Below are 57,228 nucleotides of genomic sequence, written 5' to 3'. Positions count from 1 at the left end.
GCTTGCTGGCCTATCGGTATCGGATCCGCGTTCTAATTACCGCGACCGTGGCCGCCGGCGTAATCGGCTTCCTGGTGGTCGGGGTGAGCGGCTTCGGCGCGGTCGCGCTGTGCGCCTATGTCGGTGGGCTGGCCGGAATCGTGAAACGACGCCGGCGCGGCACGCCTACGGTGATCGCGGTGTCCGTCGGAGCCGGTGCTGCCGTCGGTGCCGTGGGGGTCATCGCGTTGACCATTTTGACCCAGCTCCGGCAGCTGGTATTCCACACGATCACCGCGACCGTGGACGGAGTCGCGACGCTCGTGGCGCGGGTGCCCCACTTGCAGACCATCGCGCTGGAGCTCAAGCGGTTCTTCGCCGAAGCAATGAATTGCTGGCAGTGGCTCGTCCTCGGATACGCCGTCGTCGCGATCGTCGGCGCCTCCATGATCGGTTGGTGGGTGTTGTCGCGAGTGCTGGAGCGCCTCCGCGTCGTGCCCGACGTGCACAAGCTGGACGCGCCCGCCGGCGTCGGGCCGATTCAGCCGGTCCCGGTGCGGCTGGACCAGGTGCGCTTCCGCTATCCGCACACCGACCACGACGCGCTGCGGGGGGTCAGCCTGGATCTGCGCGCCGGCGAACACGTCGCGGTGACCGGCGCCAATGGATCGGGAAAGACCACGCTCATGCTGGTCCTCGCCGGCCGCGAACCGACATCGGGCACGGTGGAACGGCTCGGGGCGGTGGGTCTGGGCGAGATCGGCGGCACTGCCGTCGTCATGCAGCACCCGGAAAGCCAGGTACTGGGCACGCGAGTCGCCGACGACGTGGTCTGGGGTCTGCCGCCCGGTAAGACCACTGATGTCGACCGGTTACTGCGCGAGGTCGGGCTGGACGGCCTGGCCGACCGCGACACGGGCGGCCTGTCCGGCGGCGAATTGCAGCGCCTGGCCATGGCCGCGGCGCTGGCGCGCGAGCCGGCGCTGCTCATCGCCGACGAGGTCACCAGCATGGTCGACCAGCAGGGCCGGGACGCTCTGCTCGATGTGCTGTCCAATCTGACCGACCGTCATGAGACCGCGCTGGTCCACATCACCCACTACAACAATGAGGCTGATTACGCCGACCGAACAATCGATCTCAGCGACTCGCTGGACAACACCGCCCTGGTGGAGACCGCGGCCGCACCAGCGCCGACCGTTACGACGGGCCAGAAGCCCCATGCGCCGGTGCTCGAACTGGCCGGCGTGGCACACGAATACGGCACCGGCACCCCCTGGGCGCAGACCGCGCTGCGCGGCATCAGCTTCACCGTCTACGAAGGCGACGGGCTGCTGATCCACGGCGACAACGGCTCCGGTAAGTCGACGCTGGCGTGGATAATGGCCGGGTTGACGATGCCCACGTCCGGCACCTGTCTCCTTGACGGGCGCCTCGCCGCTGAGCAGGTCGGTGCGGTCTCGCTGCAGTTCCAGGCGGCCCGGCTGCAGCTGATGCGCAGCCGTGTCGACCTGGAAGTGGCTTCGGCGGCAGGCTTTTCGCCCGACGATCACGCACGGGTGTCCGCGGCGCTGGCGGCCGTCGGTCTCGATGGCGCGCTGGCGAAGCGGCGCATCGACCAGCTCAGCGGTGGCCAGATGCGCCGCGTGGTCCTGGCCGGGTTGCTGGCGAGGTCGCCACGCGTATTGATTCTCGACGAACCACTGGCCGGGCTGGACGCCGCCAGCCAGCGCGGTCTGGTGCGGCTCCTCGCGGATCGGCGCCGTGCGACCGGTCTGACCGTGGTGGTCATTTCGCATGACTTCGCCGGACTGGAGGAGCTGTGCCCGCGCACCCTTCACCTGCGCGACGGCATGCTGGTGCCGACGCCGGGTCTTGCGCTCGACAAGCCCCGGCGTGCGGCGGCCACGGCTCCGGCCCGCCGCTCTCCACGCCCCGTCGTGTTGCTGCGCCCGGTGCCCGGGCGCTCCCGTGTGCACGAGCTGTGGGCGGGCACTAAACTCCTTGCCGCATTGGGCATCTCGGCGTTCTTGACCGTCAACCCGGGATGGCTGGCGATCGGGCTGATGGCTGCGCTGGTACTGGCCGGCGTGTGGGTCGCGGGGATTCCCCGGGGTGCGTTGCCGTCGGTCCCCCGCTGGTTGTGGATCCTGCTGGCCATCGTCGGTACCACTGCGGCATTGGCCGGCGGGAGTCCGGAGATACACGTGGGCCCGTTCTCGCTCGGACTCGGCGGCCTGCTGGACTTCCTGCGCATCAGCGCGCTGTCGATCGTGTTGCTGGGTCTGGGCGCGCTGGTGTCGTGGACCACCAACGTCGCCGAAATCGCCCCGGCGGTGGCAACTTTGGGTCGCCGTCTGCGGCCGCTGCGTGTCCCGGTGGACGACTGGTCGGTCGCGTTGGCGCTCGCGCTGCGTACCTTTCCAATGCTGATCGACGAATTCCGGGTGCTCTACGCCGCGCGCCGGTTGCGGCCCAAGCAGACACCGGGGAGCCGCAGGGACCGTCTTCGGCAGCTGGTCGCAGACGTGGTCGACCTGGTCGTCGCGGTCATTACCGTGACACTGCGGCGCGCGGACGAGATGGGCGATGCGATCACCGCTCGCGGCGGTGCTGGTCAGCTCTCCGCGGCCCCGTCACGGCCGAAACGTGCTGACTGGGTGGTACTTTCGATCGTTTTCGCAGTGTGCGTCGCCGTCCTGGTCGCACAGCTTGCGCTGGGAATATAGCCGACCCGGCCCGCCGAGCGTGGGCCGTACAGACGCAAACTGAACGAAATGCGTGCATAAGCCCCACGTTCGGCGAGCCGCGTCCCGGCTCAGAACCGCACCAAGGCCGGCACGTCCGCCAGCGCGCAGTCCGGAATTCGCTCGGCCGCCCGCAACAGGAAGTTGAGCTTCTCGATGCGCTCGCCGGAGCGTGGGGCGCCGTTCTTCTGAAACGGTGTCTCCAGCCCCACCGCCAGGTCCATCACGACATCGTCGATGACACCGCCCGAACGGCCCGACGGGATCGCCAGAATACCGTTCTCCGACGCGTATTCGAAGCAATCCAGCGCCTCGGCGATGGTGCCCACCTGGTTGGGCTTCAGGATGAACCCGTCGACGGCGGAAAGCTCCACCGCCCGTTGTAAGCGATTGCGGTTGGTGACGATCAGATCGTCACCGAGAATGATTGCGCGGTCGATGGTTTCGACCGCCTTGGTGAAACCGTCCCAGTCGTCGGCGTCGAGCAGATCCTCGATGAACACCATCGGGAAGTCCTCCGACAATGTCCGCGCGTAGTCGATCAATGCCTCCGCCGTCACCGGCTCACCATTGAGTGGGTAAGTATGTGTGCGCTTGTCGTACACCTGGCTGGCCGCACAATCCAGCGCAAAAGCCATGACGTCGGCACAGCCGGCACGCTCAACAGCCTCGGCAAGCACCTCCATGACCACCCGCGGGTCGCTGGACGGTGCGACATAGCCGTATGACGACGCCAGCTGTGGCGTGCGGCCCAGCCGCTCGGTGAGCACCTCGCCGAGGACACCGAACACGCGCACTCCCAACTCGACCGCCGCCTCGATCGAGCCGGCGCGGTACGGCACGACGAGGAACTCTGAGAAGGCCTGGAAGGTGTCCCCGTAGCGGCCACCGTTGATCATGTTGAAAGTGGGCACCGGCACGGTGGTCGGTGGTCGGAGTCCCAGCAGTGCACCTACATAGGAGTAGGTGGGTATGCCCGCCGTCGCGGACGCCGCTCGCAGCAGCGCTATCGAGGTTGAGTAAATCGCGTTCCCCCCGAGCCGGTGCTTGTCGCGCGTGCCGTCGAGTTCGATCATCACCCGATCCAGAGTTCGCGGATCGTCGAGCTCAGCACCCACGAGAGCGCAAGCGATTTCGTCGCGCACTGCGGAGACGGCGCGGTGCACGCTCAGCCCGTCGTATTCTGTCCGGTCACCGTCGCGCAGCACGAACGCCTCGTGCACCCCGACCGAACTGCCGGTCGGCGATGCGCCACGACCGACATGGCCGGTGTCGGTGGTGATTTCAACCTCTACCAACGGACGCGCCTTGCAGTCCAGCAGCTGACGGGCGACGACAGCTGCGATCCTGGGGCAGGCCTTGCGAAACATGGCAGTGCCAGCGTAGGAGCGGATCGCTGAGACGCCGCTGAGAACGTGGGTTGCGGTGTTCTCTGCCGATCGCAGGCGCTGCACAATCAGATGATGCGTCGTAGCGGGTGCGCGCGGTGAAGGTTCTACTCGTCGAAGACGAGGAGCGGCTGTCGTCGATGGTGGCCAAGGGCTTGCGCGCCGAAGGGTTCGTCGTGCTCACTGTCGCAACTGGCGACGACGGGTTGCACGAAGCCCTGGAGAACGATTTCGACGTCATCGTCCTGGACGTCATGTTGCCCGGCCGAAGCGGCTACGAAGTATTGCGCAGCATGCGCCGCGCCAAGGTGTGGACTCCGGTCATCATGCTGACCGCCAAGGACGGTGAGTACGACCAGACCGACGCATTCGACTTGGGCGCTGACGATTACCTGACCAAGCCCTTCTCGTTCAAGATTTTGGTCGCTCGGCTACGGGCATTGGTGCGGCGCGGTGCACGGGAACGCCCGACGGTTCTCACCGCCGGCACGCTGTCGCTGGATCCGTCCCGGCGCCTGGTCACCCGCGATCACACTGAGATCACTTTGACGGCACGCGAGTTCGGTGTCTTGGAGTATTTGATGCGCAACAAGGACGTGGTGCTCACCAAATCCGACATCCTGGCCAACGTGTGGGACGTGAACTACAGTGGGCCGGCAAACGTTGTGGAAGTGTACGTCGGCTATTTGCGGCGCAAGATCGATATTCCGTTCGGAACCAACAGTATTGAGACCATTCGCGGGGTTGGATACCGGCTATTACCCTGACGGCATCGTAACTGTGATACGAGCGCCTCCACCCACCCGATCGTCGACGGCGATCCTGCCCCGGTGTGCGCGGACGATTTCGGCGACGATGGCCAGCCCGAGGCCGCTACCGCCGCTTTGACGTGATCGGTCGCTGTCGAGGCGAACGAAGCGGTCGAACACACGACCGCGGTCGGCCTCGGGTATGCCCGGTCCGTCATCGGCGATGACGAACACGGTGTGGCCCTGGACGGCGTTGGCGTCATGTACCGACAGCTCGATCCGCGACACCGCGTGGCGGGCGGCGTTGTCCGCGAGATTGCGCACCATGCGTGCCAGCGCGGCCTCGTCACCGATCACCTGGGTGCGCTTGTCGATGTCGGTATCGATCGCCAGCGTGGTTTCGCGGCGTAGCCTTGCGGCCGCAGACTCGACGATATCGGCGAAACTCACACTCTGCGTGGGCTTCTGGGCGGGCGATGCCAAACCTTGCTCGTCGGTGCGAGCCAACAACAGCAAGTCCTCCACCAGGGTCTTCATCCGATGCGCCTCGGGCAGCAAAGTGCTTGTGGCCATGTCGATGTCGAGCAGCTCGGGATGTGATTCGACCAGCTCGAGCGCATAGATGATGGTGGTCAGCGGACTGCGCAACTCATGGGAGGCGTCACCGACGAATTGACGCTGTGCCAGATGACCTGCCTCGACACGCTCGAGCATCGCGTTCATCGTCCCGGCCAGCGCCGCGATCTCGTCGCCACTGTCAGACACCGGAACGCGCTCGGACAGATCCGACACCGAGATTTCGGCCACCCGGCTACGAATCGCATCCACCGAGCGCAGCGAGCGTTTGACGAGCGTATAGCTGACGTAGGCCGCCGCCGCGATCATGAGCGGGGAAACCGCCGCCAGCAGAATCGCCACGGTGCGAACGGTGGCTTCGACCGCTTCGCTGGCGCCGCCCACGATGACGGTGTAGGTGCCGGCAGGGGTGGCAACGGTCTGACCGGCCAGCCGCATGTCATCACCCGGCGAAACATCGTCGGGCAGGCCTGATTTGAGCGTGGGGCCGAATAATCCGGCGGGCACCAACGCCGAGTTCGGCCCGCCCGACGATCTGCGCACCACATGCCCGTCGCCGTTCATCACCTGCACCGCCGCCACTCGTTGGTTCGTGGCCATGAGGCTTTCGTCGAGCTGATCGGGAGTCTTGACCCCAAGTGCGGCGACGATATGGGTGACCCGGGCGCCGGCGGCGTCGTCGACGCCGGACAGCAGTAAGAAGTAAAGCAAAGCAAGCATGCCGGCGGTTGCCAAGGCGAGCGCGGCAAGGACCACCGCTGCGGATACCGCCGCTGCGCGGGTGGCGATGCCCCAGTAGCGCGGCCGTAGACGTATGAACACGTTCACGTGCGACGCCCTCCCCGAGCAGTTCTGCCCTCAGTGTGCCGGTGGGCTGCTGAGAAGACGCTGAAGAGTTGCGGCGAGCGCTGCCGCGCGACTAGCCGGGAATCTGGTACGCGCACCGACCCGGCGAGTGCTCGGTGAGCGGGACGGGCTTGCCGTCCACCGTGATCACGCAGTCGTGGGTGCCGTTGTGGTCGGTCCAGTTCAACGCCAGATATGGGCTTCCGGTCACCTTCACCGTTTGCGACCAGGGCAGCGGCACCCAGGTGTTGGTGTTCGCCGGATACACCGGAGTTCCGGGGTCGGGGATGATCGAGAATGCGTCACCGGCGCCGGTGACCTGATAGGTCACAGTGTGGTGCGAGTCGGCAGCCGCCGTGGGCAAAATACTCTGCGGTGCGGCGGCCGCAGCGAAGGCAGCCGCGGCCAGCAAACCAGCCAAAGTCCTAGGGCGCGGGGCCCGTGACGTTAGTCGGAGTGCGCCTGCCGTGGGTACGACCGAGTTGTGCATTGTTAACTCCTTTGTCCGGCGGCGCGAGCCGCTGACGAGCGGGTATGTTGTCGCTTCGACTGGATCTGACGATACACAGCAAACCAAAACTTTAGGGCGGTTTCGCTGCCGACGAGTGCCGGCGAACGCGGCCGGGCACGCCCGCGCTCGCGTCGGCATTGGCAACCTATCCTCGCTGTATGACTTCTGCCGTCGGACGATCGCCAGTGCGTTTCGATGTCAGCGAAGTGGTCGGGGAGGAAGCATCATTGGCGGCGACCTACTATCCGGCGCGCACTCAAGGTCCTGTCGGCGCCGTATTGGTATGCCTGCCGGGCGGCACCTACAGCCGCGACTACTGGAACCTCAACGTTGCGGGACACCGCGGATACAGCTTCGCCGAATTCGCCACCGAGAACGGCTACGCCGTCCTGACGATCGATCCGCTGGGCACCGGGGAAAGCTCGAAACCGTTGCGCGACTTCGGTTTCGCTGATATCGCTGCGGCGCTCGCGCACGCGGTGTCCGCCCTGCCCGACCTGATCGGCGACCGTTTACCGCTGGTGGCCGTCGCGCATTCCCTGGGCGGATATCTGGCCATCACCCAGCAGGCGCTGTTCTCCAGCTACAGCGCTCTGGCCCTGCTCGGCTGCACCAATCGACATGTCGCGCCGCTGAACCTGGATTCTGCATTCATTGCCCGCGCGTCGACGCCGGACGGCCGCGCCGCGCTTTCCGCCGAGATCCTCTCTGCGCTACCGCAGCCCTATTTCGAGGGTCCCCGCGAGTACCTGCAGAGTTGGTTTCACTTGGCCGACGTCCCGGCCGATCTCGTCGAAGCCGACACGGTCACCGCGAAGTCAGTTGTCCCGCGCGTGTTCGGCACCGCCATGATTCCGGGCATCGTCGCGGAGCACGCCGCACAGGTTGACGTTCCGGTGCTCATCGGCTTTGGCGCCGTTGATGTTTCACCAGATCCACGCGCCGAGGCTGGGCTGTATTCCAGCAGCCCCGACATCACGACGGTAATCCTGGCCGGTAGCGCGCACTGCCACAACATGTCGTCCAGCCGGCAGCAGTTGTGGCGCCGGCTGCTCGTGTGGACGGGAACGGTAGCCGCAGTTAGTCGGTGACTGTCATTTGGTCGCGGCTGCTGGCCCATGATCGGGCGAAGAGGTCGATGGGTATCTGCTCATCGCCGCCAGTGGCGCTGCCACTGTCGTTGAGGTGCACAGTGCCGGCCGCGATGTCGATGCCGGTCACCACCACGGCGTGGTTGGCGTCGGGCGCGCCGCTGGCAGTCTTGGTCTGGACGGGTCTGCCCCAGATGAGTTCGGCGTTGACTGCGACGATCACCTTGCGACCCTTGGCCAGTGCCTGTTCGAGCACATCCATCCCCGTGGGAGCGCCGCCCTTGGGACCGTCATCCATGTAGGAGTTCACGGCGTGGATGCCGTAGTGGGCGAGCAGCGCCGGTTCATCGGCAAAGGAAGTGCCCTGAGCGGGCTGGTTTTTCGCGGGCTTGGTGTACATCGGACCCTTATGCACGGTGCTGGGGGACGAGTGCGCGACGGCGACAATCGCCTCCTCGGTCGGTTGGTCGCCCGTCAGTTGACCCACCACGTCGGCGACCGCCATCGGCACACAGTCGTCGTCGTATTCCTGGTGCCGCCAGAATCGGGCGGCCGCTGCGGGATCGCCGTAAAGCATGCCCCTGGCTTCCGGCGGGCTGGGTGCGTACGGCCCGGCTTGGGCTATGCCCGGCGCCAAACCCAGTCCCAGCGCGGCAGCGACCGCGACGCCCGCGGTCCTGATGCCGGTGCCCCTCATGGTGTCTCCCCATCCAAGCGCGCTGTGGCGGACCGCCTGCCCGGGAGTGGGTTTGCTGCCCGAAAGTTGGCAAGAGTGTACGGAATCCCCGCACCGGATCCCGGTATTTCGCAGCCCTTAAAGTTGTGTTGTGCTGAAAAATCTGAACCCGCGCCTCGCGCGCTACACACCGGCCGTGATAAGCCTGTTCCGATTTGTCTACGGGCTGCTGTTTGCCGGATACGGCTCGAACATCATCTTCGGCTGGCCCGTGCCGCCGCCGAACACCATCGAAGTCGGATCCTGGCCGGGCTGGTATGCAGGGCTGATCGAATTGATCACCGGGCTGCTGATCGCGAGCGGGTTGCTCACCCGGGCGGCCGCGTTCCTTGCCTCGGGGCAAATGGCAGTCGCCTACTTCTGGATTCATCAACCACGGGCACTGTGGCCGATCGGTGATCCACCGGGCGGCAACGGCGGGGCCTTGGCGATCCTCTTCTGCTTCGGTTTCTTTCTGCTGGTTTTCATCGGTCCGGGTGCCTATTCAATCGATACGGCGCGCACCCGGAGAAGGTTGCGCGCCTGACGAAACCCCTTGCCTCACAATGACTGAGGGAACCTTTTTGCCGACAAGGAGACCGGACGATGAGCAACGATCGGTGTGACGGGAAGGTGGCACTGGTCACCGGATGCAGTCGGGGCCTGGGCAAGGCGATCGCGGCACGGCTTGCGGCAGAGGGCGCCACGGTGGCGCTGACCGCCCGCACGCTGGACCCCGATCCCAAATATCAAGGCTCCCTGCAGCAGACCGTCGACGAGATCACCGCCGCGGGCGGGCGGGCCGTCGCCATCCAGGCGGATCTGTCCAAGTCCGAAGAGCGCGAAAGGCTTTTCGCCGAAGTGGTCAACGCCGTCGGCGCTCCCGACATTCTGGTCAACAACGCCGCGGTGACATTCCTGCGTCATCTCGACGGGTTCCCGGACCGGCGGGTCCGGCTGATGATGGAGATGCATCTCTTCGCGCCGTTGCACTTGATCCAGCTGGCGATTCCGGCGATGCGCGAGCGCGGCGGGGGCTGGATTCTGAACGTGACTTCCGTGGGCGGCGCTCTGCCGCCCGGGCCGCCATTCTCCGATTTCGACCGCACCGCGGGGTTCGGCATTTACGGAACGGCCAAAGCCGCACTCAACCGCTTGACGAAAAGCCTTGCCGCCGAACTCTACGAAGACGGGATCGCTGTCAACGCCGCCGCCCCGTCAAACCCGGTGGCCACACCCGGGGCGGGCACCCTCGATCTGGCCAAGACCGACACCGAGGACATCGAACTGATCACCGAGACCGCCCTGCGGCTGTGTACGGGTGATCCGAACGCGATGACCGGACGTATCGCGCACACCCAGTCATTCCTCGCCGAAGTGGGCTGGTTGAAACCAAATGGTTGAGATCAGCGTGGCCGTTTAGCTGCAGTGAGCGAAGAGGTTTTCGCAATACATTCCGGTCCCACCCCACTCGGCGGCGGGGCCGCCTTCATCCATCGGATTCACGAACGTGGTGGGAAACTGGACCAGCCATTCATCGATGTCCGGTTGCACCGGCGGCATACCGGGGTCCGGCGACGCTTGCGCTATCCCGGTGCCGCTCACCAGAGCTACCAGCATCACCGCGCCGATCAGCAACTTACGAGCGCACCTGCGAAGCGCCATCGTTGGCTCCTCTGTTGTCTGTCCGGATTAGTGGCTATCCCAGAGGTTAGTCGCCAAAACCAATTCTACGTCGCATAATCATCACGAACACACAACAACTTTGCTCAGCCGGCCAGCAAACTTCGCGACTCGTCTCGGCCGCTGCGTAGCGTGTCGCCCGTGAGGCCGCTAGCCGTCGTCATTCGTCGCGCGATGGCTGTCGCCATTTGCGCGGTCATGTCGGTGGCCGCGGCGCCCTCGACGGCTGCAGATCCTCCTGACGCGGCGCCACCGGCCGCGGGATCGGTGCCGTCGAGCCCGCCATCGTCTGTCAAGACGCCCGACGGCTGGACGCTGGCCCTTGGCGCCAAGGACGAGATGCAAGTTCCGGTGGAGGCAATGAACGCCGCCATGTCGTCGCGCGAATACCTGTCCAGCGGCATATTCGTCGGCTCTGTGAACGGCCCGGAAGAGCCCCGGGGAAACCTTGAGGTGGGCTACCAAATCGGTTGCGGAATTGATATGAGCACGTCCAACGGCGTCATCATGGAGGGTGGTGCCGGCTTAACCCCGGGCGTAAGCCCGACGTTCGATGCGACCGGTACGTTGCCGCCCTTGCTGCCGTTCATTTCCGCGCCGGTCAACGGCGTGATGAGTGTGGGACTCAAACCGGGTCTGGTGATCGTGGTGCCGGTGGTTAAGAAACAGTTCAAAGGTCCGAACCCGTGGGTCATGATCTCGGGCTTCCACGTCAAGATCGACGGATGTGTGGGCCAGTCGTTCATTCGCTCCTACGCGACGCTGACTCGAGTGACCGACCAATCCGACGTGGTGCTGGCCTATGTCGGCGTCACCAAGGCGGTCTGAGTTCACCCGGGGGGGATGCCGGCCAGCTGGTGGGCAAACTTCGCTTCGGCGGCCTCACGCAAGCGCAACAGGTGCTCGGAGGGAAACAGATCCGGCGCAGCGGGACGGTCTTTGAGCAGCAGCCGCGCCAGCGTCACCTTGTGCACTTCTGTTGGGCCGTCGGCCAGGCCGAGCACGAACGACTCCACCAGATATTGCACGAACGGCATCTCGTGCGTGGTACCCAATGATCCGTGTAGTTGCAGCGCACGCGACGACACGTCGTGCAGCACCTTCTGCATCATCGCCTTCACCGCCGAGATGTCAGCCCGCACCGCCTTGTAGTCGTTGAATTGGTCTATCTTCCAGGCTGTTTGAAGGGTCAACAGGCGAAAGGCCTCGATCTCCATCCAGGAGTCGGCGACCATCTCCTGCACCAGTTGCTTGTTGGCCAGCACCTCGCCCTGGGTGTAACGCGACACCGCGCGCTCACAGATCATGTCGAAGATGCGGCGCACCAGCCCGACCGTGCGCATGGCGTGATGAATGCGCCCGCCGCCGAGGCGGGTTTGCGCGACGACGAACGCACCACCGCGCGGACCGAGCATGTGATCGGCGGGCACCCGGACGTTCTCGTAGCGGACGTAACCCTCGCGGCCGCCACCGCCGAGCGGCTGATACCCGAGTCCGACGTTGCGCAACACGTTGATGCCCGGGGTGTCACCGGGTACGACGAACATCGAGTAGCGCTGATACGGCGGGGCCTCGGGGTCGGTCATGGCCATCACGATGATGAACGAGGCCATCGAGGCGAACGACGAGAACCACTTCTCGCCGTTGATGATCCAGTGGTCGCCGTCTTGAACGGCGGTGGTGCGGAACACTTTCGGGTCCGCGCCGCCCTGCGGCTCGGTCATCGAAAAGCAGGACACGATGCGGTTGTCCAGCAGCGGCTCGAGGTAGCGCTCCTTGAGCTCGGGTGTGCCGTAGTGGGCAAGGATCTCGCTGTTGCCGGAATCCGGTGCCTGCGAGCCGAAGACGATGGGCGCGCACTCCGAGCGGCCCAGAATCTCGTTCAGCAGCGCCAGCTTCACCTGTCCGTAGCCGGGACCACCCAGATGCGGCCCGAGGTGGGTGGCCCAGAGGCCGCGCTCCTTGACGATCTCCTGTAGCGGCGGGATCAGCGCTTGGCGTACCGGGTCGTCGAGGTCGTGAGATTCCCTGACGACCAGGTCGATCGGCTCGCATTCGGTGCGCACGAAGTCTTCGACCCACTCGAGCTGCTGCGCCCATTGCGGGTCGGTGGAAAAATCCCACGACATCTGTCGTCCTCTCTGGTCATGAAGACCACTTCTTGCGGCGTTCGGTCGCGTCGTCGGTGGCGTGTGAGATCACCTGGTTGCGGTTCTCCAGTTCCAGCGCCGACGACAGGCTGGCCGCGTCGGTGTTGACTTGCAGGGCACGCTTGGTCAGCTGCACACCCAGCGGAGCGAGACCCGCGACCAGCGTTGCCAACTCCAAAGCACGGTCGGCCAACCGATCGGGCTCGACTATTTCGCTGACCAGGCCGCGGCGATCGGCTTCTGGCGCCGATACCGTCCGTCCGGTCAGCATCCAGTCGGCGGCCACGCTGGTGCCGACGATGCGGGGCAGGTGATAGCTCATGCCCATCTCGGCGCCCGAGAGACCGAGCAGGATGGCCGCATTGCCGAAAGACGCTGTCGTCGAACAGATCCGGATATCCGAGGCCAGGCACAGCGCGAATCCCGCTCCGACGCACGGACCGTTGACCGCGGCGATGACGGGCTGCGGGAGCTGACGGATGGCCTCGGGGAGGGCCGCCATGCTCTCCTGGAAACGCATCCGCTCCAGTGCGGGTGCGCTGGCTTCCGGCGCGCCGGGTCCGAAGTCACGCAGATCGATGCCGGCACAGAAGCCCCGGCCGGCACCGGTGAGGACGACGGCCCGCACCGACCGATCGGCGGCCAAAACGCTTAAGGCTGACTGTAATTCGCCCTGCATCGCCTCATTGATGGCGTTGAGCCGCTCGGGCCGATTGAGCTGCAGTACGGCGACGCCGTCGCGCGATCGGTCGAGACCGACTGTGTCCCACACGACCGATCTCCTTGCATCGCCGTCGATGGATCAGAAGCGATCGTAATATGTTTCTCGCTTGAGGAGAATAACCTTCTCCTATTGGCGAAGTGATTCTCCCGTTCGGTGGGTTCGTCCCTGCCGAGGCCAGGCTATTTGGGCCCGTGGCCGGCCCGCGCCGCAGCACGGCGCGCGGACTCGGTGTGTTCGGCGGCGGTCACGACGACCGCGTCAGAGCCGGGATACACCGTCGCCTCGTGCCCGGTCACCAGCCACCGCACGACGTACGGCGGCGAACCGTCTTCCGAACGCACCTCGATGATCTCCGCATGTTGATCGTGTCGTTCCGTGGTCGTGCCTTTGACCACCAAAAAATCGCCGACTTGGGCTTTCATCGCCCGCTCCCTTCTCGATCCCGTGAGATCGCGGACCTCTCCATGGTGCGCGCGTTGGTCGCGCAACGGAAGCGTGTGCCCGGTGTCAGTCGAAGTCGGTGGCGGTGGTGACGGCCTCCCATGTGGCGACCTCTTTCGCACGGCGCTCGGCGATGTAGCGGTAGGCAATCAGCGCGTCGGGTCCCAGCAGCAGGAACGACGGCGGATCGGTTGCCTCGACCGCGCCGATGATCGCGGCGGCGGCCTTGGCGGGGTCCCCCGCCTGAGTTCCGTGCATGATGTCGCTCTCTTTGCGACGCTTCCCGGCGGTACTGTCGTAGTCGTCGATCCTCGTCGGCGACTCGATGAGGGAGCGTCCGGCGAAGTCGGTCCGGAATGCGCCTGGCTCAACGACTGTCACCGAGATTCCGAGCGGCGCCAGCTCGCCGCAGAGGGCTCCGCTGAGGCTTTCGAGGGCGGCCTTGGCGGCCGAATAGTAGCCGGATCCCACCGGCATCAGCTGCACGCCGATCGACGAGATGTTGATAATGGCGCCGCTGCGACGGCCCCGCATGCCGGGCAGGACCGCCTTGATCATCGCGACGGTGCCGAAGAAGTGCGTCTCGAACAACTCGCGGACCTGTGCGTCGTCGCCCTCTTCCACCGCGGCGCGGTACCCGTATCCGGCGTTGTTGACCAGAACGTCGACACCACCGAACCGGTCTTCGGCCTGCTGCACCGCGGTGGTGATCTGGTCGGGCTTGGTGACGTCCAGTGCGACGGCGAGCACCCGCTCGGATGCGCTGTCGGCCAGGTCCGCCACCTTGGTGACGTCGCGTGCGGTGACGACGGTGTGGTGGCCGGCGTCGATCACCGCCTCGGCCAGCGCACGTCCGAGTCCCGTCGAGCAGCCGGTGATGAGCCAGGTGGACATAGGCGTAAGTCCTTTCCAGTCGGCGGCGCGTGCAATTGTTGTGCCGGCAACACAACCAGATTAGATTTTGCCGACATGGAGCCGCGGTGGCCACCCCTGCAGCAGCCGATCGCCGCGATGCATGGAACGAGGTGCTGAAGCCGGTAGCTGCTGAGTTACAAACGTGTGCAACGCAATTGGCTGCCCACATAGCCTTTCACGCCACTCAGTGACCGATTCTTCTTGAAATACTGGAAGATTGACCCGGTACGCGCAGAGATCATCGTCTCGATGAAGATACCCGCCGGCGTGGAACTCGGGACGCATTACCACACCGGCATCGTGGTGGCGCACACGATCAGCGGAGCCTGGCGCTACAAGGAAAGCAGTTGGATCTCGCGCGCCGGTGACACCCTCTACCAAGTTGCCGGATCCTCACACACTCCCGAAAGCTTCGAGGACACCGAGGTTTCTTCTATATGGTCGGTGAATTGCTCTTCCTCGACCAGGACAACAAGATCCTCTGGCAGGAAATCGCAAGACGTCCATCAATCGCTACACCCGGTACTGCGCAAACAACGGCATCGCGGCCCGCGACCTCACTAGTTGGGACACCTGAACCTCAGTCGGCCAGGGCCCGGCCCACTATCTGCGGATCCGGCTCGCCGACGACCTCGTCGTCCTTGTCGGCGTACTCGGATTTGGCGAGAACGTAGCGCATGGCATTGATCCGGGCTCGCTTCTTGTCGTTGCTTTTGACCACAATCCACGGTGCGACGTCGGTGTCGGTCGCTTCGAACATGGCTTCCTTCGCCGCGGTGTAGTCGTCCCACCTGTTCACCGACTCGATATCCATTTCCGAGAACTTCCATTGCCGAACCGGGTCGACCAGTCGGACGGCGAACCGAGTGCGTTGTTCGGAGGGGGAAATCGAGAACCAGAACTTGGTGAGGTTGATGCCGTTGTCGACCAGCATCCGTTCGAATTGCGGAGCCTGCTCCATGAATTCACGGTATTGATCGTCGGTGCAGAATCCCATCACCTTCTCGACGCCCGCGCGGTTGTACCAAGACCGGTCGAACAGCACGATCTCACCGCCGGCGGGCAGGTGGGTGATGTAGCGCTGGAAATACCACTGCGTCTGTTCGCGCTCGCTGGGTTTCTCCAACGCCACCACCCGGGCGTGGCGTGGGTTGAGATGTTCCATGAACCGCTGGATGGTGCCGCCCTTGCCCGCCGCGTCACGACCCTCGAACACGATCACATGCCGCGTGCCGGTGGCCTGGCTGTGCTTCTGCAGCTTGAGCAACTCGATTTGCAGCCGCCGCTTCACATGTTCGTATTCCTCGCGCGGCATTCTGTGGTCGTAGGGATATCCCTCTCGCCACGTGTCGATATTGTTGCCATCCTGGTCGCATAAGACCGGGTCGTCTTCGTCCTCGTCGATGACGGTGTAGCCGTGTTCCGGCGTCGAAAGGGCTTCCAGATCTATCTCTTTCATGCCCTGAAGCTATCAAGCATCGGGGACGGCATCACCCGTCGAATGCGGCGCCGTCGAACCGATCCCGGGTGACGAACTGGCCGACCGGTTGGCGGCGCAACTTGGTCAGCTGCCGGGCGGGCTTGCCAAGCGGCAGCAGGGCGGCGACCGCATGCGTGTCGGGGATTCCCAGTAGTTGGCGGACATGCGCCTCCTCGGCGATGGCCATCGTCGTGATGGTGCCGCCGTAGCCTTCGTTCCGCGCGGCCAGCAAGATGTTCCATACCAGGGGGTATACCGAGGCGCCGGCGGCCAGTCCGACCCGGTCCAGTTCTTGATCGGTAGCCGCCACGACGCCGAGGTCCACCGAGACGACGAGCACTACCGGAGCCTGCAAGAACGGTGCGACGAACGCTTCCGGAATCTCCGTCGTATCGATGACGTCTTGCGAGACCGAACTGGGATGTATTGAGTTCCAAGGTTTTTCACCGGCATTCAGCTGGGCGAAGTAGCGACGGGCGGCGCCGGTGCCCAACTCGGCCAATTGGCGACGGGCATCCGCGTCACGCACCACGGTGATGTGGGCGCCTTGCCGGTTGCCGCCGCTCGGGGCGAAGCGGGCGTTGTCGAAGATGCGCCGCAACACGTCGTCGGGCAGGTCGTCGCCGGTGAACTCACGCGCCGCAAACGTCGTTCGCATGACGTCGTAGAGCTCCATCGTCGATGTCTCACCGCCCGCTCGAGGCACGCCGCTCCAGCCGGAAGGTGCGCTCGAATCCGGCCGGCTGGGTCGTGAGGGTCACCTCGACGGCGCCGCTGGGGGCGACGACGTAGCGCTCTTCGACGTCGGGGCCGTCGTTCCACCGGCCGATGGGCTGGCGTCCGAGATCCTCCCGCTCGTGCAGCTCCGGGTCGAAGGGGAAGAGGACAGGATCGTAGGGCGTCACGTCGCCGTCGGGGCGGCCGTTGACCAGCCTGCTGCACTCCACGAACCGGAAATGTCCGATGTTGTGCGCCGCCCGGTACCGCCGTTTGACGACCAGGGGACTGCATCCGTCCGCGGGCAGCGAGGCATCCTTCGGAACGATCGGGTCGAAGACGACGTCGGCACCGGCCCGCGCCTCGCGAAACACTCCGAGGTGGCGCGAAAAGCGTTCGGACAACTCGAAACCGGCTTCGTGGTCGAGGAACACCGCCAGACCGATGGCCGTCGCGGCGAACGGATACGGCGAGCGCTTCACGCGCTTGTCGCCGAAGGCTGCGCGCAGCATCCGGGAAACAAGTGGGAACCCGCCGGCCCCGCCCACCACGTAGATGCCGGCGACTTCCGACCACTCCACTGACCCGGCCGCGTCGCGTCCGTCTCGGGCCGGGTCGCGCAGGACGCGGCCGAGAAGTGCGATCGTCTGATCGACGAGCGGCGCGCACACCGAGTACACGTCGTCGATGCCGCAGGAGAACGGCGGGCGGTCTACTGCACTCAGGTCGACGAGGAAACGACGGGTCTGCGGCCCGACGGCCTCCTTGCGGACCGCGCATTCCTCTTTGAGGAGGTCTGGTGTGTGCGTGTCGGCGCTGAGCTTCGACCGGCCGAGGACGAGGCGCACGATCGCGTCGTCGAAGTCATCACCGCCGAGGCGCTGGATGCCTTCGCTGATGACGACTTCGTTCAGCGGCCCGGTCATCCTCAGCAGGGAGGCGTCGAAAGTACCTCCGCCCAGGTCATAGATGAGGACGTACTCGCGTTTTGCGGTGATGGTCGAGCGATACCGGTGGGCGTATTCCAGGCCCGCGGCGGAGGGCTCGTTGAGCATCGCGGCGACGTGAAATCCCGCCGCCAGGAAGGCATCCAGGGTCAAAAGGCGTTGGGCGCTAGAGGCATTGGCCGGCACGCCGACGGCGGCCTCGATGGTTTCATTAGGCTCCATGCCGGCGTTGGAGCCGTTGTACAGCTCGCTTCGGAGCGCTGTCAAAAATCCGGTGAGCAGTTCGGCCAGCCGGTAGCTGCGGCCGGCGAGGCTCACCTCGGTCTGCGGTCCGGCGTCGTTGAGAAGCCGCTTGAACGAACGCAGCACCGACCAGCCCGGCTGATGGCGCACGGCCGCGGCGGCCGCGCCGAAGCACAACTCCCCGGCGGCGTTGGCGGCGATGAGCGAAGGCCAGGTGTCTGCGCCGTCGAACGAGACGACCGGGTAATTGCCGCGGTCGACCGCCGCGACGACTGTGTGGGTGGTGCCGAAGTCGATACCGACTCTCATCCCGCACAATCTTAGGACCGTGCAGGCAGTTCGGTACAACACATTGCCCGGCGTGCCCTGTCGGCTCTCGCTCTGCTTGTGGGCGTGCGGTCAATCCTCGAAATGGCGACGATAGTCGATGCGCTCAAGCCAACCCTGCAGGCTGTAAATGGCGGATGCGGCCATCGCCATCATCACGGCTGAACCGACAGCGATGACGACGTTCACAACCTGTCCATTTCCCGTGACATCAGGGCGTTCTCAAGGAATGCATACCGCCTCGCTTCCTGGCGCTGCCGTGGACGATCTCCATTCGTGGAGGCCGCGAAGAATCGCCCGAAGCCGATCCGCCCGCCGGTGCGGTCGGGGCGCACGCCGCGAGCGGCTGCGGTGCTGAAAAGTACCTCGTGGGTGGTGATCAGGACCTGAGTGGCTTCGTTGCTGGCCGATGCGGGCGCGTGCTCCTCGACTGGGTCAATGATCCTGGTGAATGCCTCCGATGAAATGGACATTTCGGTGACCTCCTGATGGGCCGTCCCGGCCCGAGTCGGCCGTTGGTGCAATCAACGTAGGGTCGGCGGCCACCTCTTGGGATGCGTAGTCGACTACCTGTTTTTGCGAGCCAGATCACCGTGTGGCGCCGTGCGACCTCTCGGGTCCGCGGTCAACGTGGCCCAGCTGCCACCGCTCTGTCGTGCGCTTCCCATTGCTTTTGCAATTGCCGTTCGGGCGCGGTGGCGATCAGACCTGAGGGTGCGAACCGCGTCGAAGCCACCGGTTCGTCCTCGGTCAACGGCCTTCCGCCACCTCGAATTGCCTTGAATGCGGCGATAATTCCCGCGACGAACACAATGACTACAACCAGGGCGAAAACAACCGAGAGAGTGCCCTGAATGAACGTGTTCCTGATGACGTCATCGAGCTGATGCGCGTTCTTCGCCGATCCGAACGAAGTCTTACCGGCGTTCCGGGCGGCCAGGTATAGGAAATGCGCAGACCAGTAGCCGATTGCCGGATCGCTGGAGAAGACTTTCTGCCACGATGCAGTCAGCGTGACGGCCAGATCCCAAAGCAGCGGGGCGCCCGGTATCCAGGCCCACCGCATCAGGCCCTTCTTGATGACTACCACCGTGATCACGGTCAGCGCGATGCCCGCGAGCAGCTGGTTGGCGATGCCGAAGAGCGGAAACAGCGTGTTGATGCCGCCCAGCGGATCGGTGACGCCCATCAGCAGGATGCTGCCCCAGGCTCCGACCACGACCAGGCTGCAGATCCACACGCCTGGCCGCCAGCTCGGATTTCGCAGTTTGGTCAGTGGGCCACCCAAGTTGCCCAGCGCGTCGGAAAGCATAAAACGATTGACCCGGGTGCCCGCGTCGAGAGTGGTGAGAATGAACAGCGCCTCGAACATGATCGCGAAGTGATACCAAAAGGGTCTTAGACCAGCGCCGCCGAATACCCGCTGCAGCACCTCGGACATGCCCCACGCGAGTGTCGGCGCGCCACCGGTGCGCGAGACGATTGACTGCTCGCCGACGCTGCTGGCGGCTTGACTGATTTGCGCGGCGGTTGCCGGAGCGCCCGGCAAACCGAGTTTGTTGACATACTCCGCCGCTGTGGCCGCGGTGCTGCCGGTCTGCGCCGCGGGTGCGTTGAGAGTGAAAAACAGGTGCTGGTTGATGATCGCCGCGGTGATCAGCGCCATGACCGCGACGAAAGACTCGGTGAGCATGCCACCGTAACCGATCACCCGCATTTGACCTTCCTTTTCCAGCAGCTTCGGCGTCGTCCCCGACGAGATCAGCGCGTGAAAACCGGATAGGGCACCGCAGGCGATGGTGATGAACAGAAATGGGAAAAGCGAGCCGGCGAACACCGGGCCGTGGCCGCTGGACGCGAACCGCGAGATGGCCGGCGCCTGCATCGACGGATGAGCGATACAGATGCCGATTGCCAGCAAGGCGATGGCCCCGACCTTCATAAACGTCGACAGGTAATCACGCGGCGCGAGCAGCAACCACACCGGCAGCACCGAAGCGGCAAAACCGTAGCCGATCAGGCACCAGCACAAGGTGACCGGGGACAGGCTGAACCATGAAGCGCCCCAAGATGTTTCGGCTACCCAATTGCCGGACGCGACGGCGACCAGCAGCAGTGCGAAGCCGATCGCCGACACTTCGCCCACCTGCCCCGGGCGCAGGAATCGCAAGTAGCAGCCCATGAACAGGGCGATGGGAATGGTCATCGCGATGGAGAACACGCCCCACGGGCTCTGGGCCAGCGCCCGGACCACGATCAGTGCGAGCACCGCGATCAGGATCACCATGATGACCAGGACCCCGACCAGGGCGGCAGCCCCGCCGATGACGCCAAGCTCGTCGCGGGCCATCTGGCCCAGCGAACGGCCGCGGCGCCGGGTGGATATCCACAACACCAGGTAGTCCTGCACGCAGCCGGCGAGCACCGCGCCGATCACGATCCAGATGCTGCCTGGCAGGTATCCCATCTGGGTGGCCAGCACCGGGCCGACGAGCGGCCCGGCTCCGGCGATGGCCGCGAAGTGATGCCCGAACAGCACGCGCCGGTCCGTCGGCACGTAGTCGGTCCCTTCGTCGAGGACTTCGGCTGGGGTGGCGTGGTCGTCGCGCGGGCGAACGATCTTCGATTCGATCAGCCGGGCGTAGAAGCGGTAACCCACGACGTACGTGCAGATCGCCGCGACGACGAACCACACCGCGTTGACCGGCTCGCCTCGGACGAAAGCGATGATAGCCCAGGCGATCGCACCGATCACCGCGATGGCGCCGAAGACGACCTTGTGCACCACGCGAATGGGGGAGCGGTCGACGATTGCGACTGGGGGCAGCGCGCGGTCGGTGTGGATATAGTCGATGTCTCCGTCCACCCGTGCTCCCTTCCCGCGCCGCTGGCGAAGGTGAATCTACCGACGCCTGATGGGCGTGTCGCGTCGTGAGGTTCACCATCGCGGGTGCTGTCAGTACAACGCGCGCACCGCGTCGATGCTGTCGGCTTCGGCCGGGCTCTTGTCGTCGCGATAGCGCACCACCCGGGCGAAGCGCAGCGCCACCCCGCCTGGGTAGCGCGACGATGCTTGCACGCCGTCCAATGCCACCTCGACCACCTGCTCGGGACGTAGTTGGACGACATATGAGTCGGTGCCGCCGACGGCGAGCTCGCTGAACCGGGAGGTCTGCCAGTCCAGCATGGCGTCCGTCATTCCCTTGAAAGTCTTTCCCACCATGACGAATTCACCGGTGCCCGGATCGCGTGCGCCCAGGTGGATGTTGGAGAGCTTCCCGCGCCGCCGCCCCGATCCCCACTCCACGGCCAGCACCACGAGGTCCAGGGTGTGCACCGGCTTGACCTTGAGCCAGCCGGCGCCGCGACGGCCCGCCTGGTAGGGGGCGGATGGTGACTTGGCCATGACGCCCTCGTGGCCGGCTCGCAGCGTCGCGGCCAGGAACTCGGCGGCGGCCGACGAGTCGGACGTGGCCAGCCGGTCGACTCGGTGACGCGGCGGTACCAGGGTGTCCAGTGCGGCCAGCCGCTCGGTGGTCGGCGCGTCGAGCAGGTCGATGCCGTCAGAGTGCAGGATGTCGAAGAAGAACACCGAAAGCGGTTGTGCCGCACGGGCCGCGGCCACGTCGACCGATCGGCCGAATCTCGACGCGGTGACCTGGAAGCGGTGCGGCCGGTTGTCGGGGCGCAGCGCAATCGCCTCACCGTCGGCGACCAGGCTGCGCGCCGGCAACGCCAGCGTCGCTTCGACCACCTCCGGCAGCCGGGCGGTGACGTCGTCGAGGCTTCTGGTGTAGACCGTGACGTCGTCGCCGTCCCGGTGGATCTGTACCCGCGCGCCGTCCAGCTTTGCTTCGAAAATCGTTGTGCCGCCATGGCGTTCGAGTGCACCGTCGACGCTGGCCGCGGTCTGTGCGAGCATCGGGCCGACCGGCCGGCCCACGCGCAGGGTGAACGCGTCGAGCGCCGGGACTCCGCCGGACAGCGCCGCTGCCGCCACCGCCGGCAGATTTCCGCCCAGCATCGCCGCACGCTGCACTGCCGCGTTGGGAATGTCGGCGGCCTTGGCGACCGCGTCGGCCATGATCCCGGCCAGTGCGCCCTGGCGCAGCTCACCGCTCAGCAGCCGCACCAGGAAGGTCTGCTCGGTTTCGGTGGCGGCGGCGAACAAGGCCGCGACGAGTTCGGCGCGCCGGGCTTGGGAGCCCTTCCCGGATACCGCGCCGATCTCGGTGAAGGCGGCGTTCACGGCGGCGACGGTCAGTGTCGGCTGCGAAGCCGGAGGCGGTCGGGTACGTAGCGACGCCCAGCCGACCCCGATGGTGCGTTGCGGCAGCTCCCCGGACAGCCAGGAGACCAGGATCGCGACCAGGGCCGCATCGGGCGCGGCGCGCCGCAACAGCTCGGCGATGCGCGCAACCTTGGTCAGGCGAGACGAGGTGCCACCGACGTCAACAGACGTGGTCGCGACGTCGAGAAGGAGCACATTGGGAAGCTTGACACGGCTCGGTGACAACTCGTCGGGCCGGACACGCTAGCGTGCCTACGTAACGTTACAAATTCCTAGGAATCTGACAAGCCAATCGAGGAGGTCCGGATGGAGATCAGCGGGAAGAAGGTCGTCGTCATCGGCGGCGCTTCGGGAATGGGGCGCGCCAGCGCCGAACTGCTGCACGAACGTGGCGCCCAGGTCGCGGTGCTCGACCGGGAGAATTCGGACGGCAAGACCGTCGCCGATGGTATCGACGGCAAGTTCTACCCGGTCGACGTCACCGACTTCACCGGCACCGAGGAGACCCTGCAGAGCGCGGTCGACGACTTGGGCGGCTTGCACGTGGTGGTGACGACCGCCGGGGGCGGCATCGCCAAGCGGACGATGACCAAGTCCGGCCCTCATGACCTCGAATCCTTCCGTTCCGTGGTGGACCTCAACCTCATCGCCACCTTCAACATCAGCCGCCTGGCGGCCGCGCATATGAGCAAGAATGAGCCTGAGGATGAGGAGCGGGGCGTCATCATCAACACCGCGTCGATCGCGGCGTTCGAGGGACAGATCGGGCAGGTCGCCTACACCGCCGCCAAGGCAGGGATTGCCGGCATGTGTCTGACGATGGCGCGCGACCTGGGCTCGCTGGGCATCCGGGTGCTGGCCATCGCCCCCAGCCTGTTCCTGACCGGGCTGACGCAGATGGTTCCCGAGGAGATGGCGGCAATGCTCACCCGTGATGCGGCCTTCCCGAAGCGGATGGGCCGGCCCATCGAGTACGCGAAGCTGGCGGCGGCGATCGTGGACAACCCGATGCTCAACGGCCAGTGCCTGCGCCTAGACGCCGGGCAGCGGTTCGCTCCCAAGTAGGCGCCTCACAGTCGGCCTGGTCCGCCGGTCGGCGGGTTCGCGCTCAACCGGAATAAGTACACTCTTTCCAAAACCGCCTCGACGACGACGCGGGCTGCGAAGCGGCCTGAGGAGGAGCGAGGCAATCTACCGGGCCTGGCAACGAAGCGGGCCGTGGACAGCCGCGAGGAGGCCCCGATGGGTATCGCACTGACCGACGACCATCGTGAACTCGCGGAGGTTGCGCGCGGGTTCCTGACCTCGCAAAAAGCGCGCTGGGCGGCGCGATCGCTGCTCGATGCCGCCGAGGAGGCCCGGCCCGGGTTCTGGCACGACCTGGTTGAGCTGGGCTGGCTCGGGTTGCACGTCGACGAAGAGTACGGCGGCTCGGGGTACGGGCTGCCCGAACTGGTGGTGGTGGTCGAAGAGCTGGGTCGCACGGTGGCGCCGGGCCCGTTCATGCCGACCGTGATCGCCTCGGCGGTGATTGCCAAAGACGCTGCACCCGAACAGAAGTCGCGGCTACTGCCCGGACTGGTCGACGGAACGGTCACGGCCGGCATCGGTCTGGACGGCGGGGTGCAGGTTTCCGATGGCATAGCTGAGGGCGAGGCGGGCATCGTGCTCGGCGCCGGGTTGGCTGACCTGCTGCTGGTGGTTGCCGGGGATGACGTTTTGGTGCTGGAACGCGATCGAGAGGGCGTGTCGGTAGAGGTTCCCGACAATTTCGATCCCACGCGGCGCTCCGGACGGGTGCGTCTGCAGCAGGTCAGCGTGACGGACGACGACATCTTGCCCGCGGCGCGCGAGTCCGTCCTGGCCCGCGCACGGACGTTGCTGGCCGCCGAGGCGGTCGGGGGAGCGGCCGACTGCGTCGAAGCCGCCGTCGACTATGCCAAGGTGCGCCAGCAATTCGGGCGCACCATCGCCACCTTCCAGGCGGTGAAGCATCACTGCGCCAACATGCTCGTGGCCGCCGAATCGGGTATCGCGGCGGTGTGGGACGCCGCCCGTGCGGCCGGAGAGGACGAGCAGCAATTCCGGTTGGCGGCCGCGGTGGCGGCGACGCTGGCGTTCCCCGCCTACGCACGCAACGCGGAACTCAATATCCAGGTACACGGCGGAATCGGCTTCACTTGGGAACACGACGCGCATCTGCATCTGCGCCGGGCGCTGGTGCTCACCGGCCTGTTCGGGGGAGACGCGCCGGTCGGCGACGTCTTCGATCGCACCGCGGCCGGCATCGCCCGGGAAAACAGCCTGGACCTGCCGCCCGAGGCCGAAGAATTGCGCACCCGCATCCGTGCCGATGCCGCCGAGATCGCGGCCCTGGACAAGGCGGCCCAGCGCGAGAAGCTGATCGAAACCGGGTATGTGATGCCGCACTGGCCCAAGCCGTGGGGACGCGCCGCCGACGCGGTGGAGCAACTGGTGACCGAGGAAGAGTTCCGCGCAGCGGGCATCAAGCGCCCCGACTACGGGATCACCGGTTGGGTGATCCTCACTCTGATTCAGCACGGAACTCCTTGGCAGATCGAAAGATTCGTGGAGAAGGCGCTTCGCAAGGACGAGGTCTGGTGCCAGCTGTTCTCCGAGCCCGACGCAGGCTCGGATGCCGCCTCGGTCAAGACCCGCGCCACCCGGGTGGACGGCGGCTGGAAGATCAACGGACAGAAGGTGTGGACCAGTGGGGCGCAGCACTGCGCGCGCGGGCTGGCCACCGTCCGCACCGACCCGGAGGCTCCCAAGCACGCAGGCATCACCACCGTGATCGTCGACATGAAGGCGCCCGAAGTCGAGGTGCGGCCATTGCGGCAGATCACCGGCGGCGCGGAGTTCAACGAGGTGTTCTTCAACGACCTGTTCGTTCCGGACGAGGATGTCGTCGGTGCGCCCAACTCCGGCTGGACGGTGGCGCGAGCGACGCTCGGCAACGAGCGGGTCAGCATCGGTGGCAGCGGGTCTTTCTATGAAGGGTTGGCGGCGCAGCTGGTGCAGCTGGTGATGCAGCGGGGAGATCGCTTGGCGGGCGCGAGGATTCGCGTCGGGCGGTACCTCGCCGAGGAGAACGCATTGCGCTTGCTGAACCTGCGCCGGGCCGCGCGCAGCGTCGAAGGAGCGGGTCCGGGTCCCGAGGGCAATGTCACCAAGCTGAAACTGGCTGAGCACATGATCGAGGGCGCCGCGATATCGGCGGCCCTGCTGGGGCCCGAGCTCGCACTGACCGATGGGCCCGGCGCGCTGGCCGGGCGGATGATCATGGGCGCCCGCGGCATGGCGATCGCCGGCGGCACCTCGGAGGTGACCCGCAATCAGATCGCGGAGCGGATTCTCGGGATGCCCCGCGACCCGCTGATCAACTAAGTGTGGCGAGCAGACGCAAAATCACCCGAAACCCGTTGATTTTGGGTGATTTTGCGTCTGCTCGCCGCCGCTCGGCCTGCTAAGCCGGGCGCGGCACGGCCGCCAAGGTTGATTGCCCGAGCCAGCGCGGTATCGCCCGGCGGGCATCGCCGGCACCGTGCACGGTCACGCTGCCGTTGAGCATCGCGCGCGACCACGACACGTCACCGCGCCACAGCTGGGTCAGCGTGCGCAGGCTTGTCTCGACCGTCGCGGCCACCTCGTAGCCGGGGTCGAAGTCGCAGACGTCTGCCGTCCCTTCAGACACCATCAGCCACCAGCAGGAGGCCTTGGCGGCGACTCCGGTCAGTCGGAATGCCACGACCGTGCGCGCCCTTGGCCAGGCTTCGACGGGCACAGTACGGCGAATGTCCCACATCAGCAGATGCGGATCCAAGTCGTCGTCGCCGATCTCGGGGATCCAGCGAACGCCCCACTCGCCAAGCGCGTTCACCACACCGGCGAGTTCCTGGCCGCAGACAGTGAGCGAATACGACGTGCGGCCGTCGAGCTCATGGCGTTCGACGATGCCGGCCCGGCTCAGCGACTTCAGCCGCTTGGACAGCAGTGCCGGCGACATCTTGGGCAGCCCGCGCCGCAGGTCGTTGAAATGCGTACTGCCTTTGAGCAACTCTCGCACGACGAGCAACGTCCACCGTTCGTCAAGCAACTCCATCGCCTTGGCCATTGGGCAGAACTGGCTGTATGTCGACATATGTCCAGTAGACGCTGCGGCAGCGCGATGCACTAGTACAGATATTGAACTTCCGCTGGTTCACATTTGGCAGTGCAATTGATTCATTGGCCAGCCCGACGATCGCGGCCACCAAACGGAAGGGAATCTCGATATGACCGCAGCGACAGGAACCGGCCCAGCAACCGCCGATCGGGGATATGAAAGCAAGCATCGGGCGCTTTGGGCGCTGGGTGATTACGTCAATGTAGCTACCGAAGTCGTGGCACCGCTGGGCCCGATGCTGGTGCGGGCCAGCGGAATCGGCGCGGGTGACCGCGTGCTCGACGTCGCTGCCGGCTCCGGAAATGCATCCATACCCGCGGCGCTGACCGGCGCCGACGTGATCGCCAGCGACCTGTGCCCGGACCTGCTGGAGCGCGGCCGTGCGATCGCCGAAGCCCGCGGCGTGAGCCTGACCTGGCAGGAGGCCAACGCCGAAGCGCTGCCGTTCGAGAACGACCAGTTCGACGCGGTCTTATCCTGCATCGGCGTGATGTTCGCCCCGCACCACCAAGACGCCGCCGACGAGCTGGTTCGGGTATGCCGGCCAGGCGGGCTCGTCGGGCTGATCAGCTGGACCCCGGAAGGCTTCATCGGCCAGATGTTCGCCACGATGAAGCCGTTCATGGCTGCACCGCCGCCCGGTGCGCAGCCGGCGCCGCTGTGGGGCAGTTCAGATCACGTGTGCGGACTACTGGGCGATCGGGTCAGCGACTTCAGCGCTGAACGCCACACACTGCGGGTGGACCGGTTCGCCGACGGCGCGGCGTTCCGCGATTACTTCAAGGCGAACTACGGGCCGACCATAGCGGCCTACCGCGGGCTCGAGGGCGACCCGGAGCGGGCGGCGGCGCTGGATGCTCAGCTGGCCGAACTCGGCGACCGGTACCTGGCCGGGACAGCGACGATGGAGTGGGAGTTCCTACTGGTCACCGCGCGAAAACGCTGAGCCGACGTTTCGCCGGGTCTAGCCGGTCATGCTCCGACTGTCCAGATAGAGCGGGAAGAACAGTTCCACCAACAGCAGACAGCACACGGACCATCTCGCCGGCGTACGCACTTCGAATGACTCCATCGAATACACCACCGGGTTTCCGCGTTGTGCCTGCTCTTTGGCGTCGAGGTAGACCCAGGTGGCGACGGCGCCCAAAATGATGAGGAAAACGGCGGATATCACCGCAAATCGGGCAAAACCGTCACTCGGAAGCATCAATGGGAACGTGTTCATCTAGCGCGGACGCCTTTCTCCAACCTCTGATGTGCACACTGCAAGGCAGCGGGCAAGCGCCGGTGAGGCGGGGCCGCAGACGGCCGGACCCCATCCGTCATTGGGGAACAGTATGCACACTCACGCAAGCTTGCGCGCAACTATAAGCGGACTCGCAGCGGAGCCACCAAGCACTCAAGCCGGCGCGAACAACGGCGCGCCGCCGCCGCCGCGCTCGGCCCGGGCGTCCACCGGCATCCCGCACTTCACCGAATCAGGTTCGCAGTCAACAATATTGGCCGCAAGCCGGAGCCCACTCTGTTCGGCAAGTTCGACGATGGCGATCACATAGGGAGTCGGGATCTCCGGGTTGTAGGGGTGGTAGTTGATCGTGTAGGTGAACACCGTGCCGCGTCCCGATACCGGGCGGGGCACCAACGCCCCGCCGCAGTCGCGGCATTCGCCGGCGGACGGATGCACCCAGCGCGCGCATGCGTCGCAGTGGTCGACGAGTAGCTCAGACGTCGGCTCGGCAGGCACGGCCAATACAGTACACTCTATTAGCTTTGGCGAATTGCGGGCCTCACGGAGGGGTGCAGATGAGCTATTTCGAAAAAGACGCGATCGTCTCCGGCATCGGCATCTCTCGAATTGGCCGTCGCACCGGCATCCCCGGATTCGATCTGACCATGGAGGCGGTGCGGGCTGCGATCGCGGACGCCGGCCTGGCCGCCGCCGATGTCGACGGCATCGCCACCCTCGGTGACACACCGCCCGGCGAGGTCAACGCCGCCCTGAACATCGAAGCCGCCGATTGCGGAAGCGGATTCGGCACGGGCGGTCTGCTCAGTCCGGTGATGTCGGCCTGCCGTGCGGTCGCTGAGCGCCGGGCCCGCCACGTGGTGATCTACCGGACGATTCAGATGCTGGGTGGCACCGTTCCGGTGAAGCAGGAAGAGAACGCGCCCGCCCCGGCCCTTGCGCGGATGTTCGAAACCCCCGAGGGTGCCCCGCGCCCGGCAGTCGGTGCGATGGACGACGTCACGGACCTTGTTGCGGCCCAGGCATATTCCGCGGCGAACTGGTTGGCGCTGAACTGCCGTCGGCACATGGAGCTGTACGGGACCACCAAAGAGCAGCTGGGCTGGGTAGCGCTCAACGGCAGGCGCAACGCCGCACTGAATCCGCTTGCGGTCTACCGCGATCCGATGACGATGGCAGACTATCTGGGCGCGCGTCCGGTGTCGACGCCGTTCGGGCTGCTGGACTGCGACGTTCCCATCGACGGTTCGATCGCGGTCGTCGTCTCGCACTCGGAGTACGGTCCCGACTGTCCGCACCGCGCCGTGGCGGTGGAGGCGATCGGCGGGTCAGACGGGGCCGGCGGATGGTTCCACCGCGACGACTATCCCAAGATGGCCATGTCGGATGCGGCGGGGCAGATGTGGTCCCGAACGCAGCTGAAGCCGGCCGACGTCGGCGTCGCCGAGTTGTACGACGGGTTCACGTTCCTCACCCTCGCGTGGCTGGAGGCCCTCGGGGTATGCGGCGACGGAGAAGCGGGCCCGTTCGTGGAAGGCGGTGCGCGCATCGCGCGCGAGGGTCAACTGCCGCTGAACACCTACGGCGGGCAGTTGTCAGCCGGACGCATGCACGGCTACTGGGCGCTGCACGAGGGGTGCCTGCAGCTGCGTGGCGAGGCGGGTGAGCGGCAAGTGTCGCAACGACCGGAGGTCGGCGTCGTTTCCGTGGGCGGTGGTCCCGTCGCGGGATGCATGTTGCTCACATGCTGAGAGCGCTTGCAGGAGAACCTAATTGAGTGTCCAGCCGGTCACCGGTCGAGGGGACAAGCGGGCTTCGCGAGTCGCCCGCAGCATCGAGGCCGACATCGTCCGCCGCGGCTGGACCGTCGGCGAATCACTGGGCTCCGAACACTCCCTTCAACAGCGCTACGGCGTCAGCAGATCGGTGCTGCGGGAAGCCGTTCGCCTTGTCGAACACCACCAGGTCGCGCGGATGCGGCGCGGACCCAACGGCGGGCTGCTGATCTGCGAGCCGGACGCCGGCCCGGCGACCCGCGCCGTCGTCATCTACCTCGAGCATCTGGCCACCACCATCGAAGAAGTGCTCAACGCACGGTCGGTGCTCGAGCCGCTGGCCGCCTCTCTTGCCGCCGAACACCTCGACGAACCCGGAATCGAGCGACTGCGAGCGGTCCTGCGCGCGGAAGCGCACTGGCAACCCGGTCAACCCGCGCCGCGCGACGAATTCCACGTCGCGCTGGCCGAGCAATCCAGAAACCCTGTGTTGCACTTGTTCGTCGACGTCTTGATGCGCCTGACCCGGCGTTACCTGCGGGACCGGGGCAGCGGGGCGGCCGCCGAAGCGATCGACCGCATGCGCCGGCGCTGTTCGGAGGACCATTCGGGAATCGTCGCCGCCGTCACCGCCGGGGATTTCGCGGGGGCCAAGACGCTCACCGAGCAACACGTCGAGGCGGTGAGCGCATGGTTGCAGACCTATCGCGCCCCCGCCGCCACGGACCGGGCACGGCAGCCACCGCGGGTTTCCCATGTCGAGGCGACGCGCGAAAAGCTGGCGGAGGTGCTGGCTGCGACCATCGGCGACGAGATCGCCGCGGCCGGCTGGCAAGTGGGCTCGGTGTTCGGGACCGAGACGGCCCTGCTGGAACGCTATGGGGTGAGCCGCGCGGTGTTCCGTGAAGCGGTGCGATTGCTGGAATTTCATGCCGTCGCTCACATGCGCCGCGGGCCCGGCGGAGGCCTGATCGTGACGAAACCCCGGGTACAGGCCAGCATCGACACCATCGCGCTCTACCTGCAGTACCGTCAGCCGAGCCGTGAGGACCTGCGCTGTGTCCGCGACGCTATCGAGATCGACAACGTCTCGAAGGTCACCGCGATGGTGGCCGGGGTCGCCGAGCCTGAGCCCGAAGTCGCGGCCTTCCTCGAGTCCGCCGAGGTTGCGTCTGCTCGCGAGCCCGACGATGTCCGCCAGGCCGGCGTCGAGGAATACCGGTTTCACCGCGGATTGTCGCGGCTGGCCGGCAACGCGGTGCTGGATCTGTTCCTGCGGATAATCGTCGAGTTGTCCCGCCGGCACTGGGCCAGTACCGGCCAGGCGTTGCCGACGTGGAGCGACGTCGTCGCCGTCGAGCACGCTCACTGCCGGATTCTCGAAGCGATCGCGGCCGGCGATGAAAGCCTGGCCCGCCACCGCATCCGCCGTCACCTGGACGCCGCGGCCTCCTGGTGGCTATAGCGGCAGATGTGATTCTCGTCGAGTCCGGGAGGTCAAGAGGTATATCGAACGCCCGCTTGGGGTACCCGCACACATGAAGTGCCGGTCCAGCAAGGCGCCGGCGTAAACCAAGGGCGGGGACGCTGAAATGACGTTGACCATCGAGAGCACCGAGACCACGCAACGAAACTTCGTTCACTCGGCGCTGCTGTACCGCACTCAGCGTGAGTACGTGGACTTTGTGGTGGGTTTCGTGGTTGACGGCCTGACGGCGGGTGAGCCAGTGTTGGTGGCCGTTCCCGGCGACGAGTTGGCGTTGCTGGCCGGTTGGTTGTGGCGCACCTGTGATGGACTGCCCGCCGGCCTGCGTTTGGTCGACATCAGCGACGTGGCCCGCAACCCCAGTCGTCTGCTGACGCTGGCGAGTTCGTTCGCCGAGGAATATCCGGATCGGCGGGTGCGGGTAGTCAGCGAGGTCGTCTGGCCCGGCCGCAGCGTCGACGAGCGCCTCGCCTGCGCGCAGCACGAGGCATTGATCAACACGGATTTGTCCGGTGACCTGATCACACAGTTGTGCCTGTACGACGCGCGCGGGCTGGACGCCGATGTGCTGGCGGATGCGCGCGCCACCCACCCGATGCTGTGGCAGTGCGGATCTGCGCACCCCAGCGCCGACTACGCGCCGCACGAAGTGGTGGCGCGTTGCAACCAGCCGCTACCGTCCAATCCGGGCGCGGTCAAGTATCTCGTCAGAGACAGTGCGGACCTGCGTCCGGCGCGGTTGTTCGCCGTCGACTATGCCGACTGGGTCGGACTGTCTCGGGGCGGCACCGAGGACCTGCAATTGATCGCAACCGAGCTGGCCTCGAACAGCTTGATGTACACGCCAGGGGCCTGTCAGTTGGCGTTCTGGCGACACGGCGACCATTTGGTCTGTGAGGCACGCGACACCGGACGGTTCGACGATCCGCTGACCGGACGCCGTCTACCGGGCGCAGAAGGTATGGCCAGCCGCGGACTGTTTCTCGTCAACGCCATGGCGGATCTGGTGCGTACCCACACCACTGCTTACGGCACCACCATCCAGGCGTATCTCCGGTTCGAACCGTCGCTCGGGCCAGTCGGATAAGCCCGGCGATGGGCGTCTCGCTGTCGACAACGCTGCAAACCTCGTTTGAGGACGCTGTCGAGCGAACCCGGGCGGCGTTGGCACGGCAAGGCTTCGGCGTGCTGACCGAGATCGACATGAAGGCAACGCTGAAGGCAAAGCTCGGCGAGGACATGGAGGACTACCTGATCCTGGGCGCGTGCAATCCGTCGTTCGCGCACCAGGCCGTCAACGTCTACCGGCCCATCGGGGTGCTGCTGCCGTGCAATGTCGTTGTCCGCGAGGACCCGGACGCACCCAACTCGGTGATAGTCGAGGCGATGGACCCCAAGCTGATGGTCGACGTGACCAACCAGCCGGGGCTCGACGAGATCGCCGGCGCGGTGCGCGGCCTGCTCGACGGAGCCCTTCAGGAGATTTCGGAAGGCTCTTCTCCCGGCGGGTAGTCAGGCGCGCCCGGCGGCCCCGCCAGGAACCGCTGAAGCAGTTCCCGACGTGTCGTCCGCGTCAATCGATCAGTCGACCGCTGGCGAAGTTATGGCCGTCTCAGGTGATCCCTGGGCCGTCCCGATCTCCGGTGCTGGCGCCGTTTCCTGGCACCCGGTAGGCAGCAACATCGCTATCAGTCCGGCGGCGATTGTCGCGGCGGCCTTCAGAATCCTCTTGCGCTTCGCGTTCATCGGAGTGCCTTTCAATTACGGGCGAATGGCCACATTTTCGCGCCGCGGCCACCACCGGATGCTATCGCTTTACGCAGCACCACGGAACGGTTTATTCTATTTGAGTCCAATAACTTAATCGGGCCTCGTGCGCGTGGTGGATATACCCGCCGCGCCCAGCAGAGTGCGGCCATTCTGGCCGCTTGTGCCGCGATGAGATGAACCTGGCCGCACGGCCCCGGGTGGGTGCTGAACACGCCATTCGGCAATCCGCTCAAGGCAGATCGCCCGAATTGAAGTTTGATTTGGCGATGGTGCGATATCTTGACGTCTGTCCGGAAGACATCGCGATCGGCGGCGTGCGCTACATGATTGATCTGATTGCATACCGAGCAGCAATTGTCTGGTCAACTGGTGGGCTGACGTGAGCACACCGACGTCGACGCGGTCGTCGCGATGGTTGGGACGCCGCTACCTGTTTCGCGTTGGGCGACTGAGTGTTCCGACGTTCGCGGCACTGCTGTACTTCGGCTTTGCCTGCGGCGTGGTACTCGGTGGATACGAAACGGGCCTCGGTTACTCGCGTTTTGCGGTGTCCGCTGTAATCCTTCTCGTATTTGCGCTGGCCGGTGCCCGAATCTGGTTCCTCATCGGTCATCCGAAATATGTCACCGACCGTACCGGTGGCGTGCGCTTAACAAACGCGGGTGCCGGCGCCTATGGCGGTTTGGTGCTCAGTTTTGCGGTGTCCTGGCCCGTGCTGCGGCTCATGGGGTTGGAGTTCTGGCGATTCTGGGATGGCACGGCCATTATCATGCTGGTCGGAGTGGCCATGACGCGTATCGGGTGCCTGATGAATGGTTGTTGTTCGGGACGCGAAACTCACGGGCCCATCGGCTTGTGGTTACCCAATGACCGCGGCGAATGGAAGCGTCGTTATCCGACGCAACTCTTCGAGGCAGGTTGGGCAGCGATAATTTTGGGTGTCGGGCTGTACTCATATGCACCATCCGAGCGCTCGGGATTGTTGTTTCTCGGTTCAGTCGCAGCGTATGGAATTGGCAGGTTCGGCCTCGAGCTGCTGCGCGCAGACGCGTCGAGCACCGCGCTGCCGACCCGTATCAATGTGGCGTTCTCAGCAATACTGACGGTGGTTTGTCTGGCCGCCTTCACGCTGAGGCTGCGTTAGCCCTGGTAGTGGCCGCGGCAGCCGCAAAACGAGGTTGCATGGTCGTCCTGCGAGGGCTAGCCTCGGACCTCGTGCGTCTTCTCGATCGAGCCGTAGTAGCCAGCACCCGCAGCGGGGTCTGATCCAGACCGACCCCCCGCTGTGGGTCGGAAGCTACTGCCGTCGGTCACTCCTTTGACCAGAGAAGACCGGCATCATGACACCTCTTCCTCACACCCTGAGCGCATGTCGGTGCAGCGCTACCGCTTGGTTCGGCGAGCGCTTCGGCGCGGCGATGCCACTCGGATTGCGCGCACAAGCCGAGGTGATGTCCTGGGAGAGCTTCGTCGCCACCTATGGCCACACCGCCGGCCCGCTGCGGCTGGGCCACTGGGCCTGCACCGACGCCGAGCGGCCCGCCGGCCGGCTCGGTCCACAGGCACGGCGGTTCCGGGCCATGATCGCCGTCGGCGATTCCATCAACACTGCGACGGCCTCCGCGAGCGGACCGATCGCTGCGCTCACCGCGATGCTGCATGAGCGGGGGATCGCAATCGAAACGTTGAAGTTCCATCAGCTGCAGTCGGGCTGCGATACCGCCACCTTCATCTGCGGCACGAACGGCGACCGCGCGAAGTGGGCGATGGGCTGGTCGAACGATCCCACTCAGTCCGCGCTACGCGCGCTGATCGCCTGCGCCAACCGCCTCCTCGCCTAGCTGGTGGTGCGTGCTCGCGCTGGCTAAAGCGCGTCCGGGTCGGCCAGTGGGACGACGATATGCGACGGCGAAGCACCACCCTGCTGGAGTTGGTAGCGACCGCCGAGCAGGGCGCGGCGGGCGGGCTTGGTGGGCACCAGATGCGGAAAGTCATACGTGGTGACGGTGAGGCGCAGTCGGTGGCCGGGCGCGATCAGCGCGGCCGTCGGGAAGATCTCCAGGTCGTAGCGGGTGAGCTCGCCGGGGAGGACGGGCAGCGCCGCCGTTTGGGTGCTGTAGTGATGGGGCCGCAGTACGGTGCCGTCGGGCAGGTACCAGGTGCGCTCGGGGTCCAGCGTGCGGTGTGAACCCAGCAGGGCTCCTTGGGTGAGCGGGCGGCTGGCGCCGTCCGGGGCGACGTCGTCGAGGTGCGCGACCCACAAAGTCTCGGTGGTGGTAGCGGTGGCGTGGATGGTCAGTGCGATCGGCCCGGCGACCAGACGCGCATCGGTGAACGGTTCGGTGGTGTAGGTCAGCGCATCGCGTTGCAGGCGCCGGTTGTCCTGGTCGTAGCGAATGACCCGGCCTCCGCGGGAGAACATGTAGCTGTTCATCCCTAGCGTCCACTGCTCGAGGCTGCGTCCCGAAAGTGGGCCGTGTGCCACGTAGTCGAGGGGCGCCGTGGTGATGTCCGGTGAGCTGTCCTGGCTCAGGCGGCCCGAGTCGGACAGGTAGAAGCGGGTCGGCGTCGCCTCGGCCAGCGGGTAGCCGTCGGTGCGGTACCACTGCGAGCTCCCGATCGCCTGAAAGACGAACGGCGGCCCGGAAACTTCGGCGGCAGGCTCGTCCCTGAGCCAGTAATCGAACCAGCGCAACTGCAGCGCATTGAGGTGCAGCCCGCCGAAGTCCGAGACGTGATACCAGGGGCCCATCATCAGCCGCACTCGATCGGACAGCGGCTGGCCGGGTTGCATCGGCGCCTCGTCGGGCAGGCCTGCGAACGCGTTCTGCAGCGCCGCGTAGTTCAGCGGCGCGCCACGCTGGAATGCGTCGTGCCAGCCCCCGACCAGGAAGACGGCCACACCGTTGGCGGCGATCTTCGGCAGCACCAAGCCCGGTCGCAGGGCATCCCAGAACGGCCCGTCCCAGGCGGTCTCGCCGCCGGACATCGCGTTGGCGATCAGAGGGCGAAAGTACTGTCGCTGGTCGCGTCCGCGTTGGCGCACCGCGGCGAAGCCACCCGATCGTGGTCGCGTGTGCCCGCCGCGGGTGAACAACTCCAATGTCGGATTCACCACGTTCAGCAGCCGGTAGACGGCCCCATATGCGCGTACCGTGCGCAGATGCGGCACTCCGCCCATCGCGGCGGCATCGCGATAGAAGTCGCGGGCCGCCATCACCGGAAAGATCGCTTTCAGCGGCGAGTCCGCGCCCACCGCGGCCGCGGTGAACAGTTGATTGATCGCCAGGTAGGAAATTCCGAACATGCCGACGCGGCCGTTGCCCTCCGGCAGGCCGGCAGCCCAGTTGACCAACTCCGCCCCGTCCTGCGCCTGCCTATCCTCGAACATCTCGAAGGAACCGCCCGACGCGCCGGTCCCCCGAACATCGACCATCACCTCGATATAGCCCCGTTTGACCAGGTACGGGGTGGCACCGCCGCCGATCTGGGCGGCCGGCGGCGGCGCCTTCTTGCCGTAGGGCGTTATCGACAGCAGCACCGGGAACGGACCCGCGGCGGGCTGCCCGGTCTCCGGCACGGTGGGGTAGTGGATGTCGGCGCGCAGCTCCGCACCGTCGCTCATCGGTACCGCGACGTTGTGGCGGACGCCAACACCGTACGCGGCAGGCCTGGGCGTCCACTCGGGTGTGAACGGCGACGGACTGGTCTTGCGCGGGCGTCTGGCCGCGGTTTTGCGCCTGGAGCGCAACCCGGGTCGCAACACTGCCATCGTTACCTCTCTACGGCGGGCACACGGAAAGCCCCTGTCTCGTGGCGCAATTGAGGGGCTTTTCCTATTGCTCGCGTTATTAAAGCGGACGCAGCACGATCGGCATGCCGTCTACCGGTATCGGCATGCCACCGTAGTCCCAGCGCGGCTGGTAATCCGGCCGCGGCAGCTCGAGGCGGTAGCGGCGCAGCAACCGGTGCAAGATCGTCTTGACCTCCAGCCGCCCGAACACCATCCCGATGCACTTGTGCGCGCCGCCGCCGAACGGTGCGAACGCGTAGCGGTGCCGTTTGTGCTCACTGCGCGGCTCGAGGAACCGCTCGGGGTCGAACTTCAGCGGGTCCGTCCACAGCTCTGACAGACGGTGATTCATCCCGGGATAGGCGATCACGTTGGTGCCCTTAGGGATGTAGTAGCCCAGCAGGTCGGTGTCGCGCACCGTCTGCCGCATCGCCCACTGCACCGGCGTCACAATCCGGATCGACTCGTCCATCACCAGATCGAGCGACTCCAGCTTCTCCAGCGACTCGATGTCGAGCGGGCCGTCGCCCAGGCGGTCGGACTCGTCCCGGCAGCGCTGCTGCCACTCCGGGTGCGCGGCAAGGTGATACGCCATCGTCGTCGCGGTGGACGTCGACGTATCGTGGGCCGCCATCATCAGGAAGATCATGTGGTTGACGATGTCCTCGTCGGAGAACTTGTTGCCGTCCTCGTCCTCGGTTTGGCACAACACCGACAGCAGGTCGTTGCCCTGCTTGCCGCGTTGTTCCCTGACTCGCTCGCGGAAGTAGTTCTCCAGCAGCTCACGCGCCTTGAGGCCGCGCCACCAGGTGAACGGCGGCACGCTGGTGCGGATGATCGCGTTACCCGCGCGGGTGGTGACGGTAAACGCCTTGTTGACCTTGGTGACCAGCTCGTGGTCGGTGCCGGGCTCGTGACCCATGAACACCATCGAGGCGATGTCCAGGGTGAGCTCCTTCATCGCCGGATAGAGCAGGAAACGCGCGTCGTTGGCCACCCAGTCGTTGGCGACCACCTGCGACACCACGTGATCCATCTGCTCGACGTAGCTGACCAGCCGGGAGCGGACGAACGCCTCCTGCATGATCCGCCGGTGGAACATGTGCTCGTCGAAGTCGAGCAACATCAGACCCCGGTGGAAGAACGGTCCGATCACCGGGACCCAGCCCTGCTGGGAGTAGTCCTTATTGCGGTTGGAATAAATGACCTGAGCTGCATCTGGCCCTAATGCCGCGACGCCGGGCAGCACCGGCGAGTCGCCGAACACGACCGGGCCCTTGGTCCGGTACAGGTGCAGCACGTAGTCGGGCCCCCCGCGCAACATCTCGATGATGTGCCCGATGACCGGCAGTCCCGCGTCGCCCAGGACCGGCTTGAGTCCACTGCCCTCCGGCGGCTCGGCCAGCTTTCGCTCCGGGAACTCCGTGTTGAGCAGCCTGCGTTCCACCAATCCCATGCCGGGGAAGTTGTTGATCGACGGGGTGAAACGGCGCCGTGCCTGGTCAAGCAGGTAGTGCGGGGTGCTGATGGTGGCGACCATTAACGCTCCTTTGCGGTTCCGCTTTGAGTGAGCGGTGTCACTTATTTCATCTATACTTCGGATAAACTTGACGGCTGTCAAGTTTGCTTTTCGATCGTCGTGGGGCAAGGTCAGGGTGTGATCAAGGGTGGATAGCCGGGCCGCCAACGCCGTCAATGAGGAGTCTTCGCCGGCCCTGCGCCGGCGTGGTGACAAGCAACGACAGGCGATCCTGCGGGCCGTGCGGGAATTGCTCGAGGAAAGGCCGTTCGCCGAACTCTCGGTCAGCACCATCAGCCTGCGAGCCGGGGTGGCCCGATCCGGCTTCTACTTCTATTTCGACTCCAAATATTCGGTGCTGGCGCAGATTCTGGCCGAGGCGGCCGAAGAGCTTGAAGAACGCACGCAGTATTTCGCTCCCCGCCAGCCCGGGGAATCACCGGAGCAGTTCGCCAAGCGGATGGTAGGAAGCGCCGCCGCCGTCTACGCGCACAACGATCCGGTGATGATGGCGTGCAATACCGCCCGCCACACCGACATAGAGATCCGCGACATTCTCGAACAGCAGTTCCAAGTGGTGCTGCAAGAGATCGTCGCGATCGTCGACGCCGAGGTGAAAGCCGGGACCGCCAACCCGATCAGCGATGACCTGCCGACGCTGATCCGCACGCTGGCCGGCACCACCGCGTTGATGTTGACCGGTGACCATCTCCTGGTCGGTCGCGACAGCGGCCTGGAGCGCCGCGTGCGGGTGCTCGAACAGTTGTGGCTCACCGCGCTATGGGGCGGCTCACCCAAGGTGTAGTCGATACCGCCGGTATGGTCTCCGGCATGGCGCAGACGGCTGGGCAATCTAAGGAGCGGTATTTCACCGGCAAGCGGTGTTTTGTCACCGGTGCGGCCAGTGGCATAGGCCGGGCCACGGCATTGCGGCTGGCGGCGCAGGGTGCCGAGCTGTATCTGACCGACCGCGACGAAGAGGGTTTGGCGCTGACCGTGTCCGACGCACGCGCGCTGGGCGCGGAAGTGCCTGAACACCGCGCTCTGGATATCTCCAATTACGAAGAGGTGGCGGCGTTCGCAGCTGACATACACGCCAGCCACCCCAGCATGGACGTCGTGATGAACATTGCCGGCGTCTCGGCCTGGGGGACCGTCGACCGGCTGACGCACGACCAGTGGACGCGGATGATCTCGATCAATCTGATGGGCCCGATCCACGTGATCGAGGCATTCCTGCCGCCCATGGTGGCGGCCGGCCGGGGCGGGCATCTGGTCAACGTGTCGTCGGCGGCGGGCCTGGTCGCGCTGCCGTGGCATGCCGCCTACAGCGCAAGCAAGTACGGATTGCGCGGACTTTCCGAGGTGCTGCGCTTCGACCTCGCGCGTCACCGCATCGGGGTTTCGGTCGTCGTGCCGGGGGCGGTCAAGACACCGCTGGTCAACACGGTGGAAATCGCCGGCGTGGACCGCGAAGACCCCAAAGTCAGCCGGTGGATCGACCGTTTCAGCGGCCACGCGGTATCGCCGGAAAGGGCGGCCGAGAAAATTGTGGCCGGAGTCGCCAAGAACCGATACCTGATCTACACGTCGCCGGACATCCGCGCGTTTTACGCCTTCAAGCGGCTGGCGTGGTGGCCCTACAGTTTGGCGATGCGGCAGGTCAACGTGGTGTTCACGCGCGCGCTTCGGCCCACCCCAGTGCGTCGCTAGTCGGGCATCTCGAGTTCCAACCGCACGCCCAGTAACCGGATCGGACGGTCCAACTCGAACAGGTCCAGCACGTGGAGCACGGCCGTCGTGATGACGTCGGGATCGGTGCTGGGTGTTGTCAGCTTGCGGATTTTAGTGCGGGTGTAGAACGTCGCGGTCCGGACCGTCACCGCCACCCGTGTGACGATGCGGCCCGCTGCCACTACTTCATCGAGCGCTCGTCGGGCCAATTCGGTTATCGCCGAGTCCATTTCGGCTCGGTCGGTCAGGTCCCGCGGGAAAGTGACGACGTGGCTGCGAGAGCGCGGCACCCACGGTTCGGCGCTGACATCCGTATCCCCGCCCCCCTTGGCAAGCAGCAACAGCGACAGCCCGGTGCTCGGGCCGAAGACAGACGTCAGCAGCTCGGCATCGCTGTGCGCAAGCTCCCAGACCGTGGTAATGCCCAGGACGGCAAGCTTTTTCGCCGTCTTAGGGCCGACTCCCCATAGCGCGTCGACCGGACGCTCGGCCATCAGCGTCATCCAGTTCGCGTCGGTCAGGGCAAACACCCCGGCCGGTTTTGCGAAGCCGGTTGCGACTTTGGCGCGTTGCTTGTTGTCGCTGATACCCACCGAGCAGGACAACCCGGTCTCGGTGAAGATGACGGTGCGGATCTGTTCGGCGACTTCGGCAGGATCGGCTGGAGCAGCGACGGCGACATAGGCCTCGTCCCAGCCCCACACCTCGACCGGGTGTCCCAGGTCGCGTAACAATGCCATCACCTGGTCGGACGCCTCGTCGTAGGCGGCTGAATCGGACGGCAGAAACGTCGCTTCTGGGCAGCGGCGCGCGGCCTGGCGCAGTGGCATGCCGGCGCGCACCCCGAACTCGCGGGCCTCGTATGAGGCGCAGGTGACGACCTTGCGGGGTTCGTTCGGGTCGCCATTGCCGCCGACGATGACCGGCAGGCCGACCAGTTCGGGGTGGCGGCGCAATTCCACGGACGCCAGAAATTGGTCCAGGTCGATGTGCAGGATCCAGGGCGCTGCCGGTCCGGCCACTTCCGTACTCATCGACCGCAGAGCTTGCGAGCCAGGCTTCCCCACGCCTCGCTCAGCGTGTCGAGGGTGTGACCGCCGTCGTTGAGTTGATGTTCGACGTAGTCGGCGTCGAGCAGCGCCAGCAGTGCGTCTGTCTGTGCGTCGAGGTCACCGGTGGTCTGGGCCGACTGGAGCAAGACTCGCACGTGTGTCCGGGTCACCGCCGCGGCCGGTCCGTAGCGGCTCGACGGGTCCCGGTTGGCCGCCGACAGCAGCGCGTGGTGAGCATCCGCGAAGCACATCCGTTCGCGACCGAACGCCAGCAGGCGGTCCAGCGGCGGCGCGTCGGGCCCCAACGGCGGCGGCCCGAACAAAAAGGCTTGTTGACTGGCCCGTTCATCCTCGTCGAGCAGCACCATCATCAGACCGGCCCGGCTGCCGAAGCGGCGGAACAGCGTGCCCTTACCGACGCCGGCAGCCGCGGCGATGTCGTCCATCGTGACCGCATCGGCGCCGCGTTTGGCAATCAGGTCGCGAGCAACCTTGAGCAACAGAGCGCGATTGCGCGCCGCATCGCTTCTCCCTTTTGGACGTTCGTGGGCCAGCTCCTGCGGAGCGGACACCGGCAACTCGTCCACAGCAGCACTCTAACGCGCACGGAATAAAGCGGACCATAGTCCGGTTTGGTCGTGCAAAGATGTACATCAACTACCGAAGGGAACCGGACATGGCCGACATCAAAGTCTTGGCGCTCGTGGGCAGCCTGCGCGCGGCGTCGATCAACCGCCAGATCGCCGAACTGGCGGCGGCGGCGGCTCCGGACGGCGTCGTGGTGACGGTCTTCGAAGGGCTCGGCGAGCTGCCGTTCTACAACGAGGACATCGACCCGGCGATGAACGCCGCGGCCGGAACGGCGCCGGCCGCGGTGGCCGCCCTGCGGGCCGCGGCCGCCGAATCGGATGCGGCGCTGGTGGTGACCCCGGAATACAACGGCAGCATCCCCGCGGTGGTCAAGAACGCGATCGACTGGCTCTCGCGGCCGTTCGGGGATGGGGCGCTGAAAGACAAGCCGCTGGCGGTCATCGGCGGCTCGATGGGCCGCTACGGCGGGGTGTGGGCGCACGACGAGACGCGCAAGTCGTTCGGCATCGCCGGCGCGCGCGTGATCGACGCCATCAAGCTGTCGGTTCCGTTCGGGACCCTGGGCGGCGATGCCGTTGCGGAGAATGCCGAACTTTCCGCAAACGTGCGCGACGTCGTCGGCAAACTCGCCGCCGAAGCCGGCTGAGAGCGGTAGTCCCGGCTTTGCTGGCGCCTGGTCTGCGAAACGCGTGCAGCGGTGTTTGTCGGTGCCTGCTGATATACCCGGAGGTACGCGCAGCGCCCGGAACGCATGTGATCTGCGACACGCCGGGCGGCGCGCGGCAGACAGCCTCGCGACCAGGGAATTTCAAAAATGTTATTCAGAACATCTTGTATCTCGACAACTTGTCACCCACTAGGTGTAGTGTTTCGAGGGCCAGCAGAACCCAGCATCACCGAGCCAGCCAGGCCTGGGGAAGCTCCCGGAATCGGCTTGAACAGTTCGCAGCCACAGCTTCGACGGGATAGCCGCAGGATGGGAATTTGGGGGCTTGACGGGCCGCTGAATACAGCGCAGACGCATCACCAGAGTAGTTGCCAGTTCGTGACAGTCCCCAACCCGCCATCTTCCCGCAAAGGAGCGGTATCTCCGATGAGCATCACCGTCTACACCAAGCCCGCATGCGTGCAGTGCAGTGCCACCTACAAGGCGCTGGACAAACAAGGCATCGCCTACGACACGGTCGACATCACCCTGGACCCCGAGGCGCGCGACTACGTCATGGCACTGGGGTATCTGCAGGCTCCCGTCGTGGTGGCAGGCGACGACCACTGGTCGGGTTTCCGGCCGGATCGCATCAAGGCGCTCGCCGCGGCCGCGCTGAGCGCCTGAGCGGCAGACGATTGGTAAGGAGGTTGCGGTGCCCATGGATACCCGGGGGCGCAACCCAGCTTGGATGAGTGCCGACCCGTCCCCCTCGCCGCTCGGCGGCTGGGGGTGCCCCCAACGCCCGGCTGCGCCGCGCTTGCGATCGTCACTGGTCTATTTCTCCAGCGTGTCGGAGAACACCCACCGCTTCGTCCAGAAGCTGGGTGTTCCCGCCACGCGGATACCGCTGCATGGCCGAATCGAGGTCGACGAGCCGTACGTGCTGATACTGCCCACGTACGGCGGCGGCCGTGCCACCCCGGACATCAACGACGGGGGCTATGTCCCCAAGCAGGTCATCGCGTTCTTGAACAACGAGCACAACCGGTCGTTGATCCGCGGCGTCATCGCTGCGGGCAACAACAACTTCGGCGCCGAATTCGCCTATGCGGGCAACGTGGTCTCCCGCAAGTGCGGCGTTCCGTACCTCTACCGCTTCGAACTGATGGGAACCGCCGACGACGTCGACGCCGTCCGCGCGGGTCTGGCTGACTTCTGGAAGGAACAGACGTGCCCCCAACCGTCACTGCAGAGCCTGTAACCGCTCCAGCGCACGCGCTGCCCGACGAAACGGATTACCACGCGCTCAACGCGATGCTGAATCTGTACGACGCGGACGGCAAGATTCAGTTCGAGAAGGACCGGGAGGCGGCCCACCAGTACTTCCTGCAGCACGTCAACCAGAACACCGTATTCTTCCACAATCAGGACGAGAAACTCGACTACCTGATCCGCGAGAACTATTACGAGCGTGAGGTTCTCGACCAGTACTCACGCAACTTTGTCAAGACGCTGCTGGACCGTGCTTACGCCAAGAAGTTCCGGTTCCCGACGTTTCTCGGCGCGTTCAAGTACTACACCTCTTACACGCTCAAGACGTTCGACGGGAAGCGCTATCTGGAGCGTTTCGAGGACCGCGTGGTCATGGTCGCGCTGACGCTGGCGTCCGGCGACACCGCGTTAGCTGAGAAGTTGGTCGACGAGATCATCGACGGCCGATTCCAGCCTGCCACACCGACTTTCCTGAATTCCGGGAAAAAGCAACGCGGTGAGCCCGTCTCGTGCTTTCCTGCCGGAACGCCGGTGGATACTCCCGAAGGGCCGAAGGCGATCGAGACTTTGCGGGCAGGTGACTGGGTGCTTTCGCACGACGGATCCTTCTCCGTCGTCGAGTCCGTCGTCGAGAACCCCAACGACCAAGCGCTCGTATCGATTTCACACTTCGGGCACGGGGAGCCAATCCTGTGCACCCCCGAGCATCCGATCCTGGTGTGGACCACGCGCGAGGTGCAGACACTTATCGACGGCGATGGCGCCGACCCGTTCAACGGATTCGTTTGGTTGGCTGCCAAAGACATTCGCCCCACAGACTTCGTCGTGACAGCAGCACCGCTGGAGGGACGGACGCGGCGGGTCTATGACCTGATGGAGTACGTTGGCGCGGGCGAATACGAAGAGGTCGACGGGCTCATACGTAAGGTCAACACCGATCGGAAGCACCGCGACAAGCAGCGCCACCACATGCGCTTCGTATCCGTGAATCGCTACGTTGAAGAGTCGTACGACCTCGGCCTTATCCTCGGCTGGTACGTCGCTGAAGGCCATATCTCCAAGCGATCGGGACCCGCGGACCGGACCGCCAACGGCATCCACTTCACGATCGGCACACACGAACTCGAGTATCAGCAGGAGTTGGCAGCGGCGTTCAAGCGCGTGTTCGCTGCGGACCTCGCCGTCCACCAGAGTGTGTCGGACCAGTCGGTGCGAATGATTTGTAACAGCAAGGTCGTTGCGTCGCTATTCCTTTCCATGGTCGGCAATGGATATCACTTGAAGCGGTTGTCCCATGACGTATTAACGGCCGACGAAGAGTTCCAGCGAGGATTGCTGGCCGGCTTGTTCCGCGGCGACGGGTGCAGCACCACCGGCGGCATGGTGCTCGACCTGGTGAATGCGGAGCTGATTGATCAGGTTCAGCTTCTTTTGCGCCGAGTCGGGATCGTGTCCAGGGTCCGCCAGTACGTCAACCGATCGGCCAACGTGACGGGACAGGTGTTCGTGCCCGGTCTGCCCGGCGCCAACGAAGACTTCATCTTCGATGTCGGTAAGAACCTGCACAACTATGTCGGCCAGAAGGGGACGTCGCGCACCACTTATCAGGTCGTGCATGGGCGGCACGTGTACGGAATCCGCGAGCTGAAGCGCACACAGGATGTTCCAGCGAAGGTCTACAACCTCCACGTCAACGAGACGCATACGTACACCATTCGCGGCACCGTTGTGCACAATTGCTTCCTCCTTCGCATCGAGGACAACATGGAGTCGATCGGGCGGTCGATCAACTCGGCGTTGCAGTTGTCCAAGCGCGGCGGGGGAGTTGCGCTGCTGCTGACCAACATTCGCGAACACGGCGCGCCGATCAAAAACATCGAGAACCAGAGCTCGGGTGTCATCCCGATCATGAAGCTGCTCGAGGACTCGTTCTCCTACGCCAACCAGCTGGGCGCGCGCCAGGGCGCGGGAGCGGTCTATCTGAACGCCCATCATCCAGACATCTACCGCTTCCTGGACACCAAGCGCGAGAACGCCGACGAGAAGATCCGGATCAAGACGCTGAGCCTCGGCGTGGTGATCCCCGACATCACTTTCGAGCTGGCCAAGCGTAACGACGACATGTACCTGTTCTCGCCTTACGACGTCGAGCGGGTCTATGGCCTCCCGTTCGCCGACATCTCGGTGACCGAGAAGTATTACGAGATGGTCGACGACGCGCGCATTCGCAAGACCAAGATCAAGGCGCGGGAGTTCTTCCAGACGCTCGCCGAGCTGCAGTTCGAGTCGGGCTACCCGTACATCATGTTCGAGGACACGGTGAACCGGGCCAACCCCATCGAAGGCAAGATCACCCACTCCAACCTGTGCTCGGAGATCCTGCAGGTGTCCACCCCGTCCGTCTTCAACGACGACCTCTCGTATGCCAAAGTGGGCAAAGACATTTCGTGCAACCTGGGCTCGTTGAACATCGCCAAGACGATGGACTCGCCGGACTTCGCCCAGACCATCGAGGTGGCGATCCGCGCGCTGACCGCGGTGAGCGACCAGACCCACATCACGTCGGTGCCCTCAATCGAGCAGGGCAACAACGACTCCCACGCCATCGGCCTGGGGCAGATGAACCTGCACGGCTATCTGGCGCGCGAGGGCATCTTCTACGGCTCCGAAGAAGGCGTCGACTTCACCAACATCTACTTCTATGCCGTGCTGTATCACGCGCTGCGGGCCTCCAACCGCATCGCGATCGAGCGTGGTACGCACTTCAAGGGATTCGAGCGGTCCAAGTACGCGTCGGGGGAGTTCTTCGACAAGTACACCGAGCAGTCGTGGGAGCCCAAGACCGAGAAGGTGCGTCAGCTGTTCGCCGACGCGGAGATCCGCATCCCGACGCAGGACGACTGGCGCCGGCTGAAAGAGTCGGTGCAGGCGCACGGCATCTATAACCAGAACCTGCAGGCGGTGCCGCCGACCGGGTCGATCTCCTACATCAACCATTCGACGTCGTCGATCCACCCGATCGTGTCGAAGGTCGAGATCCGCAAGGAAGGCAAGATCGGCCGCGTCTACTACCCGGCGCCCTACATGACCAACGACAACCTGGAGTACTACCAGGACGCCTACGAAATCGGCTACGAGAAGATTATCGACACCTACGCGGCGGCCACTCAGCATGTGGACCAAGGGCTTTCGCTGACGTTGTTCTTCAAGGACACGGCGACCACCCGCGACGTGAACAAGGCGCAGATCTACGCCTGGCGCAAGGGAATCAAGACGCTGTACTACATCCGGCTGCGCCAGATGGCGCTGCAGGGGACTGAGGTGGAAAATTGCGTCAGCTGCATGTTGTGACGATTTGTCTCTGACAGCAGAGAATCCGTGACCGCCAAACTTCCGTCCGGGGGCGTGATCTATGGGATCAGGCTCCGGTCGGAGTCCGGCTATCGCTATGTAGGTCTCACGACCAAGTCAGCCAAGATTCGCCTCCGGCAGCATGTAAAAGTCGCGCGGTCGGGAAGGAAAACCCCTTTCTACGATTGGCTTCGAGTGCACGATGGGGATGGTGTCGTCGCCGACGACCTTGATCGGGTAGAAGGCCTCGGAGAGCTCGGACAGGCAGAGATCGAATGGATCGAGCGGCTCAGAATGCGCGGGCACCCACTGCTCAATTTGTCTCGGGGAGGTCTGGGTCCGATGGGGATTGAATGGACGGCCGAAATGCGAGAGGCAGCGAAGATTCGATCGACGGGCCGGAAAGGCGTGAGTAGATTCGCTGACGATAACCCCTTCTACGGTCGCACCCATGGTGCTGCGCAGCGTGCGAAATGGTCGAAGCTTCGGAAGGGGCGTAACGGCGGGCCTGACAATCCCAACTACGGAAAGATCGGTGAGAATCACCCGAGCTTCGGTCGTGTCATGTCGCAGGAAGCCCGCGAAAGGCTGGCCGAACAAAGGCGAGGCGTCCGCAACCCGAACTACGGGCGCAAGGCAAGCGATGAAACCCGCGCAAAGATGTCGGCAGTGCGTAAGGGTCGGCCAATGCCGTCGAGTAGGCGTAGCGCCCACACCGGATATCACACCAATCGGGGTATCAGGAAAGACACCTGTCGCTACTGCATTGAAAATTCGCCATGCGAAACCACACGGTGATTGTCGGCCGAAACTTTCCGCGCGGCGGCGTGGGTTTCTGGGTGTCGCGAGTGGTATGTACGACGTCCAGTCGTCGTGTTGTTCGGCCAGCTTGTCGCCGATAGGCGGACCAGGCCCTCGTGGGTGGGGAAGATGCCGACCACGTCGGTGCGGCGTCGCCACTTCTGGGCCCGGTCTGCCCAGCTCAGCAGCCACAGCGCGGTAAGGTGCTTGGCGTGGTGAGAATGCCTCGACCGGCTAGACCGCACCACTCCGCCCCGAAGCCAGGAGTGAAGGTCGACGCGCGCAGCGAACGCTGGCGTGAACACCGCAAGAAGGTGCGCGGCGAAATCGTCGAGGCCGCCTTCCGGGCGATCGAACGTTCGGGCCCCGACGTGAGCGTGCGGGAGATTGCCGAGGAGGCCGGTACCGCCAAGCCGAAGATCTACCGGCATTTCCACGACAAGTCCGACCTGTTCGAGGCAATCGGGGAACGCCTGCGCGACATGCTATGGAGCGCGATTTTCCCGAACATCGACCTGACCCGCGACTCGGCCCGCGAGGTGATCCGGCGCAGCGTCCAGGAGTACGCCAACCTCGTCGACAAGTACCCCAACGTGGTGCGGGTCTTCATTCAGGGCCGTTTTGTGGCCCAGTCCGAGGCGGCGGTGCGCACACTCAACGAAGGCCGGGAGATCACCCTGACCATGGCCGAAATGTTCAACAACGAGCTGCGCGAGATGGAGCTGAGTCGCGATGCGCTGGAACTTGCCGCGTTCGCCGCGTTCGGGTCGGCCGCGTCGGCGACCGAGTGGTGGCTGGGCCCGGAGCCCGACAGCCCGCGACGCATGCCGGCCGACCAGTTCGTCGCACATCTGACGACGATCATGATGGGCGTCATCGTCGGCACCGCCGAGACGCTCGGCATTTCCATGGATCCTGACCAGCCGATCCACCATGTGGTACCGAGTAATCCCGCTGTGAGTTGAGCCACGTCCCGCGTCGAACAACGTTGACATACTCGAGGCATTCGATAACACTCGTCCTAACCGATACCCTGGGTACTAGGTATTTGTTCGGTAGTTGCAAGGCCAGGCGTCTACCACCCACAGACGCGCCAGCAAACGCCCCAGCCGAGACTCAATAGGAAGACCAATCAATGACTGATACGGCGATTCCCATCAGCCAAACGGAGTCCCTGCCTTCCCAAGATTCCCCCACGCCGGTGCACACCCGCGTCGTCATCATCGGGACCGGCTTCTCCGGCCTGGGCATGGCGATCGCGCTGCAGCGGCAGGGAGTGGACTTCGTCATTCTGGAGAAGGCGGACGACGTCGGCGGCACCTGGCGGGACAACAGCTACCCCGGCTGCGCATGCGACATCCCGTCGCACCTGTATTCGTTCTCGTTCGAGCCGAAGCCGGACTGGAAGAACCCGTTCTCGTATCAGCCCGAGATCTGGGACTACCTCAAGGGCGTCACCGACAAGTACGGGCTGCGCCGCTACATCGAGTTCAACTCGTTGGTCGACCGCGGACACTGGGACGAGGACGAGTACCGCTGGCACGTGTTTACCACCGACGGACGCGAATACGTCGCCCAGTTCCTGGTCTCCGGGGCGGGCGCATTACACATTCCATCCTTCCCCGACATCGAGGGTCGCGAGGAATTCGCAGGTCCGGCGTTTCACTCCGCGGAGTGGGACCACAGCGTCGATTTGACCGGCAAGCGGGTTGCGATCATCGGAACGGGCGCCAGCGCGATCCAGATCGTGCCCGAGATCGTCGGGCAGGTCGCCGAACTGCAGCTCTACCAGCGCACCCCGCCGTGGGTGGTGCCGCGGTCCAACCCCGACCTGCCGCGGTCGCTGCGCCGGGCCATGCAGACGGTACCCGGGCTGCGAGCGCTGACGCGTCTCGGTATCTACTGGGCCCAGGAGGCGCTGGCCTACGGCATGACGAAGCGGCCGAATGCGCTGAAGTTCATCGAGGCCTACTGCAAATACAACATTCGCCGCTCGGTCAAGGATCGTGAGCTGCGCCGGAAGCTGACCCCAAAGTACCGCATCGGTTGCAAGCGAATTCTGAACTCGTCCACCTACTACGGCGCCGTCGCAGATCCCAAGACGCAACTGATCACCGACGGGATCTCCCGGATCACCCGCGACGGCATCGTCACCTCCGACGGAACCGAACACAAGGCCGACCTGATCGTGTACGCCACCGGCTTCCACGTCACCGACTCCTACACCTACGTCCAGATCAAGGGCCGGCACGGCGAGGACCTGGTGGACCGCTGGAACCGGGAGGGCATCGGCGCACACCGCGGGATCACCGTCGCGGACATGCCCAACCTGTTCTTCCTGCTGGGACCCAATACCGGGCTGGGGCACAACTCGGTGGTGTTCATGATCGAATCGCAGATTCACTACGTCGCCGACGCGATCGCGACGTGCGACAAGCTGGGCGCGCAGGCGCTCGCACCGACGCGCGCCGCGCAGGACCGGTTCAACGACGAGCTGCAGGCCAAGCTGGCGACGTCGGTGTGGAACAGCGGTGGCTGCAGCAGCTGGTACCTCGACGAGCACGGCAAGAACACAGTGCTGTGGGGCGGCTACACCTGGCAGTACTGGAGGGCGACCCGCGGGGTCAAGCCTGAGGAGTACCAGTTCTACGGGGTGGGCAAGGGCGCTAAGGCCAATCGGCCGGCGCTGGCCGCCAGCTAGGTCTGCCGAGCAGACGCAAAAGCACCCAATTCAGCGCCGATTTGGGTGTTTTTGCGTCTGCTCGCGCCACTTTGCGTGCGCCGGCTCCGCGACACGGCAAACACAACTTCTTGTGTTGCCTCGCCTTGTCGGACCCCAGGGGTAGTGTTTGAAGTCCAAGCACGGCAACCAAATCGAGCGTGTGAAGTGGGGTTTCGGTGACCGAGAACATGAAGCTGATCGACCGCGTTTCGGCGATCAACTGGAATCGGCTGCAAGACGAGAAGGACGCCGAAGTCTGGGATCGGCTGACCGGAAATTTCTGGCTACCGGAGAAGGTGCCGGTGTCCAACGACATGCCGTCGTGGGGCACATTGACCGCCGGTGAGAAGCAGCTGACCATGAGAGTCTTCACCGGGCTGACCATGCTGGACACCATCCAGGGCACCGTCGGTGCGGTCAGCCTGATTCCCGACGCGCTGACCCCGCACGAGGAAGCCGTCTATACCAACATCGCTTTCATGGAATCGGTGCATGCCAAGAGCTACAGCCAGATCTTCTCCACGCTGTGTTCGACCGCCGAGATCGACGACGCCTTCCGCTGGTCGGAGGAGAACCCGAATCTGCAGCGTAAAGCCGAAATCGTGCTCAAGTACTACCGCGGCGACGAGCCGCTGAAGCGCAAGGTGGCCTCCACGCTGCTGGAGAGCTTTTTGTTCTACTCGGGCTTCTATCTGCCCATGTACTGGTCGAGCCGGGCCAAGCTGACCAACACCGCCGACATGATCCGGCTGATCATTCGCGACGAGGCCGTACACGGCTACTACATCGGCTACAAGTTCCAGCGCGGCCTGCAGCTGGTCGACGAGGCCAAGCGCGCCGAGCTCAAGGACTACACCTACGAGCTGCTTTTCGACCTGTACGACAACGAGGTGGAGTACACCCAGGACCTTTACGACGAAGTCGGGCTCACCGAAGACGTCAAAAAGTTCTTGCGCTACAACGCAAACAAGGCGCTGATGAACTTGGGCTATGAGGCACTGTTCCCGCGCGACGAAACGGACGTGAACCCGGCGATCCTTTCGGCGCTGTCACCCAACGCCGACGAGAACCACGACTTCTTCTCGGGTTCCGGGTCGTCGTACGTGATTGGCAAGGCCGTCGTCACCGAGGACGAGGACTGGGACTTCTAAAAGCACACGTCAGGCGCTGTAATCGTCAGGCACGGTACCGGGCTCGGTGAACACTTTCGACAGGCCAATTACGTTAGCCGGACTGTTGGACAAGCTGCGGCAATCGTCGAGGGGCGGTCATCGCGGCCCACTGTCACTGGTCAAGTCGATGAGCGACAACGGCGCGTGCTGAATGGGCCTAAGTAGGTACTTTGGAGGCAATCTGAGTGGCGACGGTGATCCCTTGATCCGTCGTGTTGTGTAGGGTGCAAGCTCCTACGTCGATCACCACATTGTTGCGGGCCGTCAGTGCCCGTTGACACGCCCAAGCCTCCCTGTTGGCCACCAGGGTTGTTGTTGCGGTGACTGTGCCGTTGGTGGTGGACACTGGGCCGACGTTCCACCGGTTATGAGGATTTGTGCTTGTGTCGGTGTAGCTGCGGTTGGCGCACGCCTGCCAGCTTTGCGATGACGCGCTGACAAACGCGGTAGCTGCCTGCACCGAGGGAAACAACACTACAAACTGCTGCACGTAGTGCGTGTGATGCCCCGGCTCCATGATCAGTTGTCCGTGCACGGCGGTCCATCCGCTTCCGTCGTAGGCCCCCGCCTCTGCCTCGCCGCTGACAGGCAGGCACTCGGGAGGCGCCGCCGGGTTGGTGCCGACATCCATCATGGTGTTCCACGTCTGGTTGACAGTCATTCCGGTGGCACTCATTGCGGCGTTCACCTGGTCGGGGCTGAGCAGAAGCCCATCCAGTGCCGTCTCCATGACCGGCGGCGGGGGTGGGGGCGTGGTCGTGGTCGCGACCGTCGGGGCCGCAGAGGGCCGAGCGGTGGTGGAGGGCGGTGAAGTATTGGCTGACGGGCGTAGTAGGTAGCCCGTGATCCCAGCGACGGCAAGGAGCGTGACGATCGCAGCGGCGATCAGACTCGGCTGGCGTTGGCGCCACCACGGGGTTGAAATCGTCTCGGAACGTATCCGCTCCACCGGGCCGTCTTGTTGACCGGCGGCGGTCGGAAGGGCGGCGAAGCGATTGCCCGCCGGTTCGGTGGCTGGGATGCGCGTCGAACTCGGCGTTGATCGCTGAATCGGAACGGTGATCGCCTCGGCGGCGGCGTCGGCCAACTCGACGGTAGTGGCATAGCGGTCATCGGGATTTTTTGCCATCCCGGTCGCGATCACCTCGTCAACCTGAGCAGGTACTTCCGGCCGGTTGATCGAGGGTCGGGGTGGGGGCGTATTCAAGTGTGCGGCGACCAGGCGCGCCATCGTATTAGCGGAAAAAGGCGGATCGCCGATGAGGCATTCATAAAGTACGCAGGCCAGCGAGTAGATGTCGGCGCGGGCATCTTCTTCGCCTGCGGTGTCTAAACGCTCAGGCGCGATGTACTGGAAAGTGCCGAGCATATAACCAGACTTGGTCATTCGCGTTTCGTCGAGGGCACGGGCGATCCCAAAATCGATCAGGTAGGCAAAGTCGTTCTCATTGAGCAGGATGTTGGAGGGTTTGATGTCGCGGTGCAGCAGCCCCACCTTGTGGGCGGCGTGCAGCGCCTCGGCGACCTGTCCGATGATGCGCACCGCCCGCACGGGATCCAGCGGCCCGTCGGCCAACACACTTTGCAGATCGCGGCCCTCGATCAATCGCATATCCACATAAAGGCGGCCGTCGATTTCGCCGTAGTGATGGATCGGAATGACGTGCGGGTCGCTTAATCGTGCCGCCGCATGTGCTTCTCGGCGGAATCGCCGCTGAAACTCCTCATCTTCAGACAAATTGGGAGGCAAGAGTTTAAGCGCAACGACGCGGTCGGTCTCGGTATCGTGGGCACGCCAAACCTCACCCATACCGCCACGGCCCAGCAACTCAATCAGCCGGTAGCGTCCGAATTCCACCTCGTCCATGGCAGGGCCTTCCGCCATCTACTCAGATGGAAAACGATACCGACCCCGGCGGGCGATTGTTCGGGTTTGATGTGAGTCGATCCACTTGCCAAAAATGCCTGGCGGCAAGCGCTCTCACAGCGCATCTGCTACAGCTATCGATGGGACCGCCCCGACCCGTCCCCATATTCTTGCTGACTTGACAGCATCGAATATGGTCCATATGAGCGTCGGGCTGAAATTGGACTGCCCGAGTGGCAACTATGTAAGTTTCATTGCGGGAATTGGCAGGCCAACCCTCCACTATCAAGTTGTGACCAAGGCTCCTGATGCGCGGCACCGCAGGTTAGCCGCGCTCCCAGCGAGCGCGCAGACATGATCCGGAGCGTGGCGACGGCATTGAGGGCATACCTGCGCTAGTAGTGAAGCTTGCTGAAGCGAACCAACAAATCGATCGGCGCGGGTTCGTGCTGGCGCATAATTCGGCCGGCCCTTGGCGCTGAAGCGGAGCGCAATTGCCTGTTAATTTGCCGAGAATCCGCCGATGCTATTCTCCGAACTTGCTCGCTGGTGACTCGACCCGGTGCTACTGCGCATTGAAGAGTGCCATACATAGCTCAGCGGAGGTCTAAAGAACGTGGCAATCAAACGAGGGTTCGCCGTAGCCGCCATGCTCGCCGGGTTAGCTGTCGGTACAGCTGGCAACGGGTGGGCTGACACGACGATGAGCGGTCCCTACTCTGCGACAGATACCAGCTCGGCAGGCCGAAGTACGACGGCGACTTGGTACTTCACGCCCTGCGGTGACGAATGCGCGGATGTAGACCTCGGCAACGGAATGAGCTCGCAAGCGCGATTCACGAACGGTCAATGGGTAATGGATGTAGCGGGTGACGCGGCCGACTGCGGAGATGGCACCCACGTTCCCAGCGCCCAGGACATTCACTACGCCTGGGATGCAAACACCCTTGCGGGCACAGCCAAAGTCACCTACACGGTGCCGGCTTGCGGACACGGCACCGGGACATGGAAGCACACTATTCAATTGAGGCAAGCACCCTGACCCATTGCCTCGCTTTGCCTTGCGGAGCGGACCCGGGCCAGTCTCTTTGCGCACGTTAATGTCTTGCGGCAGAAGGAACCCCGAAACTGCAAATTCGCGGGGTAGAGTACTAACTTCGCTTTGTCCCGAAGGAGGTCGCCGTGTCGGAACCGCCCAGCTACCCGCCTCCACCGCCGCCGCCGGGTGATCACGGGTACCCGCCCTCATCGGGCGGCTACGGTTATCCCCCGCCGGCGGCGGGCGGCTATGGCTATCCGCAGCAGGGCAGCGTCGGCACCAACAGCATGGCCATCGCGTCGTTGGTGTGCTCCCTGGTCGGCTGGATGTGCATCATCGGGCCCATCCTCGGCTTGATCTTTGGCTTCGTCGCGTTGGGCCAAATCAAGCAGACAGGTCAGGACGGCCGCGGCATGGCGATCGCCGGGATAGCGATCAGCGGCGCGGTTATCGGGTTGCTCGTCCTCATCGGGATCGCACAACTGTTCATTTCCCACTAGTCGCGCATGGGACTTCGAGAGGTGAACGGCGCATGAATTGTCTGGATCGGACGAGCGGGGGCGAATCAACAGCCATGACACTGATGGGGTGATGACATCTGGTTCCCCTCGTAGTCACCCCAGCTTTGTGCGGTCCGTAGTGCGCTGGCTGCAGGCCGGCTATCCCGACGGCGTGCCCGGGCCCGATCGGGTGCCACTGCTGGCGCTGTTGCGCAGCACGCCGCTTACCTCCGAACAGCTCAAAGAGGTAGTCAGCAACCTCACCGCCAAAGGCTCGCCCGCCGTCGCCGACGGCGTGATCGACGGCAACGAAATCGCCGAGTCCATCGCCGAGCTGACCAACCACGATCCCGGCCCGGAGAACGTCCGGCGAGTGGCCGCCACGCTGGCCGCCGCCGGTTGGCCGCTGGCCGGCATCGACGTCAGCGAGGTGATCCCGGGTGACGAAGACGGCGAGGCCGCCGAAGAGGTCGCGTGGCAGCCACGCGCTTCGTCACACCTTTGAGATGTCGATGACGAAGCGGTAGCGCACGTCGCTGGCCAGCACCCGTTCGTAGGCCTCGTTGATGTAATCCGGTGTGATGACCTCGATTTCGGGCGTCACGCCGTGTTCGGCACAGAAGTTCAGCATCTCCTGGGTTTCGGCGATACCGCCGATGTTGGACCCGGACAGGCTGCGCCGCGCCAGCGCCAGCGCGAATGCCGGTACCGGCATCGGGTGTTCGGGGATGCCCAGCTCGACGAGGGAGCCGTCGACGTCGAGCAGGTTCAGGTAGGCGCCCAGATCCAGGTTCGCCGACACGGTGTTCAGGATCAGGTCGAAGCTGCCGCGCAGTTTGCGGAAGGTGTCCGGGTCGGCCGTCGCGTAGTAATTGCTTGCGCCCAAACGCAATCCGTCTTCCATCTTCTTCAGTGACTGGGACAGCACCGTCACCTCGGCGCCCATCGCGGCGCCCAGCTTGACGCCCATGTGACCGAGCCCGCCCAGGCCGATGATGGCCAGCCGGGTGTCGGGCCCCGCCTTCCAATGCCGCAGCGGCGAGAACAGCGTGATACCCGCGCATAGCAGAGGTGCCGCGGCGTCCAGCGGCAGCGAATCGGGGATTCGCACCACGAAGTTCTCGTCGACGACGATCGCCTGGCTGTAGCCACCCTGCGTCGGGGTGCCGTCCTTGTCGATGGAGTTGTAGGTGAACGTCGCGCCCGGCTTGCAGTACTGTTCTAGTCCCGCCTTGCAGCTGCGGCATTGGCCGCAGGAGTTCACCATGCAGCCCACGCCGACGTGGTCACCCACCTTGTGTTTGGTGACCGCAGAGCCCACGGCCGTCACTACACCGGCGATCTCGTGGCCGGGGACGACAGGGTAGTTGGGTTTGCCCCACTCGGCTTTGACGGTGTGGATGTCGGAGTGGCAGATGCCGGCGAACTCGATGTCGATCGCGACGTCGTGCGGACCCGGGTCGCGGCGGTCGATCGTGGTTTTCGTCAACGGCGCGGTGGGCGAGGTTGCGGCGTATGCGGAAACAGTGCTCATAACAGCCTTCTTGTCTTTGTCTTGGGGAGTCCTCAAAAAGTTTAGTTAGGTTAAAGTTGTTTTTCCAACCGGCCAGGTAGGGCCCGACGGCCAGCTTATGACGTTCGGCCGGAAGAGCAGCCCACCGGAAGTCGCTGGGGCCAAGGCCTGAGGCGGCCACGTCGTCGGGGTCGTCGCGCAGCGCTTCGGCCTCTTCCGCAATCGAGCCCGTCGATGTGCGCGCTCTGCCTCCAGAATTGCGGCACGGGCCGCCTCGGACCGGGACTTGCCCTCGCTGGTTAAGGCCACCAGGGCGCGTTCCACGTTGTGCCAAGCCAGCGTCGGCCGATCGGGGCTCGCCTAATTGATCGGCGCGTTGACCCAGCGCAGGTCGTCGACAATGCCGCGCGCGGCAATCAAACCCTGGCCGGTCTGCCAGATTTCGTCGTTGACGACGAAGACCCGGTTGTCGCGATAGGCGGAGAGCTTGCGCCACGGGTCGCTGTCGAAGATGGTCGCGGCATGCTCCGCCACTGCAGATGACGTGCAGGACACATAGATGATGTCGGCGTCGGCGGCCGACCAATCCGGCGACCTGGCCAGGTCGGCGTCGGTGGTGCCGAATTCGATGAAGGCCTTGTCGGTGAACCGCTGTGACGCGGGCCGGTCC

54 protein-coding genes and 3 pseudogenes (2 of these 57 cut by a window edge) are annotated in these 57,228 nt (G+C 64.8%); 31 read left to right on the top strand and 26 right to left on the bottom strand.

What is annotated here, in order from left to right:
- On the top strand, positions 1 to 2,708 hold the 3' portion of the coding sequence (locus A9W99_RS16300; RefSeq protein ID WP_082930037.1) for a DUF2232 domain-containing protein. 88 nt of this gene lie to the left of the window's left edge; 2,708 of the gene's 2,796 nt are visible here — the last part of the coding sequence; its start codon lies off the left edge, out of view; it ends in the stop codon at positions 2,706 to 2,708.
- A gap of 89 nt (positions 2,709 to 2,797) precedes the next feature.
- Here the strand turns inward: A9W99_RS16300 and A9W99_RS16295 are convergent, their stop codons facing one another.
- Entirely contained in the window at positions 2,798 to 4,096 is a 1,299-nt protein-coding gene (locus A9W99_RS16295) for an enolase (protein ID WP_067380835.1), read from the bottom strand.
- A 116-nt stretch (positions 4,097 to 4,212) separates the two neighbouring features.
- Here A9W99_RS16295 and A9W99_RS16290 point away from each other — a divergent pair, with 116 nt between their 5' ends.
- Positions 4,213 to 4,881: a response regulator transcription factor gene (locus tag A9W99_RS16290; protein WP_067380833.1), complete on the top strand. Its 669-nt coding sequence runs from the start codon at positions 4,213 to 4,215 to the stop codon at positions 4,879 to 4,881.
- Here the strand turns inward: A9W99_RS16290 and A9W99_RS16285 are convergent.
- The gene (locus A9W99_RS16285; protein WP_067380005.1) at positions 4,873 to 6,267 is read right to left on the bottom strand and encodes a cell wall metabolism sensor histidine kinase WalK; all 1,395 of its coding nucleotides are present in this window, start codon (positions 6,265 to 6,267) and stop codon (positions 4,873 to 4,875) included. The two genes, A9W99_RS16290 and A9W99_RS16285, sit on opposite strands and share 9 nt — an antisense overlap.
- Before the next feature lie 91 nt (positions 6,268 to 6,358).
- Entirely contained in the window at positions 6,359 to 6,706 is a 348-nt protein-coding gene (locus tag A9W99_RS16280; RefSeq protein ID WP_156623133.1) for a hypothetical protein, read from the bottom strand.
- Positions 6,707 to 6,954: 248 nt separating this feature from the next.
- Here A9W99_RS16280 and A9W99_RS16275 point away from each other — a divergent pair, with 248 nt between their 5' ends.
- The gene (locus tag A9W99_RS16275; RefSeq protein WP_082930036.1) at positions 6,955 to 7,887 is read left to right on the top strand and encodes an alpha/beta hydrolase; all 933 of its coding nucleotides are present in this window, start codon (positions 6,955 to 6,957) and stop codon (positions 7,885 to 7,887) included.
- On the opposite strand, the gene A9W99_RS16270 is transcribed toward A9W99_RS16275, so the two are convergent.
- Positions 7,877 to 8,584 (bottom strand): hypothetical protein, encoded by a 708-nt coding sequence (locus A9W99_RS16270; RefSeq protein ID WP_067379994.1) that lies wholly within the window; start codon positions 8,582 to 8,584, stop codon positions 7,877 to 7,879. The two genes, A9W99_RS16275 and A9W99_RS16270, sit on opposite strands and share 11 nt — an antisense overlap.
- Positions 8,585 to 8,714: 130 nt before the next feature.
- On the opposite strand from A9W99_RS16270, the gene A9W99_RS16265 reads away from it, so the two are divergent.
- Positions 8,715 to 9,149, top strand: coding sequence for a DoxX family protein (locus tag A9W99_RS16265; RefSeq protein ID WP_067379992.1), 435 nt, complete (start codon positions 8,715 to 8,717; stop codon positions 9,147 to 9,149).
- A gap of 59 nt (positions 9,150 to 9,208) precedes the next feature.
- Positions 9,209 to 10,006, top strand: coding sequence for an SDR family NAD(P)-dependent oxidoreductase (locus A9W99_RS16260; RefSeq protein WP_067379989.1), 798 nt, complete (start codon positions 9,209 to 9,211; stop codon positions 10,004 to 10,006).
- Between the two features lie 15 nt (positions 10,007 to 10,021).
- Here A9W99_RS16260 and A9W99_RS16255 read toward each other — a convergent pair whose 3' ends face one another.
- Positions 10,022 to 10,267, bottom strand: a complete 246-nt coding sequence (locus A9W99_RS16255) for a hypothetical protein (protein ID WP_067379986.1) — start codon at positions 10,265 to 10,267, stop codon at positions 10,022 to 10,024.
- 192 nt (positions 10,268 to 10,459) lie between these two features.
- Here A9W99_RS16255 and A9W99_RS16250 point away from each other — a divergent pair, with 192 nt between their 5' ends.
- Positions 10,460 to 11,113 carry an MspA family porin gene (locus A9W99_RS16250; protein ID WP_067379984.1) on the top strand — a complete coding sequence of 218 codons (654 nt, stop codon included), beginning with the start codon at positions 10,460 to 10,462 and terminating at the stop codon, positions 11,111 to 11,113.
- 2 nt (positions 11,114 to 11,115) lie between these two features.
- On the opposite strand, the gene A9W99_RS16245 is transcribed toward A9W99_RS16250, so the two are convergent.
- The 4 genes from A9W99_RS16245 to A9W99_RS16230 form a co-directional block, all read right to left on the bottom strand.
- Entirely contained in the window at positions 11,116 to 12,414 is a 1,299-nt protein-coding gene (locus A9W99_RS16245; protein ID WP_067379981.1) for an acyl-CoA dehydrogenase family protein, read from the bottom strand.
- Positions 12,415 to 12,430: 16 nt separating this feature from the next.
- Positions 12,431 to 13,207 carry an enoyl-CoA hydratase/isomerase family protein gene (locus tag A9W99_RS16240; RefSeq protein WP_067379978.1) on the bottom strand — a complete coding sequence of 259 codons (777 nt, stop codon included), beginning with the start codon at positions 13,205 to 13,207 and terminating at the stop codon, positions 12,431 to 12,433.
- 131 nt (positions 13,208 to 13,338) lie between these two features.
- The gene (locus A9W99_RS16235) at positions 13,339 to 13,581 is read right to left on the bottom strand and encodes a DUF1918 domain-containing protein (protein WP_067240204.1); all 243 of its coding nucleotides are present in this window, start codon (positions 13,579 to 13,581) and stop codon (positions 13,339 to 13,341) included.
- 85 nt (positions 13,582 to 13,666) lie between these two features.
- A complete protein-coding gene (locus tag A9W99_RS16230; RefSeq protein ID WP_067379975.1) occupies positions 13,667 to 14,494 on the bottom strand; it encodes an oxidoreductase in 828 nt (275 codons plus the stop codon).
- A gap of 222 nt (positions 14,495 to 14,716) precedes the next feature.
- Between A9W99_RS16230 and A9W99_RS26125 the strand changes: the two genes are divergently transcribed.
- Complete coding sequence (locus A9W99_RS26125; protein ID WP_253869928.1) at positions 14,717 to 15,079, top strand: hypothetical protein; 363 nt, start codon at positions 14,717 to 14,719, stop codon at positions 15,077 to 15,079.
- Between the two features lie 16 nt (positions 15,080 to 15,095).
- Here the strand turns inward: A9W99_RS26125 and ppk2 are convergent, their stop codons facing one another.
- The 6 genes from ppk2 to A9W99_RS16200 all read right to left on the bottom strand — a co-directional run bounded on the left by ppk2 (position 15,096) and on the right by A9W99_RS16200 (position 22,715).
- Positions 15,096 to 15,974 (bottom strand): polyphosphate kinase 2, encoded by an 879-nt coding sequence (gene ppk2, locus A9W99_RS16225; protein WP_067379970.1) that lies wholly within the window; start codon positions 15,972 to 15,974, stop codon positions 15,096 to 15,098.
- A 31-nt stretch (positions 15,975 to 16,005) separates the two neighbouring features.
- Positions 16,006 to 16,671, bottom strand: a complete 666-nt coding sequence (locus tag A9W99_RS16220; RefSeq protein ID WP_067379967.1) for a nitroreductase family protein — start codon at positions 16,669 to 16,671, stop codon at positions 16,006 to 16,008.
- 10 nt (positions 16,672 to 16,681) lie between these two features.
- Entirely contained in the window at positions 16,682 to 18,211 is a 1,530-nt protein-coding gene (locus tag A9W99_RS16215) for an Hsp70 family protein (protein WP_067379964.1), read from the bottom strand.
- 203 nt (positions 18,212 to 18,414) lie between these two features.
- A complete protein-coding gene (locus A9W99_RS16210; RefSeq protein WP_067379961.1) occupies positions 18,415 to 18,702 on the bottom strand; it encodes a hypothetical protein in 288 nt (95 codons plus the stop codon).
- Positions 18,703 to 18,854: 152 nt separating this feature from the next.
- A complete protein-coding gene (locus A9W99_RS16205) occupies positions 18,855 to 21,095 on the bottom strand; it encodes a carbon starvation CstA family protein (protein ID WP_253869925.1) in 2,241 nt (746 codons plus the stop codon).
- A gap of 90 nt (positions 21,096 to 21,185) precedes the next feature.
- Positions 21,186 to 22,715 carry an ATP-dependent DNA ligase gene (locus tag A9W99_RS16200; RefSeq protein WP_067379955.1) on the bottom strand — a complete coding sequence of 510 codons (1,530 nt, stop codon included), beginning with the start codon at positions 22,713 to 22,715 and terminating at the stop codon, positions 21,186 to 21,188.
- 111 nt (positions 22,716 to 22,826) lie between these two features.
- Here A9W99_RS16200 and A9W99_RS16195 point away from each other — a divergent pair, with 111 nt between their 5' ends.
- Together A9W99_RS16195 and A9W99_RS16190 are read left to right on the top strand one after the other, a co-directional pair.
- Positions 22,827 to 23,585, top strand: coding sequence for an SDR family NAD(P)-dependent oxidoreductase (locus A9W99_RS16195; protein WP_067379944.1), 759 nt, complete (start codon positions 22,827 to 22,829; stop codon positions 23,583 to 23,585).
- Positions 23,586 to 23,762: 177 nt separating this feature from the next.
- Positions 23,763 to 25,928, top strand: coding sequence for an acyl-CoA dehydrogenase (locus A9W99_RS16190; protein WP_067380830.1), 2,166 nt, complete (start codon positions 23,763 to 23,765; stop codon positions 25,926 to 25,928).
- A 79-nt stretch (positions 25,929 to 26,007) separates the two neighbouring features.
- Here the strand turns inward: A9W99_RS16190 and A9W99_RS16185 are convergent, their stop codons facing one another.
- Positions 26,008 to 26,682, bottom strand: a complete 675-nt coding sequence (locus tag A9W99_RS16185; protein ID WP_067379941.1) for a helix-turn-helix domain-containing protein — start codon at positions 26,680 to 26,682, stop codon at positions 26,008 to 26,010.
- Positions 26,683 to 26,815: 133 nt separating this feature from the next.
- Here A9W99_RS16185 and A9W99_RS16180 point away from each other — a divergent pair, with 133 nt between their 5' ends.
- Positions 26,816 to 27,652, top strand: coding sequence for a class I SAM-dependent methyltransferase (locus A9W99_RS16180; protein WP_067379938.1), 837 nt, complete (start codon positions 26,816 to 26,818; stop codon positions 27,650 to 27,652).
- Between the two features lie 18 nt (positions 27,653 to 27,670).
- On the opposite strand, the gene A9W99_RS16175 is transcribed toward A9W99_RS16180, so the two are convergent.
- Positions 27,671 to 27,931: a hypothetical protein gene (locus A9W99_RS16175; protein WP_067379936.1), complete on the bottom strand. Its 261-nt coding sequence runs from the start codon at positions 27,929 to 27,931 to the stop codon at positions 27,671 to 27,673.
- A 174-nt stretch (positions 27,932 to 28,105) separates the two neighbouring features.
- The gene (locus A9W99_RS16170; RefSeq protein WP_067379934.1) at positions 28,106 to 28,450 is read right to left on the bottom strand and encodes a Zn-ribbon domain-containing OB-fold protein; all 345 of its coding nucleotides are present in this window, start codon (positions 28,448 to 28,450) and stop codon (positions 28,106 to 28,108) included.
- 59 nt (positions 28,451 to 28,509) lie between these two features.
- On the opposite strand from A9W99_RS16170, the gene A9W99_RS16165 reads away from it, so the two are divergent.
- The 7 genes from A9W99_RS16165 to A9W99_RS16135 all read left to right on the top strand — a co-directional run bounded on the left by A9W99_RS16165 (position 28,510) and on the right by A9W99_RS16135 (position 34,824).
- Positions 28,510 to 29,703, top strand: a complete 1,194-nt coding sequence (locus tag A9W99_RS16165; protein WP_067379931.1) for a thiolase family protein — start codon at positions 28,510 to 28,512, stop codon at positions 29,701 to 29,703.
- A 22-nt stretch (positions 29,704 to 29,725) separates the two neighbouring features.
- Positions 29,726 to 31,192, top strand: coding sequence for a FadR/GntR family transcriptional regulator (locus A9W99_RS16160; protein ID WP_067379929.1), 1,467 nt, complete (start codon positions 29,726 to 29,728; stop codon positions 31,190 to 31,192).
- Positions 31,193 to 31,319: 127 nt separating this feature from the next.
- Complete coding sequence (locus A9W99_RS16155; RefSeq protein WP_067379927.1) at positions 31,320 to 32,300, top strand: sensor histidine kinase; 981 nt, start codon at positions 31,320 to 31,322, stop codon at positions 32,298 to 32,300.
- An 8-nt stretch (positions 32,301 to 32,308) separates the two neighbouring features.
- Positions 32,309 to 32,725, top strand: a complete 417-nt coding sequence (locus A9W99_RS16150; RefSeq protein ID WP_067379925.1) for a DUF302 domain-containing protein — start codon at positions 32,309 to 32,311, stop codon at positions 32,723 to 32,725.
- Between the two features lie 416 nt (positions 32,726 to 33,141).
- Positions 33,142 to 33,366, top strand: a complete 225-nt coding sequence (locus A9W99_RS16145; protein WP_156623132.1) for a hypothetical protein — start codon at positions 33,142 to 33,144, stop codon at positions 33,364 to 33,366.
- 32 nt (positions 33,367 to 33,398) lie between these two features.
- The gene (locus A9W99_RS16140; RefSeq protein WP_172828889.1) at positions 33,399 to 34,127 is read left to right on the top strand and encodes a prolipoprotein diacylglyceryl transferase; all 729 of its coding nucleotides are present in this window, start codon (positions 33,399 to 33,401) and stop codon (positions 34,125 to 34,127) included.
- 196 nt (positions 34,128 to 34,323) lie between these two features.
- Positions 34,324 to 34,824 (top strand): homocitrate synthase, encoded by a 501-nt coding sequence (locus A9W99_RS16135; RefSeq protein WP_067379915.1) that lies wholly within the window; start codon positions 34,324 to 34,326, stop codon positions 34,822 to 34,824.
- A 23-nt stretch (positions 34,825 to 34,847) separates the two neighbouring features.
- On the opposite strand, the gene A9W99_RS16130 is transcribed toward A9W99_RS16135, so the two are convergent.
- Together A9W99_RS16130 and A9W99_RS16125 are read right to left on the bottom strand one after the other, a co-directional pair.
- Positions 34,848 to 36,608 (bottom strand): CocE/NonD family hydrolase, encoded by a 1,761-nt coding sequence (locus A9W99_RS16130; protein WP_067379911.1) that lies wholly within the window; start codon positions 36,606 to 36,608, stop codon positions 34,848 to 34,850.
- Between the two features lie 226 nt (positions 36,609 to 36,834).
- Positions 36,835 to 38,316, bottom strand: a complete 1,482-nt coding sequence (locus A9W99_RS16125) for a cytochrome P450 (RefSeq protein WP_067379908.1) — start codon at positions 38,314 to 38,316, stop codon at positions 36,835 to 36,837.
- Between the two features lie 127 nt (positions 38,317 to 38,443).
- On the opposite strand from A9W99_RS16125, the gene A9W99_RS16120 reads away from it, so the two are divergent.
- Positions 38,444 to 39,100 (top strand): TetR/AcrR family transcriptional regulator, encoded by a 657-nt coding sequence (locus A9W99_RS16120; RefSeq protein WP_067379907.1) that lies wholly within the window; start codon positions 38,444 to 38,446, stop codon positions 39,098 to 39,100.
- A gap of 26 nt (positions 39,101 to 39,126) precedes the next feature.
- Positions 39,127 to 40,008 (top strand): SDR family oxidoreductase, encoded by an 882-nt coding sequence (locus tag A9W99_RS16115; RefSeq protein ID WP_067380827.1) that lies wholly within the window; start codon positions 39,127 to 39,129, stop codon positions 40,006 to 40,008.
- Here A9W99_RS16115 and A9W99_RS16110 read toward each other — a convergent pair.
- Positions 40,005 to 41,063: a DNA polymerase IV gene (locus A9W99_RS16110; protein WP_067379898.1), complete on the bottom strand. Its 1,059-nt coding sequence runs from the start codon at positions 41,061 to 41,063 to the stop codon at positions 40,005 to 40,007. The two genes, A9W99_RS16115 and A9W99_RS16110, sit on opposite strands and share 4 nt — an antisense overlap.
- Positions 41,060 to 41,668, bottom strand: coding sequence for a TetR/AcrR family transcriptional regulator (locus A9W99_RS16105; protein WP_067379895.1), 609 nt, complete (start codon positions 41,666 to 41,668; stop codon positions 41,060 to 41,062). Before A9W99_RS16105 ends, A9W99_RS16110 begins: the two co-directional genes overlap by 4 nt.
- An 89-nt stretch (positions 41,669 to 41,757) precedes the next feature.
- On the opposite strand from A9W99_RS16105, the gene A9W99_RS16100 reads away from it, so the two are divergent.
- The 6 genes and pseudogenes from A9W99_RS16100 to nrdE form a co-directional block, all read left to right on the top strand.
- Complete coding sequence (locus A9W99_RS16100) at positions 41,758 to 42,318, top strand: NAD(P)H-dependent oxidoreductase (RefSeq protein ID WP_067380824.1); 561 nt, start codon at positions 41,758 to 41,760, stop codon at positions 42,316 to 42,318.
- 447 nt (positions 42,319 to 42,765) lie between these two features.
- Positions 42,766 to 43,005 carry a redoxin NrdH gene (locus A9W99_RS16095; protein WP_067240163.1) on the top strand — a complete coding sequence of 80 codons (240 nt, stop codon included), beginning with the start codon at positions 42,766 to 42,768 and terminating at the stop codon, positions 43,003 to 43,005.
- Between the two features lie 64 nt (positions 43,006 to 43,069).
- A complete protein-coding gene (nrdI, locus tag A9W99_RS16090) occupies positions 43,070 to 43,582 on the top strand; it encodes a class Ib ribonucleoside-diphosphate reductase assembly flavoprotein NrdI (protein WP_253869922.1) in 513 nt (170 codons plus the stop codon).
- A pseudogene (locus tag A9W99_RS27805) lies at positions 43,552 to 44,109 on the top strand (ribonucleotide reductase N-terminal alpha domain-containing protein); the annotation flags it as partial. The gene nrdI and the pseudogene A9W99_RS27805, both read left to right, overlap by 31 nt.
- Before the next feature lie 6 nt (positions 44,110 to 44,115).
- Positions 44,116 to 45,303: pseudogene (locus A9W99_RS27800) on the top strand (LAGLIDADG family homing endonuclease); the annotation flags it as partial.
- A 24-nt stretch (positions 45,304 to 45,327) separates the two neighbouring features.
- Positions 45,328 to 46,944, top strand: a pseudogene (gene nrdE / locus A9W99_RS27795) (class 1b ribonucleoside-diphosphate reductase subunit alpha); the annotation flags it as partial.
- Positions 46,945 to 47,061: 117 nt separating this feature from the next.
- Here nrdE and A9W99_RS27295 read toward each other — a convergent pair.
- Positions 47,062 to 47,490, bottom strand: a complete 429-nt coding sequence (locus A9W99_RS27295) for a hypothetical protein (RefSeq protein ID WP_253869919.1) — start codon at positions 47,488 to 47,490, stop codon at positions 47,062 to 47,064.
- On the opposite strand from A9W99_RS27295, the gene A9W99_RS27560 reads away from it, so the two are divergent.
- From A9W99_RS27560 to nrdF, 4 genes are all read left to right on the top strand, one after another.
- Positions 47,476 to 47,742 (top strand): NUMOD3 domain-containing DNA-binding protein, encoded by a 267-nt coding sequence (locus A9W99_RS27560; RefSeq protein WP_371514967.1) that lies wholly within the window; start codon positions 47,476 to 47,478, stop codon positions 47,740 to 47,742. The genes A9W99_RS27295 and A9W99_RS27560 overlap by 15 nt on opposite strands.
- Positions 47,743 to 47,957: 215 nt before the next feature.
- On the top strand, positions 47,958 to 48,710 hold the full coding sequence (locus A9W99_RS16075; RefSeq protein ID WP_156623131.1) for a TetR/AcrR family transcriptional regulator: 753 nt from the start codon (positions 47,958 to 47,960) through the stop codon (positions 48,708 to 48,710).
- A gap of 170 nt (positions 48,711 to 48,880) precedes the next feature.
- Positions 48,881 to 50,446 (top strand): NAD(P)/FAD-dependent oxidoreductase, encoded by a 1,566-nt coding sequence (locus A9W99_RS16070; RefSeq protein WP_067379879.1) that lies wholly within the window; start codon positions 48,881 to 48,883, stop codon positions 50,444 to 50,446.
- A 197-nt stretch (positions 50,447 to 50,643) separates the two neighbouring features.
- The gene (gene nrdF, locus A9W99_RS16065; RefSeq protein ID WP_172828888.1) at positions 50,644 to 51,618 is read left to right on the top strand and encodes a class 1b ribonucleoside-diphosphate reductase subunit beta; all 975 of its coding nucleotides are present in this window, start codon (positions 50,644 to 50,646) and stop codon (positions 51,616 to 51,618) included.
- A gap of 178 nt (positions 51,619 to 51,796) precedes the next feature.
- Here the strand turns inward: nrdF and A9W99_RS16060 are convergent, their stop codons facing one another.
- A complete protein-coding gene (locus A9W99_RS16060; protein ID WP_082930031.1) occupies positions 51,797 to 53,506 on the bottom strand; it encodes a serine/threonine-protein kinase PknH/PknJ in 1,710 nt (569 codons plus the stop codon).
- 1,182 nt (positions 53,507 to 54,688) lie between these two features.
- Between A9W99_RS16060 and A9W99_RS16055 the strand changes: the two genes are divergently transcribed.
- Positions 54,689 to 55,045 carry a DUF4190 domain-containing protein gene (locus tag A9W99_RS16055; protein WP_067379873.1) on the top strand — a complete coding sequence of 119 codons (357 nt, stop codon included), beginning with the start codon at positions 54,689 to 54,691 and terminating at the stop codon, positions 55,043 to 55,045.
- 91 nt (positions 55,046 to 55,136) lie between these two features.
- Complete coding sequence (locus A9W99_RS16050) at positions 55,137 to 55,550, top strand: DUF3349 domain-containing protein (RefSeq protein ID WP_067379869.1); 414 nt, start codon at positions 55,137 to 55,139, stop codon at positions 55,548 to 55,550.
- On the opposite strand, the gene A9W99_RS16045 is transcribed toward A9W99_RS16050, so the two are convergent.
- Positions 55,539 to 56,579: an NAD(P)-dependent alcohol dehydrogenase gene (locus A9W99_RS16045; protein WP_067379866.1), complete on the bottom strand. Its 1,041-nt coding sequence runs from the start codon at positions 56,577 to 56,579 to the stop codon at positions 55,539 to 55,541. The genes A9W99_RS16050 and A9W99_RS16045 overlap by 12 nt on opposite strands.
- Before the next feature lie 339 nt (positions 56,580 to 56,918).
- On the bottom strand, positions 56,919 to 57,228 hold the 3' end of the coding sequence (locus tag A9W99_RS16040) for an iron-siderophore ABC transporter substrate-binding protein (protein ID WP_371514966.1). The gene runs 761 nt beyond the window's last position; 310 of the gene's 1,071 nt are visible here — the last part of the coding sequence; the start codon falls outside the window, past its right edge — the gene reads right to left on this strand; the stop codon is at positions 56,919 to 56,921.

This window comes from Mycobacterium sp. 1164966.3 (assembly GCF_001665395.1).
Taxonomy (GTDB): domain Bacteria; phylum Actinomycetota; class Actinomycetes; order Mycobacteriales; family Mycobacteriaceae; genus Mycobacterium.
Note: the sequence above shows the minus strand (reverse complement) of the source record. Positions and strands in the feature narration are given on the sequence as shown.

Coding starts and splice junctions, on each gene's coding strand:
- A9W99_RS16295 (WP_067380835.1), bottom strand. CDS start 4,096: ATGTTTCGCAAGGCCTGCCCCAGGATCGCAGCTGTCGTCGCCCGTCAG.
- A9W99_RS16275 (WP_082930036.1), top strand. CDS start 6,955: ATGACTTCTGCCGTCGGACGATCGCCAGTGCGTTTCGATGTCAGCGAA.
- A9W99_RS16270 (WP_067379994.1), bottom strand. CDS start 8,584: ATGAGGGGCACCGGCATCAGGACCGCGGGCGTCGCGGTCGCTGCCGCG.
- A9W99_RS16260 (WP_067379989.1), top strand. CDS start 9,209: ATGAGCAACGATCGGTGTGACGGGAAGGTGGCACTGGTCACCGGATGC.
- A9W99_RS16255 (WP_067379986.1), bottom strand. CDS start 10,267: ATGGCGCTTCGCAGGTGCGCTCGTAAGTTGCTGATCGGCGCGGTGATG.
- A9W99_RS16250 (WP_067379984.1), top strand. CDS start 10,460: ATGGCTGTCGCCATTTGCGCGGTCATGTCGGTGGCCGCGGCGCCCTCG.
- A9W99_RS16245 (WP_067379981.1), bottom strand. CDS start 12,414: ATGTCGTGGGATTTTTCCACCGACCCGCAATGGGCGCAGCAGCTCGAG.
- A9W99_RS16235 (WP_067240204.1), bottom strand. CDS start 13,581: ATGAAAGCCCAAGTCGGCGATTTTTTGGTGGTCAAAGGCACGACCACG.
- A9W99_RS16230 (WP_067379975.1), bottom strand. CDS start 14,494: ATGTCCACCTGGCTCATCACCGGCTGCTCGACGGGACTCGGACGTGCG.
- ppk2 (WP_067379970.1), bottom strand. CDS start 15,974: ATGAAAGAGATAGATCTGGAAGCCCTTTCGACGCCGGAACACGGCTAC.
- A9W99_RS16220 (WP_067379967.1), bottom strand. CDS start 16,671: ATGGAGCTCTACGACGTCATGCGAACGACGTTTGCGGCGCGTGAGTTC.
- A9W99_RS16215 (WP_067379964.1), bottom strand. CDS start 18,211: ATGAGAGTCGGTATCGACTTCGGCACCACCCACACAGTCGTCGCGGCG.
- A9W99_RS16210 (WP_067379961.1), bottom strand. CDS start 18,702: ATGTCCATTTCATCGGAGGCATTCACCAGGATCATTGACCCAGTCGAG.
- A9W99_RS16195 (WP_067379944.1), top strand. CDS start 22,827: ATGGAGATCAGCGGGAAGAAGGTCGTCGTCATCGGCGGCGCTTCGGGA.
- A9W99_RS16190 (WP_067380830.1), top strand. CDS start 23,763: ATGGGTATCGCACTGACCGACGACCATCGTGAACTCGCGGAGGTTGCG.
- A9W99_RS16185 (WP_067379941.1), bottom strand. CDS start 26,682: ATGTCGACATACAGCCAGTTCTGCCCAATGGCCAAGGCGATGGAGTTG.
- A9W99_RS16180 (WP_067379938.1), top strand. CDS start 26,816: ATGACCGCAGCGACAGGAACCGGCCCAGCAACCGCCGATCGGGGATAT.
- A9W99_RS16175 (WP_067379936.1), bottom strand. CDS start 27,931: ATGAACACGTTCCCATTGATGCTTCCGAGTGACGGTTTTGCCCGATTT.
- A9W99_RS16165 (WP_067379931.1), top strand. CDS start 28,510: ATGAGCTATTTCGAAAAAGACGCGATCGTCTCCGGCATCGGCATCTCT.
- A9W99_RS16155 (WP_067379927.1), top strand. CDS start 31,320: ATGACGTTGACCATCGAGAGCACCGAGACCACGCAACGAAACTTCGTT.
- A9W99_RS16150 (WP_067379925.1), top strand. CDS start 32,309: ATGGGCGTCTCGCTGTCGACAACGCTGCAAACCTCGTTTGAGGACGCT.
- A9W99_RS16135 (WP_067379915.1), top strand. CDS start 34,324: ATGACACCTCTTCCTCACACCCTGAGCGCATGTCGGTGCAGCGCTACC.
- A9W99_RS16130 (WP_067379911.1), bottom strand. CDS start 36,608: ATGAGCGACGGTGCGGAGCTGCGCGCCGACATCCACTACCCCACCGTG.
- A9W99_RS16125 (WP_067379908.1), bottom strand. CDS start 38,316: ATGGTCGCCACCATCAGCACCCCGCACTACCTGCTTGACCAGGCACGG.
- A9W99_RS16115 (WP_067380827.1), top strand. CDS start 39,127: ATGGCGCAGACGGCTGGGCAATCTAAGGAGCGGTATTTCACCGGCAAG.
- A9W99_RS16110 (WP_067379898.1), bottom strand. CDS start 41,063: ATGAGTACGGAAGTGGCCGGACCGGCAGCGCCCTGGATCCTGCACATC.
- A9W99_RS16100 (WP_067380824.1), top strand. CDS start 41,758: ATGGCCGACATCAAAGTCTTGGCGCTCGTGGGCAGCCTGCGCGCGGCG.
- A9W99_RS16095 (WP_067240163.1), top strand. CDS start 42,766: ATGAGCATCACCGTCTACACCAAGCCCGCATGCGTGCAGTGCAGTGCC.
- nrdI (WP_253869922.1), top strand. CDS start 43,070: ATGAGTGCCGACCCGTCCCCCTCGCCGCTCGGCGGCTGGGGGTGCCCC.
- A9W99_RS16070 (WP_067379879.1), top strand. CDS start 48,881: ATGACTGATACGGCGATTCCCATCAGCCAAACGGAGTCCCTGCCTTCC.
- A9W99_RS16060 (WP_082930031.1), bottom strand. CDS start 53,506: ATGGACGAGGTGGAATTCGGACGCTACCGGCTGATTGAGTTGCTGGGC.
- A9W99_RS16050 (WP_067379869.1), top strand. CDS start 55,137: ATGACATCTGGTTCCCCTCGTAGTCACCCCAGCTTTGTGCGGTCCGTA.
- A9W99_RS16045 (WP_067379866.1), bottom strand. CDS start 56,579: ATGAGCACTGTTTCCGCATACGCCGCAACCTCGCCCACCGCGCCGTTG.